46 protein-coding genes (1 of these 46 only partly in view) are annotated in these 57671 nt (G+C 40.1%); 10 read left to right on the forward strand and 36 right to left on the reverse strand.

Annotated elements, in window-relative coordinates; translation table 11 throughout:
- From RMY31_RS34020 to RMY31_RS34035, 4 genes are all read right to left on the reverse strand, one after another.
- Nucleotides 1-2238, reverse strand: partial view of an AAA family ATPase gene (locus RMY31_RS34020; RefSeq protein WP_322658649.1) — the beginning only. Its footprint begins 3393 nt before the window's first position; only the first 2238 of its 5631 coding nucleotides appear in the window; it begins with the start codon at nt 2236-2238; the stop codon falls past the left edge of the window.
- A gap of 425 nt (nt 2239-2663) precedes the next feature.
- A complete protein-coding gene (locus RMY31_RS34025) occupies nt 2664-3551 on the reverse strand; it encodes a hypothetical protein (RefSeq protein ID WP_322658648.1) in 888 nt (295 codons plus the stop codon).
- A gap of 48 nt (nt 3552-3599) precedes the next feature.
- A complete protein-coding gene (locus tag RMY31_RS34030; RefSeq protein ID WP_322658647.1) occupies nt 3600-4109 on the reverse strand; it encodes a hypothetical protein in 510 nt (169 codons plus the stop codon).
- 162 nt (nt 4110-4271) lie between these two features.
- Nucleotides 4272-4919, reverse strand: coding sequence for a class I SAM-dependent methyltransferase (locus RMY31_RS34035; protein WP_322658646.1), 648 nt, complete (start codon nt 4917-4919; stop codon nt 4272-4274).
- 139 nt (nt 4920-5058) lie between these two features.
- Here RMY31_RS34035 and RMY31_RS34040 point away from each other — a divergent pair, with 139 nt between their 5' ends.
- The 5 genes from RMY31_RS34040 to RMY31_RS34060 all read left to right on the forward strand — a co-directional run bounded on the left by RMY31_RS34040 (nt 5059) and on the right by RMY31_RS34060 (nt 12113).
- A complete protein-coding gene (locus tag RMY31_RS34040; protein WP_322658645.1) occupies nt 5059-6675 on the forward strand; it encodes a glycosyltransferase family 39 protein in 1617 nt (538 codons plus the stop codon).
- A 68-nt stretch (nt 6676-6743) separates the two neighbouring features.
- Nucleotides 6744-7211: a MarR family transcriptional regulator gene (locus RMY31_RS34045; RefSeq protein WP_322658644.1), complete on the forward strand. Its 468-nt coding sequence runs from the start codon at nt 6744-6746 to the stop codon at nt 7209-7211.
- A 384-nt stretch (nt 7212-7595) separates the two neighbouring features.
- Nucleotides 7596-9047, forward strand: coding sequence for an HlyD family secretion protein (locus RMY31_RS34050; RefSeq protein WP_409879256.1), 1452 nt, complete (start codon nt 7596-7598; stop codon nt 9045-9047).
- A gap of 129 nt (nt 9048-9176) precedes the next feature.
- Nucleotides 9177-10451 carry an MFS transporter gene (locus RMY31_RS34055; RefSeq protein WP_322658642.1) on the forward strand — a complete coding sequence of 425 codons (1275 nt, stop codon included), beginning with the start codon at nt 9177-9179 and terminating at the stop codon, nt 10449-10451.
- Nucleotides 10452-10517: 66 nt separating this feature from the next.
- Nucleotides 10518-12113, forward strand: a complete 1596-nt coding sequence (locus RMY31_RS34060) for a DHA2 family efflux MFS transporter permease subunit (protein WP_322658640.1) — start codon at nt 10518-10520, stop codon at nt 12111-12113.
- Nucleotides 12114-12248: 135 nt separating this feature from the next.
- On the opposite strand, the gene RMY31_RS34065 is transcribed toward RMY31_RS34060, so the two are convergent.
- The 3 genes from RMY31_RS34065 to acs all read right to left on the reverse strand — a co-directional run bounded on the left by RMY31_RS34065 (nt 12249) and on the right by acs (nt 15898).
- Nucleotides 12249-12851 carry a hypothetical protein gene (locus tag RMY31_RS34065; protein WP_322658639.1) on the reverse strand — a complete coding sequence of 201 codons (603 nt, stop codon included), beginning with the start codon at nt 12849-12851 and terminating at the stop codon, nt 12249-12251.
- Between the two features lie 251 nt (nt 12852-13102).
- The gene (locus tag RMY31_RS34070; RefSeq protein ID WP_322658638.1) at nt 13103-13780 is read right to left on the reverse strand and encodes a tetratricopeptide repeat protein; all 678 of its coding nucleotides are present in this window, start codon (nt 13778-13780) and stop codon (nt 13103-13105) included.
- Nucleotides 13781-13924: 144 nt separating this feature from the next.
- The gene (gene acs / locus RMY31_RS34075) at nt 13925-15898 is read right to left on the reverse strand and encodes an acetate--CoA ligase (protein ID WP_322658637.1); all 1974 of its coding nucleotides are present in this window, start codon (nt 15896-15898) and stop codon (nt 13925-13927) included.
- 183 nt (nt 15899-16081) lie between these two features.
- On the opposite strand from acs, the gene RMY31_RS34080 reads away from it, so the two are divergent.
- From RMY31_RS34080 to RMY31_RS34090, 3 genes are all read left to right on the forward strand, one after another.
- The gene (locus tag RMY31_RS34080; protein ID WP_322658636.1) at nt 16082-16240 is read left to right on the forward strand and encodes a hypothetical protein; all 159 of its coding nucleotides are present in this window, start codon (nt 16082-16084) and stop codon (nt 16238-16240) included.
- Nucleotides 16241-17000: 760 nt separating this feature from the next.
- Nucleotides 17001-17705, forward strand: coding sequence for a hypothetical protein (locus RMY31_RS34085; protein WP_322658635.1), 705 nt, complete (start codon nt 17001-17003; stop codon nt 17703-17705).
- 53 nt (nt 17706-17758) lie between these two features.
- Nucleotides 17759-18196 (forward strand): hypothetical protein, encoded by a 438-nt coding sequence (locus RMY31_RS34090; protein WP_322658634.1) that lies wholly within the window; start codon nt 17759-17761, stop codon nt 18194-18196.
- A 62-nt stretch (nt 18197-18258) separates the two neighbouring features.
- On the opposite strand, the gene RMY31_RS34095 is transcribed toward RMY31_RS34090, so the two are convergent.
- The 29 genes from RMY31_RS34095 to RMY31_RS34235 all read right to left on the reverse strand — a co-directional run bounded on the left by RMY31_RS34095 (nt 18259) and on the right by RMY31_RS34235 (nt 51251).
- The gene (locus tag RMY31_RS34095; protein WP_322658633.1) at nt 18259-18702 is read right to left on the reverse strand and encodes a hypothetical protein; all 444 of its coding nucleotides are present in this window, start codon (nt 18700-18702) and stop codon (nt 18259-18261) included.
- Between the two features lie 167 nt (nt 18703-18869).
- Nucleotides 18870-19409 (reverse strand): WcaF family extracellular polysaccharide biosynthesis acetyltransferase, encoded by a 540-nt coding sequence (locus RMY31_RS34100; protein ID WP_322658632.1) that lies wholly within the window; start codon nt 19407-19409, stop codon nt 18870-18872.
- An 8-nt stretch (nt 19410-19417) separates the two neighbouring features.
- Nucleotides 19418-19990, reverse strand: coding sequence for a YdcF family protein (locus RMY31_RS34105; protein ID WP_322658631.1), 573 nt, complete (start codon nt 19988-19990; stop codon nt 19418-19420).
- Nucleotides 19991-20520: 530 nt separating this feature from the next.
- A complete protein-coding gene (locus tag RMY31_RS34110; protein WP_322658630.1) occupies nt 20521-21876 on the reverse strand; it encodes a hypothetical protein in 1356 nt (451 codons plus the stop codon).
- A 415-nt stretch (nt 21877-22291) separates the two neighbouring features.
- Nucleotides 22292-22471, reverse strand: coding sequence for a hypothetical protein (locus RMY31_RS34115; protein WP_409879262.1), 180 nt, complete (start codon nt 22469-22471; stop codon nt 22292-22294).
- 237 nt (nt 22472-22708) lie between these two features.
- Complete coding sequence (locus RMY31_RS34120; RefSeq protein ID WP_322658629.1) at nt 22709-23509, reverse strand: glycosyltransferase family 2 protein; 801 nt, start codon at nt 23507-23509, stop codon at nt 22709-22711.
- Nucleotides 23510-23554: 45 nt separating this feature from the next.
- Nucleotides 23555-24733 carry a glycosyltransferase gene (locus RMY31_RS34125; RefSeq protein ID WP_322658628.1) on the reverse strand — a complete coding sequence of 393 codons (1179 nt, stop codon included), beginning with the start codon at nt 24731-24733 and terminating at the stop codon, nt 23555-23557.
- A 6-nt stretch (nt 24734-24739) separates the two neighbouring features.
- Nucleotides 24740-25882: a glycosyltransferase family 4 protein gene (locus tag RMY31_RS34130; RefSeq protein ID WP_322658627.1), complete on the reverse strand. Its 1143-nt coding sequence runs from the start codon at nt 25880-25882 to the stop codon at nt 24740-24742.
- 111 nt (nt 25883-25993) lie between these two features.
- Nucleotides 25994-27115 (reverse strand): glycosyltransferase family 4 protein, encoded by a 1122-nt coding sequence (locus RMY31_RS34135; RefSeq protein WP_322658626.1) that lies wholly within the window; start codon nt 27113-27115, stop codon nt 25994-25996.
- 123 nt (nt 27116-27238) lie between these two features.
- Nucleotides 27239-28504, reverse strand: a complete 1266-nt coding sequence (locus RMY31_RS34140) for a hypothetical protein (protein ID WP_322658625.1) — start codon at nt 28502-28504, stop codon at nt 27239-27241.
- 91 nt (nt 28505-28595) lie between these two features.
- Complete coding sequence (locus RMY31_RS34145; RefSeq protein WP_322658623.1) at nt 28596-29846, reverse strand: glycosyltransferase family 4 protein; 1251 nt, start codon at nt 29844-29846, stop codon at nt 28596-28598.
- A gap of 23 nt (nt 29847-29869) precedes the next feature.
- Complete coding sequence (locus RMY31_RS34150) at nt 29870-31000, reverse strand: glycosyltransferase (RefSeq protein WP_322658622.1); 1131 nt, start codon at nt 30998-31000, stop codon at nt 29870-29872.
- A 21-nt stretch (nt 31001-31021) separates the two neighbouring features.
- Nucleotides 31022-32158 (reverse strand): glycosyltransferase family 4 protein, encoded by a 1137-nt coding sequence (locus RMY31_RS34155; protein WP_322658621.1) that lies wholly within the window; start codon nt 32156-32158, stop codon nt 31022-31024.
- Nucleotides 32159-32197: 39 nt separating this feature from the next.
- Entirely contained in the window at nt 32198-33328 is a 1131-nt protein-coding gene (locus RMY31_RS34160) for a glycosyltransferase (protein ID WP_322658619.1), read from the reverse strand.
- 18 nt (nt 33329-33346) lie between these two features.
- On the reverse strand, nt 33347-34537 hold the full coding sequence (locus RMY31_RS34165) for a glycosyltransferase (RefSeq protein WP_322658618.1): 1191 nt from the start codon (nt 34535-34537) through the stop codon (nt 33347-33349).
- Nucleotides 34538-34552: 15 nt separating this feature from the next.
- Nucleotides 34553-35572 carry a glycosyltransferase family 2 protein gene (locus RMY31_RS34170; protein ID WP_322658617.1) on the reverse strand — a complete coding sequence of 340 codons (1020 nt, stop codon included), beginning with the start codon at nt 35570-35572 and terminating at the stop codon, nt 34553-34555.
- Nucleotides 35573-35648: 76 nt separating this feature from the next.
- Nucleotides 35649-38018, reverse strand: a complete 2370-nt coding sequence (locus RMY31_RS34175) for a glycosyltransferase (RefSeq protein ID WP_322658616.1) — start codon at nt 38016-38018, stop codon at nt 35649-35651.
- A gap of 46 nt (nt 38019-38064) precedes the next feature.
- The gene (locus RMY31_RS34180) at nt 38065-39267 is read right to left on the reverse strand and encodes a DegT/DnrJ/EryC1/StrS family aminotransferase (protein ID WP_322658615.1); all 1203 of its coding nucleotides are present in this window, start codon (nt 39265-39267) and stop codon (nt 38065-38067) included.
- Nucleotides 39260-40234 carry an NAD-dependent epimerase/dehydratase family protein gene (locus RMY31_RS34185; protein WP_322658613.1) on the reverse strand — a complete coding sequence of 325 codons (975 nt, stop codon included), beginning with the start codon at nt 40232-40234 and terminating at the stop codon, nt 39260-39262. The genes RMY31_RS34180 and RMY31_RS34185 overlap by 8 nt, the downstream gene beginning before the upstream one ends.
- Nucleotides 40224-41195 carry a methionyl-tRNA formyltransferase gene (locus RMY31_RS34190; RefSeq protein ID WP_322658612.1) on the reverse strand — a complete coding sequence of 324 codons (972 nt, stop codon included), beginning with the start codon at nt 41193-41195 and terminating at the stop codon, nt 40224-40226. Before RMY31_RS34190 ends, RMY31_RS34185 begins: the two co-directional genes overlap by 11 nt.
- Before the next feature lie 13 nt (nt 41196-41208).
- Nucleotides 41209-42216, reverse strand: coding sequence for a hypothetical protein (locus RMY31_RS34195; protein ID WP_322658611.1), 1008 nt, complete (start codon nt 42214-42216; stop codon nt 41209-41211).
- Complete coding sequence (locus RMY31_RS34200) at nt 42216-43325, reverse strand: DegT/DnrJ/EryC1/StrS family aminotransferase (RefSeq protein WP_322658610.1); 1110 nt, start codon at nt 43323-43325, stop codon at nt 42216-42218. Before RMY31_RS34200 ends, RMY31_RS34195 begins: the two co-directional genes overlap by 1 nt.
- Complete coding sequence (locus RMY31_RS34205) at nt 43322-44359, reverse strand: Gfo/Idh/MocA family oxidoreductase (RefSeq protein WP_322658683.1); 1038 nt, start codon at nt 44357-44359, stop codon at nt 43322-43324. The genes RMY31_RS34200 and RMY31_RS34205 overlap by 4 nt, the downstream gene beginning before the upstream one ends.
- Before the next feature lie 142 nt (nt 44360-44501).
- The gene (locus RMY31_RS34210; RefSeq protein ID WP_322658609.1) at nt 44502-45122 is read right to left on the reverse strand and encodes a hypothetical protein; all 621 of its coding nucleotides are present in this window, start codon (nt 45120-45122) and stop codon (nt 44502-44504) included.
- A gap of 230 nt (nt 45123-45352) precedes the next feature.
- On the reverse strand, nt 45353-45865 hold the full coding sequence (locus tag RMY31_RS34215) for an acyltransferase (RefSeq protein WP_322658608.1): 513 nt from the start codon (nt 45863-45865) through the stop codon (nt 45353-45355).
- A gap of 30 nt (nt 45866-45895) precedes the next feature.
- The gene (locus RMY31_RS34220; protein ID WP_322658606.1) at nt 45896-47182 is read right to left on the reverse strand and encodes a polysaccharide ABC transporter ATP-binding protein; all 1287 of its coding nucleotides are present in this window, start codon (nt 47180-47182) and stop codon (nt 45896-45898) included.
- 16 nt (nt 47183-47198) lie between these two features.
- Nucleotides 47199-48044: an ABC transporter permease gene (locus RMY31_RS34225; RefSeq protein ID WP_322658604.1), complete on the reverse strand. Its 846-nt coding sequence runs from the start codon at nt 48042-48044 to the stop codon at nt 47199-47201.
- 35 nt (nt 48045-48079) lie between these two features.
- The gene (locus RMY31_RS34230) at nt 48080-48508 is read right to left on the reverse strand and encodes a hypothetical protein (RefSeq protein WP_322658603.1); all 429 of its coding nucleotides are present in this window, start codon (nt 48506-48508) and stop codon (nt 48080-48082) included.
- A 1387-nt stretch (nt 48509-49895) separates the two neighbouring features.
- A complete protein-coding gene (locus RMY31_RS34235; protein ID WP_322658602.1) occupies nt 49896-51251 on the reverse strand; it encodes a glycosyltransferase family 4 protein in 1356 nt (451 codons plus the stop codon).
- A 1302-nt stretch (nt 51252-52553) separates the two neighbouring features.
- Between RMY31_RS34235 and RMY31_RS34240 the strand changes: the two genes are divergently transcribed.
- Together RMY31_RS34240 and RMY31_RS34245 are read left to right on the forward strand one after the other, a co-directional pair.
- Entirely contained in the window at nt 52554-54806 is a 2253-nt protein-coding gene (locus tag RMY31_RS34240; RefSeq protein ID WP_322658601.1) for a polysaccharide biosynthesis tyrosine autokinase, read from the forward strand.
- 628 nt (nt 54807-55434) lie between these two features.
- A complete protein-coding gene (locus tag RMY31_RS34245; RefSeq protein WP_322658600.1) occupies nt 55435-57594 on the forward strand; it encodes a Tex family protein in 2160 nt (719 codons plus the stop codon).
- The last annotated feature ends 77 nt before the right edge of the window (nt 57595-57671 follow it).

The raw sequence follows: 57671 nt of genomic DNA on the forward strand, positions 1-57671 counted from the left end.
AATTTTGAGATGAATTGCCTGTTTTTGTTGTTTGGGAATGAGAGAATAAGCTGCTTGCTGTACTCTGTCATGGATAAATTTATATTTAAATGTTGGGTAATTACCATGGTTAAATTCTTTGCCTTGTAGACTTATGATTTGGTCATTGCTATTTTGTTCAACTAACTTGTACACCTCAGTTTGTGGTAAAATTAGTCCTTCAAGTAACGCTGGCCATAAGTCTGAGGCTGTATCTACCGCAGATTCTTCGTGTACAATGGCAAGAGTTTTTAAGTCAAATTGGTTGCCAACACAAGCTGCTAACTTGAGGACTTGCTGAGTCTGCTTTGGCAACTTCAGGAGTTGAATTGTCATAAATTCAACCACATCATCTGTAAGAGCTAATGCCTGGATTTTTGCTAAATCATACTGCCAATAACCCAAATTAAAATTAAATTCAATTAGTCCGTCTTTATGCAAAGCCTTGAGGAATTCATGAGAAAAGAAAGGATTGCCTTTGGTTTTGGCATACACCATTTGCGTGAGGGCGATCGCAATTTGTTCTGGACACTTCAAGGTATCAGCAATCAAACGGTTTAAATCGCTCTGTGTTAAGGGTGTTAGGGTGATGGTACTAATGCTGGCTCCAGTTTTTTGAATCTCCTTGAGCGTTAAATCGAGTGGATGTGCCTTTGTCACTTCATTATCTCGATACGCACCAATCAGTAGAAAACCTCCCTGAGTGCCGTTTATCTTCTCCGTTTCACCTACAAGCCCAGAAGATTTGGTTTGACTGATTAATAATTGAATTAATTTTAAAGAAGCTGTATCTGCCCATTGCAAGTCATCGAGAAATATTACCAAGGGATGTTCTGTAGCAGTGAAGACGTGAATAAATCTTTGCAACAATAAATTAAAACGATTTTCGGCAGCACTTCCAGAAAGTTCTGTGACTTCTGGTTGCTTGCCAATAATCAGTTCGAGTTCGGGAATCACATCAACAATTACCTGACTTTGTTCGCCCAATGCTGCAAGAAGCTTGGTTCTCCAATTGTGAATTTGAGCATCTGTTTCCAACAGTATTTGCCCAATTAAGTCTCGAAAAGCTTGCACCAATGCAGATAGGGGAATATCGCGTTGAAATTGGTCAAATTTCCCTTTAATGAAATAACCGCGCTGCCGGACAATAGGTTTGTGGACTTCGTTGACTACTGCTGTTTTACCAATGCCAGAGAAACCTGCCACTAGTATGATTTCTGTTGTGCTTTTACTAACGCGTTCAAAAGCTGCAAGTAGTTTTTCTACTTCTTTTTGGCGACCATAGAGTTTTTCGGGGATGAGGAAACGATCCGAGATGTCCCGCGCTCCCAACTCGAAAGGTATTATCTTTTCTGTATGTTGCCATTGGTTTCGACACTCTTCTAGGTCATACCTCAGTCCATAGGCACTCTGATAGCGGTCTTCAGCATTTTTTGCCATCAGCTTGTGAACGATTAAAGACACTATTGGCGGAATATTGGAGTTAATCTGGCTGACCGTGGGTGGTTGTTTAGCAATGTGGCAGTATACTAACTCCATCGGATCTGTGGGTGTGAAGGGTAAATGTCCGGTGAGGAGTTCAAAAAAAGTGACACCCAAGGAATAAAAGTCACTTCGGTAGTCGATACCTCGGTTCATTCGTCCCGTTTGTTCGGGGGATATATAAGCTAGCGTCCCTTCTAACACGTTGGGATTGGTAAGGCATTGAATTTCTCGTGGTAACAGGGTGGCAATGCTGAAGTCAATCAGTCTGACTTCCAGAGTGTTGGGTTTGATCAGGATGTTGGCAGGTTTGATGTCTTTGTGGATGATGCGATCGCGATGCAATTGCTCTAGGGTAGATGCTATTGTTATGGCAATGTGGAAAAACTCTCTTAAGGCTAAGCCATTTCCTTGTTTGCCCTTGTTCCCTTGTCCCCAATCTTTGAGCGATATGCCCCCAAAATCCTCTACCACTAGGGCGTAGCCATTACGGTAGTTCTCTAAACCTAGGGGTTTGACTATTCCCGGATTATCTAGGTTTTTGGTAATGGTGTACTGATTGCGGAACTGAGCGATTTCATTGAAGGTAGGATATTCGTTCCGCATCAGTTTAACGATCGCACTTTTTTGGTCGTGTTCTCTGATACCTCGATAGACTAGGGTTTTGCTGCCCGAGTAAATCTGCTCGGTAATGCGATATCCGGGAATGGTAAATATTGTATCGGATAATACTAACATTGCAGCACTTCTCACAGTATGTTTTCTGCTTTAGTATTCCCTGATACTGGCTCTAAGTATCAGCCGATATCACCATAAAACTAAGTTTTTATAAAAATAAATTACAACAAAATGTTAGATTTTTTACTAGGTCAAGTTTAATCTTTCAGATAAAGTCACTTTATCTGAAAGATTAAGTATCGTTCACTGATGGGTAATAGTTATTGAAGAAGAAGGCAGTCCCGATGAAAAAATTTTCATCACCATGCATGAAAATGGTATTTTCACGGCAGTTGCTACAACGGAGGGAACCTCCGCAACGCACTGCCTCCCCTACACCCCTACACCCACTTTCAAGTCAGAGGGCAGAAGGCAGAAATAACCAACTCCTAACTTCTTTCTTGATAACCACTTGCTCCATTAACTATTACCCATTAGGCATTGTCCTAAATTTCAGCTACTGCTCGTTCAATCAAGCGACGTGCCAAAGTTTGCGTACCTGTGTGTTCGTAATAATTTGTAGATACATCTAAGAATGCTGCCAAGTAGTCCAATTTGTCATCCGCAATTTCGACAAATCCTTGCAAGTGGTGGACAACCTTTTGTGGCGTTAAATTGTTGCCACTAACTAGTCCACTCATCCAACCTTTAACTGAGTCAAAGCTTTCGCCGATGAAGTTGAGTTTATTACTAGCATTGCTACCAGGAATTGCATCTTTGATGCCTTGGAAAGTTGAGTTTTGTTCTAACTCCTGTGGGTTTGTCTGATTCAGTGCAGATATGGCTTTGCTGATGAAATCTGGTCCTAGGGGTATCAAACCATCGATGCAAACTAATGCCACCATCCGAATCAGTGACTCGCCACTATACTCTCCCAAAGATGCAACAAAATCTCCAATACTGTCTCCGGGAATGCCGTTAATTTGGCAGAAGGCGACTAATTCAGCAACTAATTTCAATGACAAATCAATAGTTTGAGCTTTGTCAGCTTTGGGAGTAACGGAGTTTAAAAAACCCAATAAGGGTATTTTCTCACCAACTTTATTAGCTAAAGCTGCTGCACCAAGGGCTTTATCTGTGCTATCAACAGTTTGATAGAGCCACAAGGCTGTTTGGTATCCTTGAGAGCGATCGTTGTAAAGATAAATCGCTCGTTCGCCAATTTGCTGAATTAAATCTTCGTCGGTTTCACCAGTGACAGTTTTAATGGTATTGACAAAGCCAACAGTATTTTGCCACTGGCCAGGAGCGACAAAATCAAGGGCATTCAACACAGAAATAGTCAAGCCGCCAGTTGGAAGTTGATCGACCAACTCAAAAATCGGTTTGCTCACAAAAATCTCCTCATTGTGATTTTATTATCTAAATGTCAACAGTGCGGCTCATTTGAGTTTAGCCAGTCCCGCAAGATTAAATTTTTCTATCCAATCTGCGCGATCGCTTGCTGTAAAAGAAGAATCGCGAGAAAGCGCTTTGACTTGGTACTTACCTACTAAAATCGCAGTTTGTGTATTGCCTACTTGTACTGCGGGATAACCGCCAATTTTTTTGGTGCTTTTTGAGAATTTTGCTGCTGCTGATGGTGTGCTAGTGGTATCAGAAATAGATAGTAGAGCTACATCTTTACCACCTTTTTTCAACTTTGCTTCGGCAAAACCTTTTTTCTCTTGGGTATAGACGCGTTGATAGCCAGCTTGTGGAGATGGAAAGAATTTATTAAATTCCCCACCTTGAGTAGCATTTTTGGCAACCGCTTGACCGCGTTTTTGTTGGCTACTTTCCTTTTGTACCTGGTCAAAACGTCCGGGTGTTTTTGGAGTACAGGCTGTGGTCAGTAGTAACACTGACAGCAACAAAACAGCTAAAATTCTACGACCACGGGTGAAAACCATCTTTAGTCTCTCCTTATGCTTGAGCTTTGAGGCAATTATCTGCGCTTGTTTGGGATTTAACAAATAAAATTTACTTTTTGATCATTATTTAGTAAGTACTGAGTCAGTTGTCAGTTGTCAGTTGTAATTTTTCTTCTCCTGCCCTTCTGCCCCTCTGCTTCTCTACCTTTGTTTGTAAGCCACCACAGCATAGAATGGATCTCCTCCAGGCGCACCCAACCACTGTAAAATATTTGGGGCAGTTGACTTTCGGGCAATGACTTCTGGCGTAGTAAATCCGGGTACTGAGGCAAAGTAGCTTTTAACTAATTCCACTCTTGTTGCTTCCGAAGCATCCCGCCAAGCTTGAATCGCTTTTTCAAAAAACATGCGGTTAGAAAAGCTGATAATTGCAACACCGCCGGGTTTAAGGATGCGATGAATTTCCGAAAAAACTGCCTCTGGATATTGGATGTATTGCACTGAAACGCAATTGAGAACGGCATCAAAATCTCGATCCGGCAGTGGTAGCTGGGGATTTCCGTTGAGATTTTGCACAAAGTAACGATCTAACTGAGGATTACGCGCTAACTCTTCAGCATTGAGTCCGTGTCCTTCTACATGAGCAAACTGCATCTCTTCTGGTAAATGCGAAACCCAACTGCTCATCATATCAAGGATGCGTGTGTTGGGTTGGAGCCGCTCTCTGTATAAATCCGTTAGCTGTTGAATAAATCCTTCATCAACATGGGTGACGAAACGCGGATAAGCATAAAACAGCTTGTCGTCTGTATCATCTAATTTTTGGCGTTGATTTGGTCTTAGCATCATAAATCTTAGTTTTGGTGAACTTTTTTACAAAATTGTCGCAATTTCAGGTATTATTTGGAACAAACTCTTTTTAACATATTTTAATAATAAAAAATATATAAACCAGTTCACATAGCAGCATTCAATAACTATTAATTCAATGTTGTATAGACTACACTTCTTGCAGCCTCTCTGGCGACAAATCCGTATAGCAACGGTATTTCCTTATATTAGTTTGTTAGTTTGGATACTCCCATTATTGCTATTCAGTTCTGGGCAGAATAGCTTGATGGCACATGATGAAGGGCTTTATGCTTGGCGATCGCGTCGCATGTTTGACTCTGGTGATTGGATAGCTCCTTGGGGAAATATCCATCATAAAACGCCCGGGCCTTATTGGTTAATTGCTACTGCTTATGAGTTGTTTGGTGTCAGTGAATTTAGCGTGCGAATTCCTAGTACGATCGCTGGTATTTTGGCTTTATTACTGGTATATGAAATTGGCAAAATTATTCTGAGCAAAAAATTAGCTTGGCTAGCTGCGGCAATTTTAAGTGTAGAGTTTCTTTGGTTACAATATTGCCGCTTAGGTACGCCTGATGTACCAATGATTTTCTTAGTACTTTTAGCTATTTGGTCTTTATTAAAAGCTGAATTACATCCTCGGTATCGCTATATTTGGAGTTTTATTGCTGGTGTAAGTTTGGGTTTGGGCTTCTTAGTCAGAAGCTTTATGATTTTTTTGCCAATTATCGCTTTATTACCTTATTTAATTGGCGAACATCGTCGTCATCGTCATCTTGCTAACCCTATTTTGTATTTAGGATTTGTTGTCGGCTTAATTCCTACCTTTAGTTGGCTGTGGTTGAGTTGGTTGCGTTACGGTAACGGTAGTTTTGAGGAATTATTCAAGTTTGTCATACGGCAAAATTCCGAACCTCGTTATCTAACTAGCATATTGTTCTATGTCTGGAATATTCCTGTAAAATCTTTTCCTTGGGCTGGTTTCGGTTTTTTAGGTTTATTTTTAGGATTTCGTCGCTATATTACTCGCTACCATTTGTTATTAGTTGGCTTTCCGCTGGTACTGTTTGTCGAACTGAGTCTTTTTTCAACTCGTCTAGCTCACTACAGTCTTTGCCTTTATCCTTTTATTGCAATGCTGGCCGCAGTTGGTTTAGACTGGCTAGGTAGAATTTACCAGCTAGGATTAACAAAGCAAAATATTCCCCGTAATCTCAGTTATGCCTGTGGTGTATTAGGTATTTTACTTCTGCTAGCAGCGATAGTTATTTTTGCTTGGGATGATGCAGACATCAGTAAGTATGCAATCATCGGTTTGATTGTTGGCTTAGGTTGGTTAATTTTGCCTTTGATATGGATTGCTCGTTACCACTTCGATCTCAAGTTTCTCACAGCTCGTTACTGGCTGGCTGGTTGGTTGATACCCTGTTGGCTAGCTTTGGCTGTGGCTGGTAATTTGGGTTTGTTCAGCGACTATAATCCTTTATATAAAGATTTCTTTCAACAAAGAGCGATCGCCTCAATTCTCCAAACTCATCCTATCTATTTTGTGCAAGTCGGCGGCAAGAACTCTGTATTGCTCAATTTCTATACTCCTGTTCGGGGCAAACAGGTAGATACTGTTTCCCAAGTGCCAGCTTTTAGCTATGCTTGGATCGATACAAAACAGACTCCTCGATTCTCCAAGTCTTATCGCATTCTCGGTGCAGTGCAAAACTACCAGTTGATTCAAGTTCTTCCTCAAGATAGATAGACAAAACTGTTGCCAGATAGCTAAATCTGACTTATAATAAATATTACGTACGCTAAGTATTTAGTCCAATGGTTGCTCAATCAGATTATTCTCCAATTTTAGAGTCGTGGCAGCACAATTTAGCACCACACAATCTGGGCTACCGAATCAAATTGCTATCACAACTACTCAGTCGCAAGTTTACTGAGAGGCTCGAACCGTTTGGAATGACACCATTTCACTGGTTGGTATTATGCTGTCTGTGGCAAGAAGACGGTTTACCTACTTCTAGTATTGGCGACAAACTCCAGCAAGTGGGAGGAACTCTCACAGGCGTACTAGACCGTATGGAAGAACGCGGCTTGGTGCGTCGAGAACGCGACTCTCACGATCGCCGCATTTGGCGGATATGGCTGACAGATGCAGGTAAGGAACTAGAATCGGTACTGCCCCCAATTGCCGCTGAAGTACGCGAACAAGCGATGCAAGGTACTTCTTCTACCGAACGCGAACTCTTTTCCCAAATCCTAAATCGGGCGATTGCTAACTTATCTTGAACGGTGCTGAGGAGCCACTGCGTTACGCGGGTTAAGAGCGTTGTAGACGCGCTTTGCGCGGTGAACCAGCGCGGTCTTGGGGAGCCACTGCGTTGGGCGGCTTTGCCAACTTGTAGACGCGCTCTGCGCGGCTTCCCGCAAGGTAGCAAGTAGCGTTGCTAATTAAAACAAGGATTTTCGTTATTTCGTTGTACTAGAACAGGCGATCGCTAACCTGTCTGGAGACAGTCCCACAATCACCCTACTGGGTGAAGTATTGTTAAATTTTTTTTACAATAATACTAAGCATACAAAATAAATGCCAAGTAAATACATGTAAGCGAATATTACGTACCCGAAATAACCATCTATTCATTAAATCATGTGGCAAGGGAGCTAACAACCATGAGTGCTAATACTCTTAACGGACGCAAACGCAACACAACAGTTTTAGAAAAAGAACTGATTACTGATACAGATACTTTAGAAGCTGTTACTCCAGAGACATCTGCAAAGGTAGAAGCGCCGATTGTGACTCCAGAAGCGCCTGAAACCGATGTACATCAACCAGAAATAGAGAAAAAGGTTGCACCGAAGAAGAAAAAACCGATTGCCTTGATTGCAGCAGTAGTGGGTGTAGGTGCGATCGTCGCAGGCAGCTTTGGTTATCGTTACTGGCAGTATGCTTCTACCCATCAGCAAACAGACAACGCCACAGTTACGGGTAACGTTCACCAAGTTAGTAGCCGGATTCCTGGAACAATCGATCGAGTATTGGTAAATGATAACCAGCTAGTACAACCAGGACAGCTTTTAGTAGAACTAGATCCACGGGACTATCAAAGTAAAGTACAACAAGCAACTGCCGCCCTAGAAAATGCTCGCAGTCAGGCGCAAGCAGCACAAGCAAATATTGCCTTAGTCGCACAAACAACTAGTGGTAAGACAACTCAGGCGCAGGGGGATGTCAACAGTGCTGTAGCTGCTATTTCCACAGCACAAGCAGCAGTCAGAGAAGCCCAAGCAGGGATACCTGCTGCCCAAGCCCAGGTAGCGCAAGCAAATGCCAATTTGCAAAAAGCACAAGCAGATTACAATCGCTATAACCAGCTGTATCAACAAGGTGCAATTGCTCGCCAGCAGTTAGACACAGCCAAAGCAGCTTACGATGTGGCTACAGCACAAAAGAATGCCGCTATCCAGGGAGTAGAGCAAGCACAAGCCCAGTTAGCTTCGGCAAGAGTTGGTGTAGCTAAAGCCCAATCTATACTGGCACAAGCCCAAGAAGGAGTCACCAGCGCCCAAGCAAAACTGGCAGCATCTAGAGGGGGATTGCAACAAGCTACAGCCGGCGGACAAGACACTACAGCAAAACGCAGTCAGTACGAAGCAGCAAAAGCAGCGATCGCCCAAGCAGAAGCATCTCTCAAAGACGCACAGTTGCAACTTTCCTACACTAATATTACTGCTCCGAGTGCCGGACGAGTAGGTAATAAAAACGTGGAAGTTGGCAACCGGGTACAAGCAGGAACGCCATTGATGGCGATCGTCGATGACCAGAAATGGGTAGTTGCGAACTTCAAAGAAACTCAATTGGAAAACATGAAACCAGGAGAACCAGTAGAAATCAAGCTGGATGCTTTTCCCCATCACACTTTTAGCGGTCATGTTGACAGTATTTCGCCAGCTTCCGGCGCTCAGTTTGCACTATTGCCACCAGATAACGCTACAGGTAACTTCACCAAAATCGTACAGCGCATCCCAGTGAAAATAGTTTTAGACCAAAAAAGTATTCAAGGATATGAATCGCGGATTACTCCTGGGATGTCTGCGGAAGTTGCGGTGGAAGTCAAATAATACCAATTTGCCTTTAAAGTATGAAAAAATTTCTTTCCTGCTTGTATCATCTCTCCTGCTACAGAGAGGGGTTTGAGGCAAAGTTGTGATGATATTGATGAAAGCATATTGGTATAAAGTCAGTCTTGCATGAACAAACAAGCCACCTTGAAAAAACCGCTACTACCGGCATTAAGCTCAAGAAACTACCGTCTATTTTTTGCCGGACAAGGTATTTCCTTGATTGGGACGTGGATGACACAACTTGCCACAATTTGGCTGGTTTATAGTTTAACCAACTCCCCCTTAATGTTGGGTGTTGTCGGGTTTACCAGCCAAATTCCTAGCTTCTTTTTAGCGCCTTTCGGCGGAGTTTTTGTAGATCGCTTTTCTCGCTATCGTACCTTAATCGGTACACAAATAATGGCGATGATTCAGTCGCTAGCATTGGCAGTACTGGCACTAACTGGTGTAATTCAAATTTGGCACATCATCGCTTTAAGTTTGTTTCAAGGATTTATTAACGCCTTAGATGCACCAGCACGCCAAGCATTTGTACCAGAACTCGTTGAACGCAAAGAAGATTTAGCCAATGCGATCGCCATTAACTCAACGATGATTAACGGTGCGCGATTAATTGGCCCTGCGATCGGAGGCTTACTAATTGCCAGAGTTGGAGCTGCTTACTGTTTCTTAATAGATGGTTTAAGCTATATTGCCGTCATTGCTGCCTTATTGGCAATGAAAATTAAACCTTGGAAATTTTCAGTAGCCAAGGCTAATCCTTTACAACAAGTCCGAGAAGGTTTCGTATATGCCTTTAGTTTTCCACCAATTCGAGCCATATTATTGCTATCAACTTTAGTCAGTTTGATGGGATTGCAAAATACTATTCTCGTACCAATTTTTGCAGAAGATATCCTCAAAGGTGGAGCCGAAACTCTAGGATTTTTGATGGCGGCATCAGGAGTGGGAGCATTATCAGGTGGAATTTATTTAGCAACACGACAAACAATATTGGGAGTTGGTAAATTAATTGCTTTAGCTCCAACAATTTTAGGAGTTGGTTTAATTGGATTTTCTTTATCCCGATTTTTACCGCTTTCTTTATTCGCAATGCTCTTTGTTGGTTTAGGCACAATTTTGCAAATCGCTTCTAGTAACACATTTTTACAAACAATTGTTGAAGAAGATAAGCGTGGAAGATTGATGAGCTTATATACAATGTCATTTTTAGGTATGATCCCATTAGGTAATTTAATGGGAGGTGTCGTAGCTAGTCATATTGGTGCTGCTAATACATTAATTATTGATGGTATTGCTTGTATTATAGGTTCTGTCATTTTTTACAGACAACTACCTGCTTTAACTAAAATAGTTCTTCCTATATACGAGCAAAAGGGAATAGTAAAAAGTGTAAGATAAATAATCATAAATAACTCTGATTATTGATTTAATTTTTCTTAAAATTAAAATTGCTGGAGCAATACAATGGCTGATACTGATGCAATTCATCAGCAGGGAAAAAATCCTGTTGAACCATCAAATCGCGTGCCCTTAAGAACCTGGATTGGTGTATTAGCTAGTATGCTCGGTGCATTTATGGCAGTACTAGATATTCAAATAACCAATTCTTCGCTACAAGATATTCAAGCAAGTTTAGGAGCAACTTTAGAAGAAGGTTCTTGGATTTCTACTGCTTATCTTGTAGCAGAAATTATAGTAATTCCTTTAACAGGATGGTTGTCGCGGGTGTTTTCTCTGCGACTTTACTTATTAGTTAATACTGTCTTATTCATCTTTTTTTCTATATGCTGCGCCTGGGCATGGAATCTCAATGCTATGATTGTTTTTCGTGCTTTACAAGGCTTTTGTGGCGGAGTTTTAATTCCCTCTGCTATGACAATAGTACTGACAACTTTGCCTCCAGCTAAGCAAACAGTTGGACTAGCTGCATTTGCTATTACCGCAGTTTTTGCACCGTCAATTGGCCCGACATTAGGAGGCTGGTTAACAGAAAACTTTAGTTGGGAGTACAGCTTTTATATTAATGTAATACCAGGGGTTTTGATGCTATCTGGTGTTTGGTACGGACTTAAGCAAGAAACACCCCAAATTAATTTACTAAAACAGGGTGACTGGTGGGGAATTATCTCAATGGCGATTGGCTTAGGTTCTCTGCAAGTCGTCTTAGAAGAAGGTAGCCGCAAAGATTGGTTTGGTTCAGCATTGATTGTGCGGCTAAGTGTAATAGCAGTGATTTTTCTAGCAATATTTTTCTTTATAGAATTAACTCGCAAACAACCATTTATTAATTTGCGACTCGTACTTAAGCGTAATTTTGGTTTAGCCAGTATCGTAAATGTTTCACTAGGGGTAGGATTGTACGGTTCGATTTATATTTTGCCGTTGTATCTTGCTCAAATTCAAAAATACAATGCATTGCAAATTGGTGAAGTACTAATTTGGGCAGGCATTCCCCAACTATTTATTATTCCTTTTCTTCCCAGACTAATGCAACGCATTGATGTGCGTTTTATGGTTGCGATCGGTGTGACTTTATTTGCTGTGAGTGCATTTATGAACTCCAGCATGACTTACGAAACGGGATTAGATCAATTACGGTGGTCGCAACTTGTGCGGGCAATGGGACAACCATTGATTATGGTGCCGTTGACTTCTATCGCTACTGCTGGGTTGAGTCCAAAAGAAGCAGGTTCGGCAAGTGGTTTATTTAATATGATGCGGAATATGGGTGGTTCTATAGGAATTGCATCCTTAGCAACTCTATTAACTAATAGAGAACAGTTTCACTCCAATAGATTGGGTGAAGGGCTATCTCTATTTGACCCACAAACTCAACAGCGAATTGACCAAATGACACAGTATTTTGTTAGTCGAGGAGCAGATTTGAGTACAGCTAACGATCAAGCGATTAAAGCCATAGATAATATTGTTCGTCGTGAAGCTTATGTTATGGCTTTTAATGATTGTTTCTATTTTATTGGAATTGCTTTATTACTCAGTGGGCTTGCTATTTTGTTCTTCAAAAAAGTGAAAGCGACGGGCGGTGCTGTTGCTCATTAAATTTGCTTTTTTAGTTAAAATATTTGATGAAACAAGAAAGACACTAAGATGGTCATTAGCCAAAGTGAACGCTATATATACCAAAATGTAACGCTGTGAGAAAAATGAATAAAAAATAAGATATTTTTCTTATAGTTATAATTGATAATCTAATGTCAATGTCTTTTGCGTCCACTTTTGAAACTCATCTCTATAATTTTTCTCTGTAATTAACTTTTCAATAAATGATTCAGATTGATGAGTAGCGATCGCACTGCAAAATTCATCTATTTTATGAGAAATATCCGTGCTTTTAACTACTTTTCCTTCTCTAAAAATCAACTCATGCACTTCTCGGAACTTATAAGCTGGATGATATCCCAAATGAATATACATTTCTTTAATAAAGTGTTTACCCAGTAATAATCCTCCACTTAAATCAATAATTTTATTTATTTCTTCATATACAAAATAAGAGTCGTAATTGGGATATTTGGGATTGATATCAAATAGTCTTTGACCTCTGCCATACTTTACAGCTAATCTATCTTTTAATTTCAATCCAATATTTAGCTGCTTTAAGTAGAGATTTTCTTCAGATACTCGATAAATACAAACGTACCCTCGGTAACAAGCTGTTGAAAAACTAGTGGGAGAAATTCCATCTTGCTGAGGATTATATAATCCAGTGCCATTAATAGCCGTAATGCTAAATTCTTGCTCTTGATAAAAAACTCGATCGCTAATTTGAGCAGTCATGCTGCTACATCCATAATAAAGACTGCTAAAGCATTATTATCCTAATCTAACATTGCTGGATCGATTCCTAGCTTCTGACTCTGGTAGTTGGGTATGGTCAGGTAAAGTTAATGCCGATAGTGAAGTCATAGGGTTTGACCAGGAATCTATCTAAGCTTAATTCTAATCGTTTACCCATTAATTTTTATTTTCATTTGAAAACGCAGCTACACTTTTTTTGCAGCCAAGCTAATACATTCCGATTTTATAATTTATGAAACGCTAGGATCATCTAAAGTTGTCATCTGCTGTAAAATCTGTTGGACTTGGTAAACTTTTTCATTTCTACTTTGAGCTTTGAAGATATTTAAAGCTTTTTCTAAAGTAGCTTTTGCCTCATCGCGTTTATTTGTTTGCCACAATGCTTGTCCTAAATTAGTTAGTGCATCGCCATAATCGGGATTAATTTCTAAAGATTTCCTATATTCAGTAATCGCTTCTTCCCAGCGGTCTTGGCTAGCGTAAACAACACCGATCGCGTTGTAAGCTAGAGCATATTTTGAGTTCAGGCGAATCGCTTGTTGGTAGGAACTAATTGCTGCTTCTGGTTTGCTTTGACGAAACAGCACGTTTCCTAACTGAAAATGTCCAAAGGCATCTTTTGGGAACTTTTTAAGGAATTTGCGGAGGTTTTCTTCTGCACCTTTGTAGTCTCTTTGATTGTACAAAGCATTGGCTTGTTGCAAAAGTCGCGATCGCTCTGGTTGGTCTGTGCCTGAAAACTGTGCTATTTTCTGGGGTTGCTGTGTTGACTGTTTGGGCAAATGCAAAGAAACTTTTCCAGTAACTGCTACCGCTGATGGTGATATGGCAATTGCAGTTATCATACTCAGTATCGTGCCGCTCAGAGGTTGAACAAATAATGATTTGAGTTGGCTTTTCAGCTTCATCGTCCTCAATGCCCTAATAACGTCCTGATTCTCATGATAAAGTGATGACGCGTTAGTCAGCGTGTATCAACAATTATCGACGCTGTATTAATTCATAGAAAGGCATCTCCAATTAAGGAAATGCCAATCCAACGTCTAAAATTACTAAGCGCCTTCCCGTAACTTATCTAACACACTGCGATCCTCTAAGGTTGAAGTATCACCAGAAACCTCTTGCCCCGCTGCCAAATTCCGCAGCAATCGCCGCATAATCTTACCCGATCGCGTTTTCGGCAAAGCATCGGTAAAGCGAATTTCTCCCGGACGGGCGATCGCGCCAATTTCTTTGACAACATGTTGCTTGAGTTCTTTACTCAAATCCTCACTCGCCTGATATGTGCCTTCTAGAGTCACAAAAGCGACTACTTCTTCACCCTTGAGTTCATCTGGCTTACCCACTACCGCAGCTTCTGCCACTGCTGGGTGAGACACTAATGCTGATTCTACTTCCATTGTACCGAGTCGGTGCCCTGATACATTCAGCACGTCATCTACACGACCCATTACCCAGAAATAACCATCTTCATCGCGTCTGGCCCCATCACCAGCAAAGTAAGTATAGTTGCCATCTTTGGGGGGGATGTGTTCCCAGTAAGTGCGGCGAAAGCGTTCTGGATCGCCGTAGACTGTCCGCATCATCCCCGGCCAAGGATGGCACACTGCTAAATAACCGCCCTCGTTTTCAGGTACAGAGTTACCTTCCAAATCGACGATATCTGCAATAATTCCGGGGAAGGGACGAGTTGCTGAACCCGGTTTAGTGGGAATTGCGCCTGGTAGCGGCGTAATCATGATACCGCCGGTTTCTGTTTGCCACCAAGTATCGACGATTGGGCAGCGTTCGCCACCAATTACTTTGTGATACCACATCCAAGCTTCTGGGTTAATCGGTTCGCCAACGGTTCCCAGCAAACGCAACGATGACAAGTTGCGGGCATTGGGATGCTGTTCGCCCATTTTAATAAATGCCCGAATTGCTGTAGGTGCAGTATAAAAAATATTGACACCGTATTTTTCAATTACATCCCAAAAACAGCCAGGATTAGAAGCACGAGGCGCACCTTCGTACATCAGCGTCGTTGCCCCGTTGGACAAAGGGCCGTAGACAATGTAACTGTGCCCAGTAATCCAGCCTACGTCAGCAGTACACCAGTATACATCTGTATCTTGCAAGTCGAAGATCCATTTGGTGGTCATGTGGGTGTACAAGTTATAACCAGCAGTTGTATGCACAACGCCCTTCGGTTTACCAGTACTACCAGAGGTATAGAGGACAAACAGCATATCTTCACTATCCATCGGTTCGGCGGGACAATCGGCTGAGGCATCTTTTTGTAAATCGTGCCACCAACGATCGCGTCCCCCCAACTGCATATAAGTTTCCTGTCCGGTACGTTTGACAACCAGGACGTTTTCCACGCTGGGAACAGCACCATCAGCTAAGGCTTTGTCTACTTGTTCTTTGAGTGGGACGATCGCATCTTTGCGCCAACCACCATCAGCAGTGATTACTAATTTTGCTTTGGCATCGATTAAGCGATCGCGCAAAGCTTCCGCACTAAAACCACCAAATACTACACTGTGAGGTGCGCCAATTCTGGCACAAGCTAACATGGCGATCCCAGCTTCCGGAATCATCGGCATGTAGATACCGACGCGATCGCCTTTTTGGACTCCCAGTTGCTTCAGCACATTGGCAAATTGACAAACCTCGCGGTGTAGTTGGGCATAGGTGAGAGTCCGCGAATCTCCTGGTTCCCCTTCCCAAATCAGCGCGGCTTTATTTTTGCGCCAAGTGGTGAGGTGTCTGTCAAGACAGTTGTAGGAAATATTAATCTTACCGCCGACAAACCACTTAGCAAAGGGCGGTTGCCAGTCGAGTATGGTGTCCCATTTTTGGAACCAGTGCAGCTCTGTTTGCGCTAATTCCGCCCAGAATTGCTGAGGATCGGCTTTGGCCTTATCATAAAGACGCTGATAGTCTTCTAAACTTTTGATATGAGCGTTTTGGGAGAAGTCAGCAGCAGGATGGAATAGGCGCTTCTCTTGCAGTATTGATTCTATAGTTGGTTGAGACATGTTTATGGCAGCTAACGGTATTGTTACTGAAAAGTATTATTAGCAAAGTTGTGCCAGACGGTGTTTAGCTTTTCATTAAGCTGGGCGAAAATCACCAAGTTAATCAGTTTACACCAACCAAAAGCAAGTAATGACCAAGAGGTGTAACTCCCATAAGAAATTTAACCTTTGGAGAAAGTCCAGATGGAATCCATTATTGAAGCAAAAGTTATTAATAAAACTGTATTGGAATACTACTGTGAATCTGAAGCTGTTGGTATCCGCATCCGTGGCTTTATTCCTCTCCAAGAAGCTTTAGAGATTGCTGACAAGCTACTGAATAGTAGTAGCTTGTCAAACTGAGGAGTACGAGTAAATATATCTTCATTTTTGGGGTATAGACCGGGAATGCCTCTTGTATATTGGATTTAAGCTACATCAGGGATTTATAGGACTTACGCACCAGTAATGCAAAAACGTAGACGCGCGGCTTCCCGTTCGCCCTTGGCGTTCCCGCAAGGTATGGTACCGCAAACGACGCAAAGTACACGTAGACGCGCAAGCGGCTTCCCCAAGGGTAGGAATAAGAGTTTAAGAGAGTTTTTGCGTAGTCCTGATTCAATTCAAGACCTAAATCCTGAGTGTAGTTCTAGCAGTCCTAAGTCACTTGGGAATTCTATCTCTCTTCCCTTGCACCCTTGGCGTTCTACCCTGCCGGAAGCAACTGCGCGTCTAATGCAGTTCGATTAAAAAAGTAATTTTCACAAATCAAATAGGATTGCTATATTTTATTAATTTTTATTACAAAAGCAGGTATCCCTAAAATATGCTGTCCGAAAAGAGTGCCAGCCCAAACTCTAGTGTGGAAAGTAGCTCGCAATTTCCCTGTGTTGCTGCTTTTGCAGGAACTATATTAACGCAAATATTTAGAGTAGCGCATACAATACACTATGCAATATAATCCGATCAAGCTAGTCAAGAGTGCAATTGCCAGATCAAAGGGTGCGATTCAATCTAGGAATCAGACAAAACCTAACACTAACATTTTTGTTAACAGAGATATTAACTAGTTAAATTAGGTATAAATTGAAAAAAGCGTTAGTTTCTGAAAGTAGGGCATAGTTTGCAAGCAAAAGAGATTAAGGATCGGCTCAAGTCCCTCATCGAGCAAGCCTCCTCGATAGACCCTAATTTAGCAAGAAGATTAGATGAAATTAATCGTTGGGTCAAGAATATCAAGCCAGGTTCCCTGACTGCGAAACCATTTGTCCTTGCCTTCCTCCTAGAGGTAATTACCGATTCTACAATTTGGCTGCTTATTAAATCCTTACCTACCCAAGAAGAACAAAAAGCCAAGTTTGAGCAAATGACACCCAATGAGAGATATTGGTACGGTTATCTTTTTCCTAAGTGGATCGATGCAACTGACTCCAAATTTTATATTTGGAAGCAAAAATTAATGGCAGGAGAATTTAATCAAGTTGATGATGATATTATTAAATCTATAGCTCAAGATATTGTTAGTCGTGAAGGTAGTTTTTGGCAGCGTTATATCGCCGACCTTTCCATGGCTACAGATTTAATTGTGAGTAGTCGCCAAGAAAAACCACTATGCATTCAAGTCACCAGTGTATCTGAAGAATTTAATCACCAAAAGTATCATTATTGGAAAAGTACACTAAATTTATGGGAAATAGAAAGAGGACTATTCTTAAGCTATAGTCCCAAGGGTGCTGATTTTATCAATCAGTTAGTCAATGTTGCTCTGTATAACAGTGATTATCTTGCGGGTGGCAAGTATTTAAAGTTTTCGCGTTCCTTTCAGTAATTGATTATTCAAGATTTGTGTCTTAGTCTACTTACTTGCCCATCACAAATTGTATGGCTAATCAAAAAGAAACTCACGAGCTAGAAAATCAAGTGGACAAATTTACTGAAGCTTTAGCAACAGCCCGAAGAATGCAGCAAGACTGGCTAAATTACGGGTTAAACTTTATCCATATTTACGTTGAAGACGTAGATGGAGATTGGCTGGAAACGTGGGAAGATGTGGAACTAGCAGGTCATTCACTATTAGACACTATCAAAGAATTTCTGGTAAGTGATGATGATGTAGCTATCAGGGTAAGACAGCATTTAAAAGAACGCTCACTTTTTGATTTAGCAGTAAACTTAGAAGAATACTGGAGAATTTCCAAAGCAGATGAGAGGTTATCTGCTGTGATAAATTTGTTAGCCGATGATGTAAGTAGTGAGACGGATTTTGATTTATTACATTTAGCGGATAGTCTATTAGCAAAGTTGGCTGAGATTTTGTAAAACTTTTGTTTGGAGTGTAATTTATCCAAATATCAACTAGGCAAACTAACTCACGTGCTTCCCTATCTGATGTTGACATGTCGTCTATAAACAAACCAAGTTTGCCCACCTTGATTTTGCTGACTGTTACACCTTGAGGGTGAGTTCTGGAACGTTACTTCCCAGTAATCATCTGGATATTCAATGTTGCCAAAGTAGCGGCTATTGCGATCGTCTTCTCTAACTGGTGACTCATTAACTGGTCGTCTATAAGACGAGACTACAAATCGTTCGCCTCGTCTAACATAACACCTTTGATTATCATCGATTATTTCGGCTGATTGTTGATACCAATTTAGTTGGCGTTTAAAATAAGTGCCAGTGTAGGCAGTAACCTCCAAATCATCAGTCGGGCTAGGAGTAGTTTGAGAAGAGGCGGTGTCGGAATTGACCACACCCAACATTCCACACACCAAACCCAAACACAAAAATAATTTTGGATACAAATTAGTGGGATTAATACTCATCTTTGATTTTCTGAGTGCTTAGTATGATAATTTGCCCTAATTTCACCATTATCACATAAATTTTGACTGTAAGTACAGTTGCGTATATACTTCAAGTTTGCTAGCTTTTCAACACCTAGTACGTCAGGGCGGAAATAAAACTATTTCTTATCAAAAGTCACATAGTATCAAAGCTTACGTGTCTTAACTGGTTGAGCCGGATTACCTGCATAAATTGTCATCGGCTCTAAAGAACGCGCAGTAACTCCACCTAGAGTCAAGACTGCTCCCTTGCCTACAGTCACTCCGGGGCCAATTACTGACTTTGCTGCAATCCAACTACTCTCTTGGATATGGATAGGGGCAGTAATCAATTGAAAATTGGGATGATTCCAGTCATGATTTCCGGTGCAGAGATAGACTCCTTGAGATAGGCAAACATGACTTTCTATAGTAACATGAGCTAGGTTATCAATCCAGGTATCTTCTCCCAGCCAGACAAAATCACCAACAGTTAACCGCCAGGGAAACTTCACTCTTACTCCTGGCTTAATGCGGGCACCTTGACCAATTTCTGCTCCAAACCAGCGGAGTGTCAAAACTTTTATGGCTGATATGGGGAACCAATGACTTTCAACCAAGGGCGATCCCACAAAATACCAAAGAAGTTGCTTCCAGTATGGTGCGCCTGGAGTATAACTACCTGTAGTGTAACTATCTAAACGCATATTTATAGTCAATCAATAGTTGGATTAAAACTCGCACCTGTACGACCTGTAACAATCCAAAGTAGAGAGCGAGCAATATCGCGAATAATGTGGAGCGTGGTTTCTTTGGGTCGGTCTGATGGCACAGAGAGTGGAGTGAAGGCAATACCTCGGCTACCAAAAACAAGGGTAGCGATCGCTTTAGCCCTGGGCATGTGAAAATCAGAAGTAATCAGGTAAAGGTGTTGAAGCTGTAGTTTTTTAAAGTCAGACACTAGAGAGGTAAAGTTAGTTACAGTATCAATAGCACGAGTATCAATATGTAATTGTGTATTGGGAATATCTACGGCTTGAAAAGTTTTACGTGTTTTTTCAGGAACTGGCGGCGAAGACACCCAAATTTCCAGAGAAGGATACCATTGGGCTATTTCGGCAGTAAACTTCTCTCTAGCTGGCTCACCACCTAGAGTAAAAAAGGCTTGGGGTTGGGGTGCGTAAGTATATGCTATTGCCAAACGCAAAGGAATTATCAGCACTAGGATGAGGATAAAACCTGCAAGAGTGAAAATCCAATATTTTTTGATTAGGTGAAATTGTTTCACAGAATCAACTAATTCCTCTATGGGCTGAAACTCACAGAACTAACGTTTCTATAATAAGCTGTTAGACCAAGGAAATAGCACATTGAGTTGAGTCCACTGTAGACTGTTAGCGATCGACAGTCTACAACTACTACAAATATTTATGCTTTCTTAATACACTTTAACTTCTCATGTCCGACTACACGCTCATAATTTCGTTAGACTATAGATAGAGTATTTTTTGATAACTCCTAAAGGTCAACCAGCACAATAGTCTACGGTTACACTTGGATCCCCTTTAGGCAGCTACCGTTGGAGAACACCTAAAGGTTAGACCCACGGTACTAAGCTTGTCTATCCAGGCTAATGAATTTATGAGCTTGCAAAACGGACATGACATGAAGTCAGCAGTGCGGACGCATAAATCTAAATCGGAGGTGAGTATACCTTTATTTTTCTCCAGTATGAATGGTGAAAAATTAAGGTATGAAAAGGAATATGAGTTGAAACTGAAGTTTCTATTCCGCCATCTTACTACTCAAAGCCTATGTTTAATTAGGTGCATGGACACCATTGCTATCAAAATAGCCTTCCCGATTGCCAAAATAATACATTGCATCACGGGTTTTGGAGATAGTTTGCTCGAGAGTAATCCCCTTGGAAGCATCGGGTTGAGATCTAATAAGGGTTCCCATGGCGTTACTATACCACTTCTCAGTACTGGTATTGTTACGGACGGTAACCCAATCAAAATGCACTACGCGAGTCGTTCCTTTAAACGGAGATCGCGGATCGTCCCAAGTTACTGTCTGACCTGCCTTACGCAAATCGTTAACTTTGATACAATCACCTTGCAAGTAGCCGATCTCAGGAATAGAACACATATCAATGCGCCTTCCTAGATTATCTGGTTTTGTCGGGTCATAAAAACGGCTGGGTATTGATACCCTAAAATAAGTACCCGCAGTTATGTCAAAGAGCTTAGAGTAATTTCGATCGAATCCTCTTTGCCCCCAATGGTCTAACAATTGACCGTCATTTTTGCGGTAAAGTCCGTGGATAAATCCTGCTGTCCAATCCTCAAAGTAATTTTTGTAGTACTCAGTGGATGCATTTTGTCCTTGCTTGACTTTCGCAACGAGATTGTCGAGACACTCTTTATCCGGGATGATTCGTGCGCTTTCATTATCTAAAGTAGGTGATGTAGTTGGATCGAAGTAACCGAGAGTCTTAGTTCCTCCACATACACCACTAAATTCGCCAGCCCCACCAAATAAATGCATTGCTTGCCATTTAATCTTTGCGCCATTGTCACAACTGACGTAGTAGAATAGTTCATGCATGTTGTTAGTGAATGCATCTTTTGAATGAGTGCCCTGGTGAAGTTTTACGAGTATCTGGCACAAGGGGCCTGTTCCTCCACCCGGTAAACCTACTCTCACGTCATTCTTCCACTCAACTTTGTGACCAACATGATCCTCATGACGAGGATGTTGTGGGTCGCTGAGAGCAAGTTGCTCGTTTACGTATCCGAAAGGCAATCCCCAGGATACGAGTTTTGATGAGTTTGGATTTCTTCCATGCTCGTGTCCATACGTGCAAGTCTTGCCAGTAGTTGGATCGGTATCGGTTGGTGGATGCCAAGTTGGATACACTTTATTGTCTGGGCCATACACCCAATAGCGATCGTGCAACCATTTGGGACATGTATCAAACTTAGTTGGTGTCCATAAACCGTATGCAGAACTCAATTTCGCACCACTTGGTGGAGACTGAGAGCCAATGGGCGGAGATGTGGTTTGAGCTTGCCCTAGATTCGGTGTGAGGTGTAGTTGCATAACCACAATGAGCAAGCTTACACCAATCGCGATCGCGAAACGGCGTAATAAACGCAGCCTTCGAGTCATAGTTGCTCCTAAAAAAATACAAACAAAAGGCAACCTGTGGTTTGGTGGTTGGAACAATGTCACTATAAACCATACAAAGGGAGCCGTAACAATTTGTAATTTTTAGGCTAGTATTTGCACTATGTAGCTCTTAGGCTGATAGTAGCACTATCTTCTCCTAATAGAAAAGCTAGAAAGGCTGGAATTTACGGAATTTTTATGTTTGACTCAAAAAAGTTTCTCCCTAAACTTTGGTTCTATCCGATCGCCTAAGAGCGTTGAAAAGGCTATTAGATTTACTTATCACAAATCTATTTATCGAGAGAGAGACGATCGTTAAATTTAACTGTTCGCAAAATATCAGGGCGAGTGCTGATATTACAGGGGTAACACTGTAAATTAGCTCTCATAAGAGTAAAGAAGGTGCTTCACAGCGTTATACATTGCCGTTAAGGAATAGAAACTTGCTAAAGGCTGCGATTTCAAGGTGTTCTTGGCTAAAAGTAAGAGTATGAGTGAGGTAGTCAGGGGCAAGTTCAATATCATTGTTAAGAACAGTATCAGGATCTGGCCAGCAAAAGTCTGCGAATAAAGCGGTAAACACTCGTTCAGTCAAGGGTCTGGGGGTGTTTAGCAGAGGGAATAATAACAGTGTGTAACATAAGAAAATTTTTAGTTAATTCTGCTAGGAGTAATAAGGACGTAATAGCTTGATTTTTCTCTTAATAAATCTTCATATTTCTACATATATCTTAATGATAAACATTGATCTAATTTTTTAGATTTTAAGTAGCTCAAATCTTGATTATGTAAGGGTTACAAGGTACTAATCACCACGTTATAAGAGTTGTTACTAGCAATCATTGTTTGTACCAAAATCTGTATGCTGCAATTTTTCAGACTCTATCAGACGAATTGCCAGCAGAATCTCGACTAGAACACGCTGAAACGCATAGTACCAACCATGCCAACCATCGAGAATACCGCCCTTGAGAATTAGGCAATAAATCAAGATAATGAAAGGAGCCAGGATTTTTTGTTTGCGGATGCGATCGCTTAAACTCAGTTCACTCACTGGAGCCTCTAGTATCTTCTTGGCTTCAATCACTACGTAGCGATCCTGTGCCCAGAACCAACGGCTCAAGGATTTGCGATCGTCATGGTAGATATATGCAAAGAGTATTCTCGACTTACCCTCTACCAAAACCCGATGAGCGTGTCCATCATCTTTGTAAATAGCTTTTTCTCTTCTGTAGAGAACCTTACGGGGTGGAAGTAAGGTGCCACGTAAAGGCTTACCAAAAACGCAATATTTAAATCTAACGCTGTAGCTGTCTAAGTCAGTCTCTTCTGGTAGTGCTTTAATTTCATTAATTAGTTCATTAGTTAAAACATAATCAGCATCTAGCGATAGTACCCATTCAGATGCAATTTTTTCTAGCCCATAGTTGCACTGAACAGCAAAAGAATCAAACTTTCTTTGAAAGACTTGTACTTGAGGATAGGAATAACAAATATCTAAAGTTTCATCTGTACTATAACTGTCAATCACTACAATCTTTTGTGCCCAAGTGAGATGTTGGAGAGTGCGATTAATATTGGGTGCTTCGTTGTAGGTAAGAATAAGAGGGGTAATTTTTTCTAACAAGTGCATAAAAATTATTTATAACTAACTTAATAATTCACTTACAGAAAAGTATTATTCAGTCAAAGGCTTTTGTTGGATGATACTTACATAAACCTGTTGCATTTGGCAGGCAATTTTTTCCCAAGTGTATTTCTCAAATATAAATTCATGAGCGCGATCGCCCATTGCCTTTGCCTGTTGGGGATTTTTTAAACAACTACTCAAGGCGTTAGCAATTTGCTCGGCATCAATGTCAACCACAAGAGCTGCATCAGCAACTGCCGCTTCTGGAAAGTTACAACCAGTAGTAATGACGCAGGGTAGTTTTGCAGCCATTCCTTCTAGCACAGACACACTAAAGCCTTCGGAATAGGAAGGCGCAACATAGAGACTGGCAGCGGCAAGTGCTGCATATTTAACAGAACCAGTGAGCATTCCGGTAAATGTGACAGCATCCAAACATCCTGCCTCAGCAAAGTAGTTCTGAGCTGTTTGACAAAAGCCGATATTATCAGGCCCTGCAATAATTAAATGAGTTTGAGGAAACTGGGTATGGACTTTGGCGAATGCAATAGCAAGCAGATCGAGTCCTTTTTTGGGATCGATCCGCCCTAAAAATAAAATTAATGTTTTGTTGCGAGTCTGAGGAAACTGTTGATAAAAAAGCTCTGGATTGGGTAGTACTTCAAAGTCTTGCTGGTGAATCCCGTTAGGAACAACTACTAAAGGTGCTTTCAACTGAAGCGGTTCTATTCTTTTCGCTTCAGTAGATGCCAACATTTGCACAGCACTGGCACGCTGAAAAGCAGGCTTTTCCAGCAAAGCGAAGTAAAAACGCTTTTTACTAGATTTATAAGCTAGTGCCCAAGGTTCTAACATCCCATGAGGAGTCATGATATAGGGTACTTTATTCATGTGACAAGCCCAATGAGCAGGTAGAACAGGATAAGAAAAAACAGCGTTAGTGTGTACTAAGTCGTAATTAGAGACGTGCTGAAATAACCACTTAGTCAAAGACCAACTGATTTTATAATCCAGAAAACCCCAGTAAGGAAAGTATTGAACTCGATAATATTTCTCCGTCACCCAGGTGAGAATAGGGACATCCATACTAGTAGAACCGTTGGCAGTTGTCGCCACGATATCAATGTCTACTCCCCGAGTACCTAATGCCTGAGCTAGCTCGATTACACTCTTAGTTGGGCCACCATAAACAGGGCCAAGGGCAGGAATAACTATTAGAATCTTCATAGGCAATTAGCAATGCGCTAAAGCGTATTCAACTGCTTGGAGCAAGCCTTGACCAAAGTAATTTGGAGAAAACTTTTGAATGTGTTCTAGTGAAGCTTTACTCATTGCTTGTAAATCCACTTCATCTGAGTTCATTTTGATCATAAGTTGCGTCAACTCCTTGTAATTTTCAGGGTCGAAACCGAATCCATTAATACCTTCCAAAACTAAATCTTCAAAACAGCCACAACGGTTAGAGACAAGAACAGGTAATCCTGCTGCCATAGCTTCATTAACTACTAATCCCCATTGCTCCTGAATACTGGTATGGATAAAGCAATTTGCATGAGCAAAGTATGGTAAAAGTTCGTCTTCTTTCAAGAAGCCAGGGAGATGAATACAATTTTTCAATCCAAGCTCTACAATTTGTTGTTTAATCTGTGGAAGTAAATTTCCATCACCGCATAAAACTAGATCGCAACAATTGATGCCTACTACTTGGCGATAAGCTGCATAAGATGAAATCAAAAACTCCAAATTTTTCTTTGGTATAAAACGATTAATAGCTAAAAAATAGGGTTTTTTCAGTGGAGCAGGAAGAGATTTGATTTTTTGAGGATGGAAAATATCATTACCAACTATGTCATAACCCATGAATATAGCACTGGATGGCATACCCAACTTCATCAAATAACGTTTATGAGGGTTTCCACCTACCAATGCAGCTTTATATCTTTTAACAATCCATGACTTAATAACTTCCTGCCACCAAAAACGAGGTGCATCATCTTCTTTAGTTTCAGACATTAATATAGGCAAAGTATTAGAACGGCGACACCACTTCAAACCTGCCCGTGCAACAGAGAAAGACCATCCGGGTAAAACAACAGCATCAGGTTGTAATTCATTCAGACAATGTTTAAAAGCTTCATCCGCAACAGAAGTAAATGTATCTCTACGAGTATCATAAAGTTGAGAAGCAACAGGTAATAAAGTTTTGACAGGAATTGAGAGTTGACTCACAAAATCCCCCCAGTCATGATCCAGCGTGTCATCAGTTACTTGTACAGCTGTAAGTTGCCAACCTCTTTCTTGGCAAGCTTTATGAGCAGCTTGCAATCTAGTCGCATGATAACTACCAATATTAATAAATGTAATAATAATGTGCACGATATTACGCTCGCTTATAAATAATTTATCAAGTAAAAATACAGCGTTAATTAAAAATTATCTAAATTAAAAACTTCAGTTTTTTACACATTTTAATAAAAATCAGCACATCTAATAATTAAGAACTTGTGTAAAGACATCTAAATACTTTTGGATAAATTTTTCAGTAGTAAAACGACTTTCAATTAAATTTAAAGAGCGAATTTGAAATTGCTCGTAAGTCTTATTATCATATATTAAATTTAAACAATATTCAGTCAGTTTACGGATATTGTGTTCTTGAATCAAATAGCCATTATTTTTGTGACATAAAACAGCATCAGTACCACCTTCTACAACAGAAGCAACAACTGGAACACCATATCCCATTGCTTCCAAGACTGTACGCCCAAAGGCATCAGAATCAGAGTTAAAAAGTAGTAAATCTAAAGATTGATAAAAGTGACTTAAATCTTTCTGCCAGCCTATCCATTTTACCTGATTAGAAATATTCAGGCTAGATGCTAAAGTCTCTAGTTCTCCATGTAATGGCCCATCACCGGCAATCAAAAAAATTAATTTTTTGCGATCGTTAGATAAATGTTTAGATAATTGAGCGCAAACTTCTAGAAAAATATCAAATCGTTTACGTTCAATAAGCCATCCAGCATTTCCTATAATAAAAGAATCAGCTGGAATACCTAGATGCTGACGAGATATATTTTTTTCACTAACAGTAGTAGCTGAACATCTTTGGATACAATTTTCGATTAAATGAAATTTATGTTGTATTTGAGGTGCAATTTTTATAGCTTCTTCAAGAATATAAGGTGAATGATAAATGATAGCTTGATAATCATGATGAAAATTTTGATAAAAAGCTTTCCATTTTAATAAATTTAGTAATCCATTTTTATGACAAAAATGAATAGATAAAACTTTTTTTGTACAAGGATGTGATTTGACACTCATGCAAGATGTCAGAGTCGGACCAGTGACTAAAATTATATCGCCTGAAAAATTATTGACTTTTTTTTTCAAAGATAAGTGGGATTTATAACCAAATTTACCTTCATAAGGATTATCATATATGGGAATATTTAAACTACTCAGGATATCTTTACCCATTCCTACCGGGGTTACACTTTGTACTTGCCAATCAATGACTTTACCTTGTGTTTCCTCGATCAATATATATGATGCCTGTTCCATACCACCTAGGTTAAGGCATTGAATTAAATTAAGAATTTTCATTTATTAAAATTTTTAGCTTTTTATATTATTTGTGAATATCTAAAATTTATTAACTATTAAAGTTTGATTAGAACTATTATTTATTAATAGTCATTTGATATTGATGTAATGCTCATTTGCATATTATATGTATTGTGATTTATATTTAGCTCTAGAATAGTATGCAACTAAAATCACAAAACTTACTTGAAATATAGCCTCTTGTACAAATCTTCCGATACCATGCGTTAAACCTACCATTGCTGGACTAATTAAACCCATGTAAAGGAGCATACTGAAAATACTTTTTTGATAAACAGCAGATATCCATAGATGTTTAAAAATATATCCTATCACAGCAAAAGTCAGACATCCCAAGTAGCTAAATTCTGTAAAAGAATCTCCAATACCTGTACTCGTAGAACCATTAGGGATGGTATAGCCATACAGCTTTTCAAGTGTTTCTTGTGTGATTAAGTTAAATTGTAAAGACCTTTTGAAGTCATAACCTACAATTTGTCCGGGTACATATTGAAATACAATGCTATCCCACCATCCAGTTCCATATCCATACATACCCGTCTTGTCAGAAGCATCTATGAATACCGCTGCATTTCTTAACTCTAAAATTTCGCCTTTTTGCTGTGTCTCGAACACATCTTGAACTAAAGAGAATACTTTCTCCCAATTACCAGTTAAAACCAAATTCCAAAAATCACCACGTATAGCACCAAACACAGGAAGTAGAACAGTCATCATGAATATAGCTGCGATAATTACTAACCTAGGAGGCAGAAAGCGGTAAACTAACCATAATGAAAAACCTATGATAACTATAAGTGTCATCATAGGTTGTCTACGCCCTCCAAGAACCGTAGATAGTAAAGGCCAGCCAGATATCGCTGTACAAATCAAATTAATTATTTTGGGATGCTTTAAACTCTGCAACAGAAAAAGTCCAAAGGCAATGTTGATAACTTGAGAGAAAAAAAGATAGATAGTAGACGGACCTTGCCAAGTACCACCTGTTTCTGCTAGTTGGATAGTGGTGCGAGAAAGTAAGAAATTAAAAAATAGACCTTGAATCATCAAGACTATTCCTGCTTGAAATAACTTACGTTCATCGATAACAATATTTAGTTTTGCCAACCACTTTCGATTTGGTTTACTTGCATATCCTATCCAGCAAGCAGCCGCACATAAAAATGACACAAATAAGACATTTTCCACAGCCTTAGGAGTGAGTATACCAGGCTGATCGATTAAAGCGAATGCTTGAGGCAGTATAAAGGAAGTAAACATACTGCCCATAAAAAATGGGTATTGATAAATTCTCTCTATGCGAATTATTCCCCAACTTAATAAGCCTATGCAAGTGACAATTAGCAAATCTCTATATATTTCAATCATAAGATTAAAATCAAAAAGCCTTTTGGATAATATTACTGTTTAAGCATAGTCAATCTCTATATAAATTTAGATAAGGAATTATTCCAAATAGCTAAAACATGAGAACCTGTTGTAATTTATTTTCTGACTCTTGAATTGTATGCTTTAAATATTCTTGATTTTTATCTATTTTGTTAAAGTCATTACTAGGTTTGAGATAAATTTTTACTAGTTTTTCAACAATTAACTCTATATTTCTCATAGGTATAATAAAGCCATCAATTTCATCTCTAATAATAGAACCTGAATTATAAGTAGTAATAATAGGAACTCCTGCACTCAATGCCTCATACGTCACCATTGCCGAACCTTCACATATTGAAGGTAGCACAAAGACATCTGCCCAAGTATATAAATCTTTGACTTTAGAGCGGGGAATTCTTCCCATAAAATCGCACACATCACTATATTCAGCAATACGTTCGGGCTTAATTTCCAAAGAGCCTGCAACTTTACAAGTAAAAGGTATTTTCCCTTTTATTTGGCGTAGAGCTTCCAGTAAATAAGGGATTCCTTTTCGCAGTCCGACGGATCCGACAAATAAGATTCTTAACTCGTCTCCTCGCTCTTGTGGAGTTTGGGTGAGAGGTTGATGCCGCATTGATTTTTCATCTTTGAGGCGACCTAACGGTACTACAGATATCTTATGACTATCAACTCCCCTAGCTAGTAGAGAGTCTTTCACAAAATTAGAACCACAAATAATACGATTTGCTAAGTCTTGCTCGCGATGTTCTCGCTGCATCAGTTCTAAGTCAGCATCACTAACCGTGAAAGGCGTTAACGACCATCCTTGCCAATGTTCTTCTTCTTCTAGTAGGAGTTTATGTACGAGTGAGTAATCAGCTAAGGTTTGATCTAATATACATCGGATTCCACAGGACTTAGCATATTCAAATAATTCTAGACACGCACTGTTAAATCCATAAATAGTATCGATTTCTCCTAAACCATTTTTAATAATGCGCTGACAAAATTCTTTTCCGCCCTCTACAAATATTTGTGATGCCTGTTGGGGTGAAGCTTTGTTTAGAGCCTTGACATACCTATAGCCAAATATGGGAAAATGAACAATTTTTGCACTTTTAAGATTTGGTTCGTTGCGTTCTAGACCTTTTTTTATAAAATTAGGAAGACGATTATAAAAATAAGGATGACGTAATAAATTAGCCAGTAAACTATGTCCTGAGTAGAAATCAGTGTAAAGTCTATTTAAAATACCCCACTGGTGAAATAGCAGAGGTTCCTGGTAATGCTTTCTAGCACCAAGTTGTGCTACCAAAACTTGAGGTTTATTATTCATATATAAATAAAAACAGTATTAAATTACGAACTTAAGGGTAACAAAGAATTTAATATTTTTTCGTAGCGATCGCCTACATTTTCAGGAGCATATCGTTCTAGATAAGCAGAACGAATCATTTCTGGTGATATTGATTGTTGCTCTATTAACTTTGCTATTTCCATCAGGTTATCAGCAAATTCATTCGGATTGGTAGACTTGACTATTTTGCCAAGACGGGAATCAGACAAAATATCTGGTAATGCGCCCACATCTGTAGCAACAATTGGTCTACCACAACCTAAAATTTCCAAAGCTGCTAAACATTGTCCTTCTGTATGGGAAGTAAAAGCAAATAGGTGACATGACGCGATCGCATCTTCTACTTCATAATTGGGAATACTGCCGTGAAATCCCACATAAGGGGCGATACCAAGTTTTTCAGCTAGCTGTTCTAGCTGTTCGCGCAAATGACCATCACCAAATAGATGCAGACTAGGTTTTTGCTGTTGATTATTCTCAGCAATAGATGTTTGTAAGTATTTTTCTTGAAAGCAACGAAAGGATTCTAGTAACAAAGGAATATTTTTATCTTCTACGAGTCTACCGAGAAAGCCTATTTTTAGTTGCTCGTTTGATGGCAATGGTTTGAGATTACTAGGCTGCTGTGGAATATAAGAGATAACCTCGATTCGCCCTTGATAGCCAATTTGATGCAAATCCTCTGTAAATGCAGATGCTTGTACTAGAATTAAATCAAATAGATTCAGTGCGTCTAAGAGTTGGCTTTTTTCTTGAGGTGTATTTGGAACTAAAGGGCGATAGGGAGTAATATAAACAAATTTTTTACTATTACCAATTTGTGACTTTAGTGTTTTTAAAATTTCGATAGGTAATAGTTTGCCAAATAAAACTATATTACTTTGTTTAATTTGTTTAATTCCCAGAGGTAAAAGCAGCCAATCTGGTAAATTCCATCGACAACCCCATTGCCAAGGATTACGCACAATTTTGACTTTTGCTTGTTCAATAGACTGAAGTAAAGAAGAGTTTGGTCCCCAACAGACCAGTTGACAATCGTAGTTGTGATTTTGAAGATAACAGAGAAGATTCTTGCAGAAAGTCTCTATTCCTCCAATTGCAGCAAATCCACCAAAATAAAAAAGAATTTTCATATATATTTCTCCGTTTCAAATTCAACCACACAGATAAGATAGCCATGCTTTCTTGAGAACGGAGTAGGAATATCTATCCAAATAATATTTTTGCAATTCTACTTGGTTAATCTCTCCTTCTGCCAACTGGAATAGCATTTTTCTGACGGCATTAATAAATAAGTTATCTGTATTTGCAGTAGTTGCAGCATCTTTAGCTTGTTCGTTCTGCCACGGTTCGGCAGGAACAATAATTACATTTGGATTATTTACACCATAATCGGCAATACCTCCAACACCATAGGTCACAAAGGGAACGCCACAAGCTAGAGATTCTAGTAGTACAAGCGGTGCGCCTTCATCACCAAGGGTAGGTAATAAAGTCAGATCGTAACTGCTGATGAGGTCTACATAAGCTTGACCTTCTGGATAACGACCAAAACATTTGACGCGATCGCCAATTCCATTAGCTTCTATATACTGCCTAATTAGGGGTTCTTCTAAACCAGTGCCATGGATATGCAACTCACTTAACACATCTTTGAGCAAATCCCATTGCTGCACAAGCCAGAAAGACCGCTTATGAGGGACTAGTCGGCTAAATAATGCTGCTTTAGCCTTGCCAATTTCAACTGATTTGGGTTTAATTTGAGGTAAGCGGGCAGTAATTTCTAAAGGTTCTGGTATTGCAGGCAGAGATGCTATCTTCTTTTGCCAGCCAAAATACTCAACAAAGGTATTTGCCACTGTCGGTGATTGTCCCACAACCTCATCAAAGCACCATTTTACTCCCCAGCGGGGATCGTTCCAACCACAGGGGATACCCGACATCACTTCATGAAATATGCTTCTAACTCGTTTTGGCAATATTAAAGGTAATAAGCTTAAATTCCAACCTGTGCCGATTCCGTAATAAACATCGGGTTTGAAATTATTAGCTGCTTTGATTATTTCTTTGAACTTACTTAATTTGGAAACTTTGGAATTATCACACTTTAAATAAAGTAATTGAATACCATTTTTCACAAATCCATCTTGATTTGGCTCCTCTTCCTCAATTAATTGAGGTGCAATAATAAGAACTTTCACTCCTGAATCCGCTAGCATTTTAGAGAGAAAACGCATATGCGTTTGAATTCCCCCCTTTGGTGTGATTGCACCAAATAATAAAATTTTCATCGTTAATGCTTTGTTATTAATTACATTATTAATGGTGTGTCAAAATTGCAATAGCCAGTTCTCTAGAGTTTGAGCGCGTATTTCCCAAGTGTGCTGACGGGCGAACTCTAGTTGCTTGAGGCTTTTTTCGTAGACATCAAGCTTTTCTGCTAAGGTAAATTGCTTGCGGATGTGAGCGATCGCATCTGACGCAGAATTAAAAATGCTAATCCACTCAGGATATAAACGACATTCCGGGACATCAGTACTGAGAATTGGGCGACCACTGGCAATACCATCCATGATTTTGGTAGGACAGGATGCTTGATTAAAGGGATGCTCTACTACGTAAGGAATCCAATTGACTGCAAAAGACCAATAGTACTCTGCAACTTTATCAGACGGTACTTGCCCAATATGGCTAACATTGGTTAATGTTAGCACTGTCTGACGGATTGCTTGCCAATTTCCTTGTTCTACCATGATTTGCTCGTCTAAACCACCAACAAAAATAAATGTAATTTCGGGACAAGCTTTGATAACTTGGTAAATCAATTGCCAATCTAAGCGATCGCCTAAGTTGCCAACATAACCCACAGTCATTGGTTCTGGGGGTATTTCTGGTTGGGAATTTAAGTAGGTGTTTACAAATCCATGTGGATAATGATAAATCTTAGAGGAATTTTTACCGTGATGTTCCTCAAGAGTGAGCAGTTGAGAGTAGGAAGCACACAAAGTAATACTAGCGCGTTCAATTAATTCCTGTTCTTGCTCTAAAATCTTAGTTTTACGGTTAGGTCGATAAAGAACATAGTCATCAAAGTTGTAGTAAATTAATCGCTTATTTGGTATTTTGCGTACCCAAGGAGCAAAATCAGGATGAGGAGCTATGACCCAAGGATGTTCGCCTGATTTCTGTTTGAGTTGCCAACACCAGTGTTGGATTAACTGTTGTAAGTAAAATCGAAATAACTTTTCTAATCGCCCAGCATAGCCGCTAGGCAATACATGAATTGACCGATTTAGTAAGGATGGCGGGATTCTTTTAGACCAAGTAGGTTTGTGAGGATAGTAAGTGCGCCAATCATAAAATTGCACAGCATGGGTCGGATGTTTCTGAGCCAAAGCTTCTGCTAGACCATAAGTCCAAGGACTGTTCGCGCCTAAAAATAGAAAACTGAGTTTTCCCATAGTATTTTTTTAAGATATTTACCACCCACGCATATCTCGCAGCCAGTAGCCAAGAACAGGCGATCGCCCAATCAATTCTCTAATTGCTGAACGCAGAAGGGGGGGTAAGAGCTGAAACCGATAGACAGGAGCTTGATAAACTCTTGGTTCCTGATCCTTTTTACTCCTTTCAATTGGCCCAAAGGTGGAAATATGGTTGATGAGAGATTCGTAGCCTTTCCACATTACTGCTTCATCAAAATCAGAACGGGCACGTTCAATTACCGCAGTACTAAAAAGTTCATAGTTGTTACAGGCATATAAAACTTGTTTAGCTAAGGCTTGAGTGTTGTCTAACGGAGCAAACAGTCCTGTCTTGTTTGCCGTAGTGATTTCTTTTGTACCAGTGGCAACATCCCAAGCCACTGGCACACAACCCATACTCATGGCTTCAATCGTTGCCATACCAAATGGTTCAACGCGACTCAGCATCAGTAAAACTTTTGCGGATGCAGCGGTGGAAAAGATGAGATCGCGTGGGACGTGGCCGTAAACATAAATACACTCAGAATTTGGCAATTGGTTAATTCGAGACTGAAATTCTGGTTTCACCTGACCAAACCAGTGCAGCTTGCCAGTGAACCCTAGTTTAATTAAATGTTTCCATAACTTGAGAACATCAAATGCCCCCTTTGTGGGATTCTCACCACCTAGAAATATTAGATCGTTTGGGCGTGTAACATTGAATTCTGGTCGCTCTGGAAATACAGAGCCATTGTAAATCACAGAAAGTTTTGTTGTCTGTTTTAAGCGATTTCGGAACTTACTTGCTACAGTTTCAGAAACAGCGACAATGGCCTCTAAATTATCCTCCTCTTCCAGCACTCTTTGCCAGTATCCAGGTATGGTGTCGTGGACGACAAAAACACATTTAATGTTGGGAGGTAAGTAAGGAATAATAGCATCTAACTCTCCACAAGCATTAAAAAGTAATACATCCTGTGGATTCTCATTTAGCCATTGCATTAGAACTTTTGGTGTTTCTGGCGCAGAACCATATAAGCCTAGAGATGATACTCGAAAATCATCACCACTACTCATCCAGCTAGGTTGAGTGAGCATCAGTATTGTTGTCTCATATCCAGCTTTAGCAGCTTGCCGACAGCAAGACAAAGCGACAGGAGATATTCCGCCGCTATTGTCGCCAGGAATTAGCCAACAGAGTTTCATATATTTACTTAGTCTTTATAAACTAATTGCTCTCTCATTAAATAGGACAGAGCAAATAGAAGTTTTGTATTTTTCTAAATTGAAAGCATGAGATATTCCTGTGGGTGATTTGGGCTTTCTCAGTAACTTTAAAAAAACAAACCAAGGAAAATTAAAAATAAATGGCAGAAGCATCTTATTTAAAAGAACAATCTCCCACCACTTTTTTATTAATAATATTTTTTGATTTGACACCAAAGCAATTCGTAGTTCTCTCCAACATACATCCAACCGCATGAAAAATTGTTGAGCCGAGGGAAGACCCAATCGTTCTCGATAAGGATTAGCGTTTGAAGTCATCCAGAATACATCTTTGATTAATACTGCATCAGAATTCACAGAATAATTTTGTGTTATCTGAGCCGTATGCAGACGATAAGCACAAACAGGCTCATTAACAGCGGTAACAAGATATTTTGAGGACAAAGCAACACATATCTCCCAATCCGCTATACCAACAAGACCAGTGTTAAAGCCTCCAAGATTACGAAACAACTCTGTACGATACATACAAGCACTGGGATTAGAGCCTCTATATTCTTCAAGTTTTGCCCACTGTCTCTCAGTTCTTGGTTCAGGACTATAAGGCTCTGTATAATCAAATACCTTAATTTTATTCTGTTCTTGAAGTTCTTCAAAAGATACCATTCCTCCCAGACAAATGGCTGCATTAGGCATTTCCTGAAGAGCTTTAACTTGCTTCTCTAAAGCTTCTGGAAAAAGCAAATCGTCACTGTCTAAATATTTTACGAATGGAGTTTGACACAGTTCCAAACCACGCATAGCGTTTTTAAATTGACCTGCGTTCGCTTCATAACGGTGATATTCAATCTTGACATCTGGAAATTTGTCTACTACCTCTTGAAGATTATCTTTTGAGGCATCATCGCAAACAATGACAACAAAATCTTTGTAAGTTTGTTGTCTTAGAGATTCTAAAGCTTGTGCCAGCATTTTGGCACGATTGTATATAGGAATAATTACTGTAAGTTCCATAATTTATGTCTCGGTTTTTAGTTATTAAATAAAATGTGCTTGCTCAAAGTATTTTTCGAACAAAACTAGAATCCAATTAATAAATTATTTCATGCTTTAATTTCTTAAATATTGCATATCCATTACGTAGAGAAGGATTTTGGGAAATCAGAGTGTAGTTTGAGTCTGTAATTAGTCTATGATGATTCTGATAATTTTCAAATGTACTAATATCATCAAGTAGGATAAACATTGTTCCGTACACTTGATCTAATTCAATACTTGTATTTACCTCAGAACTATCAATTAATACTAAATCAAAACAGTTGATTTGATTGTCTTGGTGGATTTTTTTGATTGTATTCTCTAGAGCATCAGGTAAATGTCCTTGTGAGCTTGAAGCAATATCGTAGCATTTGACAAGAGAATCATTAGCATAGCGATTTTGTAATTTAATAAACTGAGGTGTTGAAGTGTTTATGCAGAATGCAGTAGGCTTATTCTGGTTTTCCCAGATTCCTGTCAAAAATGCCTCGGTGTTTCCATCACCAGTCGCAGCTCCAATGAGTAAGGCTGTCTTGATATCTTCTTCGCGTACCATTTTTTGAACATCATGTAAGAATTCATCATTTTTCATGAGTGAAAAACGGTAAGGTAGAAAATAACCAAACCTAGTTTCTAAAGCATGTAATACTTTAGTACTTGGTATTATTAATTTAAAATAAACAAAGCGTCTAACCTTAATTAAATAATCAGGGCGTAATTTATTTTTTTGTTTCCAAGGTTGTGGTAATTTTGTAAATAACTTTCTATAAATATTCGTTAGACTTTTAATTAAAAATTTTGTATTGATACTAAAAGTTTTTTTTTGATTATTATGCAAAACTTCACTTTCGGAATAAACTAACTTACTCAAATTTTCTGCCCAATTAGGTTGGTTACATTTTTTAAGTATTATGCATAAATTTTCAACCCAGTCTTTAAAATCTCGTTTAGGCAGTGGATGAAGGCTATAGCGATACTTAGATTGTTCGTGATAAGATAAATCAACTTTATCTGCTTTATTTGTCAAGCTATTAATAGCCCAACGAGTACGATCTAGTTCAGGATGACTTAATGATGGAAATTGCTGGGCACGGTGCTTAGCTTCATTTAATTTTCCTTGACACAGAAGAGAAATAATGAAATAAGCCCATTCTACTGGCTCAGGATCTATGGCTTTGTAATCCTCAAGAGTATATTTAATTGGTTGAACAATCCAATGTTGTGCTGCTGCTGCATCTCCCTGATAGAGCTTGCAAAGTGCTAATCTCAATTTTGGTTCGGGCATACAGACTGTATAGTTTAGGCAGCGCAGATATAAAGTTTCTGCCTCTTCGTATTGACCTTTCCATAGTTTTTCATCCCCTTTGCGTAGCAGATCTATACTTAATCCATTACATATCAGATGTGAATTTTCAATTCCAGATGATTTTTCTACAATGGTAAGTGGCTCGAAAGGATTTTTCTGAACAATCTTTTGATTAGGTTTGAGATTTTGGTGGAGATTAAACCATTGAAAGATTTGATCTCGTTGTTTCAAGGTGTGTTGAGAATGAACTAGTTGATACCCTGCATTGGTAATTCTCTCCAGAACATCTAGATTTTGAAATAAGTAGTCAAGCTTATCTAATAGGTCATGCTCATCAACAAAAACGCAATTTTCCATATCAACGAATCCTGCAGCTTCAAGGGAACGAGTTTTTTCTGTAAGAAGACAAGACTTAGCTCCTGGTATTTCAAAATGTTTACGAACAATCTCCTTTGCTACTGAACCACATGTTGGTACAAACCAAGAAGCATTGATGCTGCGGGCATACTGTTCACCATATATCATTCGTGATGTGGAACTTTTATCATATCCACCATGGGGGAACGTTAGTGATGGATAATACTGAGAAATAATTTTATAAATTCGTTGCCGCCAGGGATATAGATAATAAGTAGAGCCAGTTAACATTGTTGGTATAATTTTAGGCTGATTGTAATCTCGATATATATCAGCATCTATAAAATTCGGCCAGACAAATAAGTTTTTGGCAATCTCTGGTGTATGTTCAGCTGTAGTAGTGCAAATGGAAAAGAATGTTTCTATACCCCAATGTTCCATGTCGGAGAGAAAACCTGCACGGCAATCACACCACGAATCTCCGTTATGAAATCCTAGCTTAGGTATTTCTGGATAAGCAGAAGTGTTTTTTATATTAATTTTCTGAGCAATATATTTAACACCACTTTCAAAAAGTGTTAGGTCTGGTTGGTACTGGTCACAAATTTGCTGATAGTCACAATCCTCATTAATGACTATCACATCAAAGAACTCTGATAAGCATTTGACATGAAGTTGCAAGTGCAACTTAATAAAGTCAGGGGCACGTTCATGTTTCCATTGAAAAAACACAAGCTTTGGCTTGGTAATTGTCTGCATAAAAATACCTTTACTAAATCTTGCTATGCTTTGGAATAAACTACGCTTAAATCTGGCTACTAGTTTTCAAAACCTCGATCGCGCGATCCTGTTCCTGTTCGGTCATGTGATGGAACAGTGGCAAAATAATTGCCCGATCCTGTGCTTGTTCGCTTTCAGCTAAGCGATCGCACTTCCCTGCTTCACAATTACAAGCTTCCCGACTAGTAGCACAAGACCATGCTTCAATTTGGTAGGCACTTTCGCGGTGAGCGCACATAATACCGCGTCGCGTAGCAATCCCAGCATCCAACATCACCTGCATAACTTGCACTTGGTCGCACTTTTCTGGTAAGCGCACACAGTAACTTTGCCAATTACTTCTTGCCCATGCTGGCTCTGTTGGTAATTTCAATCCTGGCACATCTGCCAACTGTTCGTCATATCTTTGGGCTAAATAACGGCGGCGTTCTACAATCTCCGGTAAGCGTTTGAGTTGTTCCCGTCCGACTGCTGCTTGGATGTCGGTCATGCGGTAGTTATAGCCCAACATTGGGTATGACTCAAAAATGACTTGTTTGGCTCCGTGGCGCACGGTGTCAGGTACACTCATGCCGTGTTGTCGCCAGAGGCGAAACTGTTTGTCCCACTCAGGATTATTTGTAGTCAACATCCCACCGTCGCCGGTGCTAATAATTTTACGGGGATGGAAGGAAAAACAAGCGATATCTCCATGTGGCTTGCCGATTTTCTCCCATTGCTCATTCCAGAGAATCTCACTGCCGATCGCACAAGCTGCATCTTCAATTACTGGTAGATTATACTGATGGGCAACTTCTAAGATGGCTTTGAGGTCACAAGGCATTCCTATCTGGTGAACGACAAGAATGGCACGGGTGCGTTCGCTAATTGCATCTGCAATTAACACTGGGTTGATATTATATGTTTGCGGTTCAATGTCCACAAACACGGGCACTGCCCCACAGTAACGAATGCTGTTAGCGGTGGCAATATAAGAGTGGCTGACTGTAATCACTTCATCCCCAGGCTGTACACCTACGGCTAACAGCGCTAAATGCAATGCTGTGGTGCAATTGGAGACGGCACAAGCATATTTAGATCCTATGTAAGCTGCAAATTCCTGCTCAAAGGCGGCGACTTCTGGCCCTTGAGTTACCCAGCCAGACATGATAGCCCGCTTGGCTGCTTCAGCTTCAGGTTCGCCCATCCAGGGTTTAGCGATCGGGATGTATTGCATTTTCTCAGACATTGCTTGCTTCCTTTGTCAGCTTTTGTTCGCGCCACCAACTAACCAATCTACGCAACCCTTCTTCTAAAGATACTTCTGCCTCAAAACCTAGCAATTTCTTGGCTTTACTTACATCAGCAAGTCGGCGCTGTACGGGGTTAACTTTGCGTTCTGGGCCATATTCTGGTTGCAAGTCCGACCCCATAACCTTAGCCAAACTATAAGCAAGGTCATTCAAGCTGCTTTCCACACTACTAGCAATATTAAATACCTCATCAGTGATATCAGCTTTGGCAGCCAAAATATTCGCTCTAGCAATGTCTTCGATATATACAAAGTCCATTGTCTGCTTGCCATCGCCAAAAATCAATGGTGGCTGTCCGGCGACGATACGCTCCATCCAGCGAATCAATACTTCCGTGTAGACACCGTAAATATCCATACGCGGCCCGTAAACGTTGAAGTAGCGTAATCCCACATAGTCCAGCCCATACATATCGTAGAAACTGCGTAATAAGCCTTCATTAAAAACTTTAGCTGCACCGTAGATGGTGCGGTTGTTATAGGGGTGATGGGATTCCGTGGTGGGGAAATCCTCTGCCATACCATATATTGAAGCTGATGAAGCAGCGACTACCTTTTTCACATTGGCTTTCACTGCTGCTTCCAAAACATTAAAAGTGCCATCTGCTAAAACTTCTAATGCTAAACGCGGTTCTTCAGCACATTGAGTAATGCGGATTGCTGCCTGATGAAAGACTATATCTACGCCTTCCATGACTTCCCCAAGAAGTTTGCGATCGCGGATATCGCCTTCTACAATTACCAAAGGCCCGTGTTCTTTTGCCCAAGCAAGGTTGTTGAGTTGTCCGCGAGTGAAGTTATCCAGAACAACAATCTCAGAGACTCTTTCTTTTACCAATAAATCGGCAATATGAGAGCCAACTAGACCTGCACCACCTGTAATTAATACTCGACTATTTTGCATTTTCTTTTAGTCTGCTAATTTGTTCTTCCAGAATTTGAATACGGTTTAGTAAATCAGACGTGCGTAAGCCTAAAGTACTTTTTACTGACTTAATTATATTGGCTGCTGCTGTTCTTTCTGCTCCTGCAAATTGCACTTCAAAAATTCTGAGTACGCCATCACCCGTGAGGACATCGACAAAACCTTCTGTTTTGGATCTACCGATAATTCGACCAGGAATGCGTCCTACATAAGAGGGAGGATTATCTACAGGCTTGGCTTGCCACACCAGTAATTTTTCCCCTTGAAAGTATGTATAAGCCCCTGGAAAAGGAGATACTAATGCCCGAATAAAACAGTCTATACTTCTAGTGGCAGCTGACCAACTAATCTCACCATCTTCAGGCAGGCGAGTACAGCCATAGGTGGCTTCAGCATTATTTTGCGGTACGCCTTCATAACCGCGAACAGCTTTGACAACTGTGTCTCCTAAATGTTGCCCCTGAATTTTATTTAACTTGTCATATATGGTAGCTACAGTATCATCAAAACCAATGGAAATTAGCTGTTGAAAGAGGATATTCCCCTCATCTAAACCAGGCGATATTTTATGAATAGTTATCGCGGCAGTTGTTTCATCATTAATAATTGCCCAATTGACATTGGCACGACCGCGATAACGAGGTAAGGGTGAATAATGGACATTGATAAATTTAGACAGTTCAATCAGTTCCGCTGGCAGTATTTGGTTATAGGAAGAAACCACTACGCAATCCGGCTGAAATTTTAATAGTAGCGATTTAATTTGTTGCTGAGAAGTGTCTGAAAAGATCGGGATACCTACTTGTTGGGCAAGGCTGAAAACGGGATCGTCGGATTCACTGTCTACTCTCACTACCCCTTGCACGTTGCACTTCGATAACAAAGATTCTAGTGCGCTGCAAGTAGTCGTACCTATCCCGATCAGAAGTACATTAACCATTCACCACCTACGTTTACAGCAGTTGCACAAATTCCATAGCTGATTTACTGAACTGTAAGGATTCTCGCCAAATCACTTCCGCCGCTTTTAGCCCTCCTGTTTGCAGTCGGATAATCGGTTCTGGGCCGACTGCAGAAGGCAGAATCCCCATATGTCCAGGTTTTGGCTCTATTTCTGGGCACACTGGGATGTGGTGGGAGACAAAAGCTGAACGCTCGATGTCTCCCCAGTACTGAGCTACTAATGTGCCTGGCCAATATTTGGCAATTAGGACGGCATCTGTAGCAGTTAATACTGGCTCTGGGCGCGGTTGCAAAGCCACCAATATTGCATCATAGGTTTTATCAGTAGGTGCTACTGAGATAGTGTCAACAGTGTCTACGTTAGCACCAGCATTTACTAAACCGCGTTCAATGAATGAGCTAAAAGGGTTGTCACACAGTAATAAAATATTACTTGTGTAAACAGAAACCCCAGCGTCTAATAACAGCTTGGTTGCCATAATTCCCAAAAATGAGAAGACATCCACGCCAGGATGGCGTTCGTTGACACCTGCTACTTTGATACCTTTTTGACGACAAGCTAGCAGATCCACATCCTCTGGTCTAAACTCCCACGCTTCGTACATTAAACCAATGACTGCTGTGGGCTTCATCCAAGCAATCATCTGTGCATTAATGGGACGAACGTGACCGCTGTTGGTGATAATGTCAGCTTGGGCGACAATATCTTGGGTTTTATCGGTGATAAATTCCAGTCGATCGCTTACCCCTGCTAGTTCAGCTAGTTCTAGTGTCTGAGCTTTGACTTGTTCTAGAGTGCCATAACGGCTACTGCGAGCGATTGCAAACACTTTTTTTGCTCCGGCGATCGCTGCTACGACAGGTGTAACTGCATAGGCTCCAGTTGCTGCTTCTGTAAGAACAGTTAAGTTATCAAGTTGCAGTTCGCAACGCTGAATCGCCTGCTGTATCAGTCTGACGAGGCGGTGGGAATTTAAACCAGGGCGGGAATCGTACATTAAACAGTCACTCCCAGAACAATGTTTTGCAGACTTTCAGCAACAATATTAATTTGTGCTGGTGTAAGTTCGGCAAACATGGGCAGTGAAAGTACTTCCCTGGCTGCTAATTCTGAGTGCGGAAAATCACCTGGCTTGTACCCTAAATCGGCATAAGCTGGTTGCAGATGTACGGGAATGGGATAGTGAATACCTGTTTGGATACCCTGCACGTTGAGCTTTTGCTGTAGTTCATCCCGTTGGGGCGATCGCACGGCGTAGACATGGTAAACGTGGCGGCTGTAGGGCATAACTATGGGTACGGTCACGTTGGAGTCTTTCAGTAGTGCGTCATACTTTGCTGCATGTGCCCTCCGAGCCTCTGTCCATTCTTCTAAGTACCGCAACTTCACCCGTAAAATTGCTCCTTGGATGCCATCCATGCGGTAGTTATACCCTTTGAGTACATGGTGATACTTGTGTTCTTGACCCCAGTCGCGCAGCATCCGCATAGTATGGGTATATTCGGGATTATTGGTGACTATCATGCCTCCTTCACCATAGGCCCCTAAATTCTTGCCAGGGTAGAAACTGAAACAGCCAATATCGCCAATAGCACCTACTTTTTGCCCTTTGTACTCAGCCCCGTGAGCTTGTGCAGCATCTTCTATTACAGTCAAACCATGACGACGGGCAATCTCCAAAATCGGTTCCATATCTGCTGGTTGACCATACAAATGTACGGGCAAAATGGCTTTTGTGCGTTCGGTGATGGCTTTTTCTATTTGAGTGACATCAATCGTATATGAAACAGGATCGATATCTACAAAAACAGGCTTGGCTCCGGTGTAACAAATTGCTGCAGCGGTGGCAACAAAAGTAAAGGGTACAGTAATCACTTCGTCACCAGCACCGATACCAGCTGCTAGTAATGCTAAATGGAGGGCGCTGGTACCAGTATTGACGGCAATGCCATCAGCGGCATTGCAGTAGTCTGCAAAATCTTTTTCTAAGGCTGTGACTTCATTTCCTAAAACAAATTGCGTACTTTCCAGTACTTTCAATACTGCGGTGTCAATTTCGTCTTTAATACTCAGATACTGAGCTTTTAAATCTAAAAATGGAATCATACTGCTACCTTTGCTACATTAAGTTCAACTAATCGACCACGCTGCTTCATCGATTGAGTAGCAGCCTCAAGAATCTTCACTGTCTGTAAACCGGCCTCCCCATCAGTAATGGGGCGCTTGCCCTGCATAATGCATTCAATGAAGTGCAATCCTTCTGTCCGCAGTGCTTCTGTCATATCCAACTTGGGCGACCACATATCTCCTGTGCGATAACCAATTAGCATTTGGTACACGCTTTCAGAATTGCCATTCACGGTAATTCCTTTGTCGTAAATTTTAACTTTCTCACTGGGTTCCAAGTCATCATAAACAATCATCCGTTGACTACCACCAATCAGGGTGCGGCGGACTTTTACTGGTGCTAACCAGTTGACATGGAAATGAGCGATCAAGTTGTTTTCAAAGAAGCATGTCAAGTAAGCGATATTTTCAGGTTCTCCAGGAACGTGGCTGATACCTGTTGCTGAAACAGCGTAAGGCTGGGATGGCAATACATAGTTCATGATTGAGAGGTCATGGACTGCTAAATCCCAGATCACATTGACATCATGCTGAAAAAGTCCTAAATTAACGCGTACAGAATCGTAGTAGTAAATATCTCCTAGTTGATTGCTGGCAATCAAATCGTGCATTTTGCGTACAGCACCCGTATAGACAAAGGTGTGATCCACCATCAATACTAGATTGCGTTTTTCTGCTTCTTCAATTAACCGTTTTGCCTGCTCAGAAGAGGCTGTCATCGGTTTCTCTACTAGTACGTGCTTGCCTGCTTGCAATGCTGCCAAGGCCAAGTCGAAGTGAGTTGAAACTGGTGTAGCGATCGCCACAGCGTCAATCTTGGGATCTGCAAATATATCTTGACAGTCTGTCGTCACTTGGATGGAGGGATAGCGGGCCTGCGCCTTTGCCAAAAGTTCTGGTTTAAAATCACTGATCTTTGTGACTTGAGCATTTGGAATTTCAGCAAAATTCCGCACTAGGTTAGGACCCCAGTAACCATAACCAATTACACCGATATTAATCATGTTTCTTATTATTTTTAACTAATCAAAATCTTTTATTAACAAGCTAGTAAACGCTACTATTCACGGAGGGTGTTATCTTGTAGATTTACCACAATTTGCCTGCTATTTAGTACAAACAGTTGCAAGTCTCATAATTTAATTAAATCTGCCTCTACCTGACTTTCAAAAATCTATTCTTAAAATGTTTCAGTCCTAGGACTAAAGTAAACCATACTATTGCTGAGTTTGGTTCGGGAACTTTCATCGATGGTTCAGTGGTAAATAAAGCATAGTTTGCTTTTTCATTACTTAATACAAAAGTATCTTTACTCTCTCCTCTCGCATTAGACCAATTTGTAATATAGTCACCTACTTTGTTCGCAATATACCAAGATTCTTCGCCAGATTTTATGCCTTGATATGGAACCAATGCATATGAAATATTATTTATTTGTTGTGGAATTGATGGCTCGTTACTAAGCAGAGATATAATGCTATCTACAGTGCTTGTTGGGGAATTGTTCCAGAATGTCGGTGATTTAAAATCAGGGTTATCTGGATAACCAAACAAGTTTACAAAAGTATCAACTTTGAAGGTAACATTATAAGTTTTGCCAGCAACTACTAAGCCATCAATTGCACTGACATCACCTGAACTACGGTATCTAACCTGAGTAGCTTCGGATGGATTAAAAGTAGCAAGAGTGGTCGTAAAGCTAACAACATAAGCTACATAAAATACTAGTTTTGAATTGATGAAGTTTCGGTAGAGTAAGCCTGTTTCTGTAAACATTGCAAGGAGTCATTTAATATCTCACTGCTTAAAGAATATCAAAGACTGTACATTTATACTTGTATGTATATTGTTATTTTTGTAATGATTTGAATAAGAAAATTCAGCATTATTTATCTTGACATTATTACTCAATGACTATTCTTCTTTATGAAGATATGCTCCATATGTGACAAAAACTCAGGCTAAAATTAACTTACTATGTTGTTCAAATTCCAGCTAATTAGTATTTAGCTCAAACTATTAGCTGTCATTTCTGAATTTTGGCAGCGATCGCGCACATCGCCAACCACTTGAGCTGGTACTCCTGCTACAATTGCATTGTCTGGAACATCACGAGTCACTACCGCCCCAGCCCCAACTATGGCTTTTTCACCAATAGTCACACCTGGCAGAATGGTAGCGTTACTACCAATAGATGCACAGTTCTTCACTAGAGTCTTAACTGCATACCAGTCATCTTCTGTTTTCAAACTACCATCTTCATTAGTTGCACGCGGATAAAGGTCATTAGTGAACATGACTCCATGACCAATAAACACTTCATCTTCAAGGATCACGCCCTCACACAGAAAGCTGTGTGATGAAATTTTACACAGATTCCCTACAATGACATTTTTTTGAATTTCTACAAAAGTTCCAATTTTCGTGTCATCGCCAATAACGCAACCATATAGGTTTACGAGATTGGGGTGAAAAATTTTAACATTGCTGCCCAACTTGACATCATCATTTACTGCCATTACTTATCTGCCTATTTAACTAAAGCTGAATTAATACTTTTCAACAGTTTTCCAAACAGCATCTTCTAGATAAGTACACTCATCAGCTTGCCATTGATACTCTTCACGCTCGATATTGTGCATGGTAACTTCAAACGGGCAAATCTCTGTGAGGTTTTCTAGTACAGAATCGCTGCGACGCTCAGAAAACCATGTTGTTAAGGTATATGAACCCATATATAGCCTAAACTTTGGTATTTCACATCGCAGAATAAATGTTCCTGACTCTCGGCGAAACGGTGCTTGGGGGTCATAGAACCAGAAAATACACATAGCTTGTCGAAGCTCGTTTACTACCTGAAAAGAGAACCACAAACTTTCATGCGGTTTAGTGACATGTAGTGCAAACTCGAAAGTAATCGGTTCTCCCCAAGAGTGAATACCGTCTCCCTGAGAGGGATATACTCGCGCCCAGGCTACATAGTTGCCTGCTTTGTTCAAAGGAGCTTCATAGTAAGCTGCTTGTTTATTAGAGGTTTTTTGTCCAGCCATATATAACTGTACGGCTTTGACGGTATCACCATCAAACTGAATGTTACCCTTAGAAAGGAGTATGCAACGCTTGGTAAGTTGGGCAATAGCTTGCATAGTATGACTGACGAACAATACTGTCCGCCCTTCTTTCGTAGCTACATCCTCCATTTTCCCCAAGCACTTCTTTTGAAATGCAGAATCCCCCACTGCTAAAACTTCATCCACAATTAAAATTTCTGGCTCTAAGTGAGCTGCTACGGCAAAAGCAAGGCGTACATACATTCCAGAAGAATAACGCTTAACTGGAGTATCTAAAAATTTCTCGATTTCTGCAAAGGCAACAATTTCATCAAACTTTTTCTTAATCTCAAATCTACTCATTCCCAATACTGAACCGTTGAGGTATATATTCTCTCGCCCGGTTAGTTCTGGGTGAAAGCCTGTACCTACTTCTAATAAGCTTGCTACCCGCCCCTTGATGACAATTTGTCCTTTTGTAGGTTCAGTAATTCGACTCAATACTTTTAATAGTGTCGATTTGCCTGCGCCATTACGTCCAATTATACCTATGGCTTCGCCTTGTTTAATCTCAAAAGATACATCATTCAATGCCCAAAATTCCTCGCGAGAGGAATTGGATATTTTTTTGCCAGTAGGCTGAGTAAATTTCTTACTCAGAGACATGACTCCATTAGCAAGCACATCCCGTAGAGCTTTATAGCGATAACGACTTGAATCGTCTTGCTGGTGAGCAATGATATATTTTTTACCCAGATTTTCGACTTGAATTACACTATTAGACATCTATTCTAGATCCAGCCTAAATTATGTCAGCAAAAGTCCGTTCCATTTTGCGGAAGTACCAGATACCGCTTACCAGCAAGATTACAACTAATCCTAGAGATAGTGTGAATCCTGACCAGTAAATTTTTGACTCACCACCCAAAATAGCCCAACGAAAGCCATCAATTACGCCCACCATTGGGTTTATAGAATAGAGCAAACGCCACTCCTCTGGCACAACGTCGCTACTAAATCCTACTGGTGATATGTATAATCCGAACTGCACAATAAATGGCACAATATAACGAAAGTCACGGTATTCCACATTTAACGCTGCCAGCCACAGCCCTACTCCCATAGAAGCGGCAAAGGCGATACCAATAAATAATGGCAGCGTCAGTATCCGCCAATCAGGCACAAAGTTATACCAAGCCATCAATCCCAGCAGAATCATGCCAGAAACCATAAAATCTACAAAGCTGACAATCACAGCACTGATGGGCACAATCAGACGTGGGAAGTAGACCTTGGAAATTAGATTTGAATTACTAATTAGACTATTACTGCACTCACTTAAGGCGCTGGAAAAAAACTGCCAAGGTAACATGGCAGCAAACACCAGAATTGGATAGGGTACTCCAGTGGGTGCAGGTAATCCTGCCAACTTTCCAAAGACCACGCTGAACACTACCATAGTCAAAAATGGTCGGATCAGTGCCCAAGCTATGCCAATGAATGTTTGCTTGTAGCGCACTAAAATATCCCGCCAAGCTAGAAAATAAAACAGTTCCCGATAGCGCCACAGGTCTTGCCAATACTGGCGCTCAGCACGCCCAGCTTCAATCACCAACACCTGCTCAGACGGCATACCTTGACTACTCATACTATTAATTAATTGAAGACTATTGTCTTTAATGTTTAAACTACGAACTGGAAATCTTTCATACCCTGAAAGCTAACCAGTCTTGCATGTCTGCGAGTAAATTCGCTGACAGAAGGGTTGCCTTGAGGATCTATTACTCCTGTTACCTGCTGCCACAGTTCTTGTGGTGCTAATGACAGTTCATAAGTGCCTCCATCAGCCTTACGAACGTAATACCAATTCTTTTGCTGACAATATTCACACCAGAAAGCTTCTAACCACTCGCCTTCTATTGGCACTGCGGTTTTGTTTGCTATTAGCATTGATGCATTCTGCCGACTCATACCCCGTTGCTGTAACTGACTTGGTCGATCGGCAAATATCTGATATTTCTGACTGACGCTATCTAGATAGCAGCCATGAACTGGGCAGTAGATAGCCCGTCGTTTTGAGCGTTTCCGATTGCGATCGCACCTTCTCTGCAATTCGACCTCCCATATAAATAAAACAGATAAAACAAGGAAGGTTACGTTGGAGGGACTGAGATCGAAATGACCATCGAAGCCCAACTCCGAAAACTTACAGTTAATTATTAAGCTACAGAAATTAAATTAATATCTTTATTTATCAGCTTGGTTTATTGACAAATTTTCTAGAAGTAGAAATTAAATTTCTGGCGATAGTACAAACTTTTTTTCTGGAGAATTCAGATATTTAACAAAAGTTAATTTATTGAATCTATGTATAAGATATTCTAATTTTGAATAAGTTGTTACTTTTTCCTCCTTGTATGTACTGAAATTATAACATGTTTTGACAGTATTTTATTTTTTTATACAAAATTAATAGAAGGTTTAAATGTAAAATAATTTTTGTACTGTATTTCAAAATTTTATGAAGCACAATAAAATAGTTTTACAAAAAATTTAAATCAGTTGATTCCAACTACTGTAGATTATATAAATTTCTTCTGCTAACAAGACTTAAACATTTTTTGAGAAAAAATAAGCTTCAAACCCGTGCAGGGCAAGTAAAATACACCAAATACCCAAAAACGCCTGAAACCCAGATATATCAATAAATTAGGCAAATAGATGTCAAAGTCTCTCTGTATATACATTTGAGCTATTTTTCTGAGTATTTTATATCTAAGGACTACTAATTGATATTTATTAAACAAATATAAATTTCAGACACTCAAGATAAAGTTTTATTGAACATTGGGCCAGCATTTTTACCCTCCCTAGCGATACTGTTTTTCTTTAAAGATTACAGAGGTAGGGAAGTAAAGTACGTTGGAGGGTCTTACCCCAACCCTGCGAGCTTGGAAACCCTAAGGCTCTGACCTTTAGCAACTGAGGTAGGATTCAAGTGAATTGGTATAAAGCTAAAGGCGTAGATTCAAATACAAAACTAAATGTTCCTAGGAAAAAGAATTCTTCTGTTTTGGTTAATTTGTATTTGATTACAGTAGAGAAAAATATTACCAAACTTCAAAAAGTAATTAAAACTACTATTAATATGAGTAAATGCTTCCTCTACATTTTACATAGACTACCCTTGGAAAAAGTTTGGAAGGGCACAAACAGCTTTAAATTCTTGCCTTTCTAAAAATAGGCAACTCCGTAATTCCGATTTTACCAAGTTGGTTTTCAACGAAACTTAGCTCGAAGAACTACTTACTGTTAAGCTGTTGTACACTATCAAATGCACAACAGCAAGGCAGGAGGTGAGGCAGCCCCCGTCTTGGCGGTTACCGTCGTTAGCGCAGCGTTAGCGAGTCATCGAGCGTCTGGGGGACTGCCGAACCCGAAGGGCAAATTAAAAGCGCAACGCGATCGCTATACTGTAAAAATTAAATGTACCAAAAGCTTATTTAGTAGGGCTTTCAGACATAGTTATTATCTCTTGAGACAACACTGCTTGCTGCAATACATCAAGGTATTGTTGAGAAATAACTTTAGGTGTGAAATGCGATCGCATATACTTACGGCCTGCCTTACCCATCCGTTCTGCTAGTTGGGGATCGCGACTGAGTAAGCGAATAAATTGAGCCAGACCATGACTGTCTCCATTATCAAACGTAGCACCACAATCAGCTTCTGCAATTAGTTGCTTTAGGTATGAATATGGCGAACATACCACCGCTACTGGTCTTCCAGTGGCGAAAGCTGAGTACAGCTTGCTAGGAACAACTAAACTCTCTGTAGATGCATCAACACTTACTAATGACAAATCACAAGCTGTCAGGGAATAAGGCAGTACCTGCTTGTCTTGATATGGGAGAAACGTGAAATTGTTCAACCCCAATCGTTTTACTTCCTGAATTAATTCATCGCGTTTTGCTCCACTGCCAATACACACAAATTGAATCGGCTCGTCTTGCAGTTCCTTGGCAGCTTCCAGCATGGTTTCAATGTCGTGACAGCGACCCATATTGCCAGAATAAAGTACGGTGAATGTGTTCACCAAATTATGCTTCCAGGCAAACCAATTTTCTTGCTTAGTAATTGGCACAATCAGATCGGGGTTAGCCCAACTGTGAATCACAGAAATCTTATCGGCTATCTGCGGACAGTTCTCTACTACCCTTTGTTTCATTCCTGGGCTAAGAACCACAATCCCTTTAGCGTTTAGCCAAACTTGTTTGTTGAGCGCACGCCACATTCGCACCAGCCAACTACGCTTCGACACTACTCCCAACGCGATCGCGATATCTGGATAAAGGTCATAAAGGATGCATACATAAGGTAAGCGGAATAATAAATAAGCCAGATACCCGATAATCGGCAAAAATGGAGGAGCTGTAGTCAATAACAATACGTTATTGCGACGCCAAGCTCTGAGTAGATAAAGTGCTGCACGCAAGGTGTATAAAACGCCATTGACAGCTTTACCCCGAATTCTCCCTGGCCAGAGTTGGGCAGTACGCGATCGCTGAATTCGGATTCTGTCCTTTCGTTCAACTGCGGGAGCTGTATGAGATTGAAACGCATATCCAGGCTGACTAGTGAATACTTCAACGTCCACACCTTGCTGCCCTAACTGTTTTACGAGTTCCTCAATCAACTGTCCCGTGGCAGCATAGTCTGGAGGAAAAAACTGAGTGACTACGGATAATTTGATTGATTGCTGAGTTCTTATAGAATTAGAATGCTCATTTTTATCTTCTAACCGAGTAGAAATGGATTGCAACAATTTTCCATTAATCCATTGATTAAGTCTCATCGGCTGTGTCCTACTTTAGAATTTAGAAATTTTATTGAAATTACAATTGAACAATTAATTGGCACAAAACACCTGCCTGATATGGATCGAAATTTTCAATTTGCTCCAGGCTCAATGTATTTAACAACTGCTATACAAGCATTTCTTCTGGCTTGCTTGTGTATCCCAGCTTTCCTGGTAACACAGCTTGATTAAGACCAAATGGTTTACTTGCTGAATCTGGTAGATGCAACTCTTTTAGACATGGAACACAACGAGGAGGAAAACGAAGTCTGACAACTAGCTACGTACAGTTACTGCTAGGGGATACAGCTTTCCCTACAGCAAACTGTTCAACAGGCTTCTAGGGAACTTTACTTTATGTCCAAAGAGTTACTTCAATGGTAACAACCACTATTTCGCAATAATACTGACTATCAGTTGAAAAATTCGGACTTTACGGTTATGTGATTGTATTTGCTGTGTTTTCACCTTATTTTTGCTTTATCGTTATTGAGTACATGTAATTTATGCCTAGAGTATTATTCCCTAAATTTCTTACTACATGTTATTTTGAATCCTAGAATACCATGTTTCAAATTTAACCCTTATACTTCATCAAAAATTTATGTTGCTAGTTTTTTTTTAAACAAAATCTTTATAAAATTGATATTTTACTCTGTATCTTTCCTTATATATAATTATTACTAATAACAACTAATAGTCCATATTTCTAGTGAGTTTAGTACAAATTTTGTTTCTTGACAAGAATAATACTTGAATATCCTGAGATAGAGTTCATCAGCAAGATAGACAACCTTCACATGTTACGCCTGTATACTCTTTAAATTTCCTATTTAGCTAGTTATTAAGCATTTATCCCCTGAAGCAAAGCAAAATATTAATACAAATAATTAGCCGCTTATTCTAGACATTTAGAGGCTTTTGATCGACAAATGTAAAGGGTAATTAACTCAATGATGTTTACCAATAAACCCTACTCTACCCTAGCTGATTATGGCTTACCCTTTAGGTTCTCCGTTCGCGCTAGCGGCGACCTAGGAAAAGGAGTACCATAAGTTGTACGGAACGCATCAACGAGAACACTTACCCTACGGTTTCACGGAATAAATACGGTAACCGGCAAACCCTATGAAGCGCATCTACGGGAACTACTTAGTTAATCTACTTTTTTATAATTTACACACAGCCTATTATTTTCGGCTACCTGACCTAAGCTTTTAAAAACTGTTAAGCTAATGTGCATCCATGCAATTCGCATATACAAATTTTGTCAGTAGTATTACAAAATATTAATAAACGATGGATGATTATTCTTTTCCACCCTCTAATTCCGATCGCAGTCATAATGTCTCTGCATTTCCTCAAACTCAACCTGTTCCGTGGTCTGAAGGACAAGGCGATGATTGGAGTTTGCAAGATTTTCTGAGTGTTTTACGACGACGAGCGCTAGTCGTTGCGGGTGTAGCTATGGCTGTAATGGCAACAGTTATTATAAATTTGGCATTTAACCAAAAGCAACCAGAATATGAAGGTAATTTTCGGCTATTAGTAGAACCCGTTAATGATGACACCAAGATGGTGGATATTGTCAAAGACCCTAGCTTAAGCAAGTCTACTCTCGATTACGAAAGTCAAATTCAGGTTCTCAAGAGTCCTGAACTCATGGGAAGTGTTATTAGGCAGTTACAAATCTTATATCCAGAAATTGACTATGATTCTTTGCTAGCATCTCTGAATATTAATCGGCTAGAGGAGACCAAGATTATAGAAGTTAGCTATCGAAGTAACGATCCAAATCAAGTTAAAGTCGTATTAGACCGAATTGCTAAAGAATACTTAGAATACAGCCAAGAAAAAAGGCAGACCAAGTTGCGTCAAGGGATTCAGTTTGTTGAAAACCAACTGCCATTTGCACAGAATCGTGTCGATCGGCTACAAAAAGAACTACAAACGTTTCGGCAAAATTACGACTTTATTAATCCAGAAACCCAGGTTGACCTAGTTGTTAATCAAGTTAGGGCTTTGACCGAACAACGACAAGGAATTGACCGAGAGTTAGCGCAAGCTCGTGCTAATCTTGCTATCCTCCAGGGAAAAAACGGACAGTTGGCAGCACTGAATAGCTCTGCTTTATATCAGCAGTTAATTGCTCAGGTGCGACAATTAGACGTTCAGATTGCTACTGAGTCAACCCGCTTCCAAGATGACAACCCAACTCTTCAATCATTGAAGGAAAAAAAGGAAAGTCTTAAACCTTTAGTGCTTCAGGAGGCACAGCGCGTTTTAGACACAAAACTTGCAGAATTAGTGAATCAAGTTCGGACTCTAGAGGTGCAGAGCCGAGAACTTGCTAAAACAGAACAGGCACTTGAGCTAAAACGTAAGCAGTGGCCAATCTTAGCACGAAAATATACTGAATTACAGGGCAAATTACAGATTGCAACTGAAAGTTTAAATCGTTTTCTCTCTACCCGCGAAACCCTAAGTATTCAGATATCTCAGACAGAACTCGGTTGGCAGTTACTGAAAGCACCGACTAAGCCGGAATATCCCGTTGCGGCTTCGGATCTCAAACGCAACTTTATATTAGGATTAATCGCCAGTATCCTCTTAGGAATTGGCGTTGCTTTACTCTTAGAAAAGCTGGACAATACCTACCATAGCGCCTCTGCCCTGAAGGATAAGGTTAAATTACCATTATTAGGAAATATTCCATTTGAAAAGCAAACTCAAAAACATCAAAACCGTATTAACCTCAATACCTTGAAAGAAAAGGGTCAACAGTCTTTGTTAGTAAATAATCAATGGGAAAAGCAAGTTCGCAGGCATCAAGAACGCACCTTTGCCCAAGAAACTCCCCTTGCAAAAGTTCCAAATCACTTAACTGAGAGTATTACTAAGTCTACTATTGTATCTGAGCAAGATTACAGCAACTATTCCACTCAGTTTTTAGAGGCTTTACGAGTACTTTATGCGAATATTCAACTGCTCCGTACTGAGCGACAGATTAACTCTATGATTGTTAGTTCAGCTATGCCTGGTGATGGGAAATCTACAGTTGCTTTTCATCTAGCTCAAATAGCTACAGTAATGGGGCAACGAGTACTACTTGTAGATGCCAATCTTCGCCAACCAATGATTCATACTCTATCAGGATTAAATAACCTGTGGGGATTGAGTAATTTAATTTCTACAAACTTGCCGATAGGAGAAGTGATTAGGCAACTACCTTCTATGAGCAAATTATCTACAATCACCGCTGGGCCAATACCACCAGATCCCACACAGTTACTTTCGTCTGACAGGATGAAGCGACTGATGGCAGAGTTCCATAACGCTTTTGACTTAGTAATTTATGATGCTCCCCACTTAAATGGGCTAGCTGATGCTACCTTACTAGCACCCCACACCGATGGGATTTTAATGGTGGTAAAAATGGACAAAACAGATGCTTCGGTACTGGATAGAGCTTTAGATAACCTAAAAATTTCACGGTTGAATATCTTAGGTATGGTTGGTAACGGCCAGAAGAGCAACTTCAACAGTTATTAGAAAACGGAAGGCTGTATTTTCTAGAAGCTAAATAACGAGGCTTGTGGCTTCAGAACTGAAGCCAACAATAGCTGTATAATTTTATTCTCAGTAATTTCAGGTAGAAACAGAATCAGTTTGTCACACTTGCTATCTCCTACTCCTCTGGGTTTTTTGTCTTAGCTTGATTTGGTTTGTACTCATTATTCCTGTAAGAGTCTGTTAGAACTGATGATGACAAAAATTAGCAGTACAAATTGGATTTGCCAAGGGGCTAAGACCAAACTTAAAATGAGGCTGATAACTGTAAACAAGCCTGTAAGATAAGCAATTTCGTCAGTACACTTTTTAGAGAAATAGCCAGTTGCTAGACCCGTAAAAAGTGGAATTAAAAAAAACAAAGGCATTTTTACTAACCTCTGAACTAAAAGTATAAGGGTTGACACAAAGTAGATTTAGACTGTTTTTTCTAATTGTGGTCAATTTTACCTCCAAGCAGGTTTTAGCTACAACACCCTATAGAAATAAATCGTCTGTACAGTCAATATTAGGCAATCAATCGGTAAATAAGCTTAACACTTGCTGCTAGTACTCTGAGAACGATCTAGCATATAACCTTTAGGAGTAAATTTTTCAACTGAAACACCCAATGCTGAACATTCCTCAACTACTGGCAACTGAACTAGAACTCAAACCTTATCAGGTGCAAAACGCGCTGGAACTTTTAGCGGAGGGTGCAACAATCCCTTTTATTGCGCGTTATCGCAAAGAACGCACTGACGAGATGGATGAAGTGCAACTGCGCGATTTAGCCGATCGCTATACTTATTTAACAGAACTGGAAGAACGGAAATCGGTAATTTTAAATGCGATCGCCGAACAAGGTAAACTCACTGATGAACTGAAAACAAAGATCGCATCCTGTTTACAAAAAACCGAACTTGAGGATTTATACTTACCCTATCGACCAAAGCGACGTACCCGCGCCACCGCTGCTAGAGAGAAAGGACTGGAACCACTAGCAGAATTCATCAAGTCGTTGAATGTGAAAAATGCTGTATCGGCCTCACTAGAAGAAGCAGCAGCAAAGTATCTTTCGGAAGAAAAGGGAGTAAAAACTCCACAGGAGGCGTTAAAAGGCGCTGCTGACATCTTAGCGGAAGAAGTTGCAGAAAAAGCTGTTTTACGAGCATATGTGCGCGATTATCTTCTAGAAGATGGGGTATTCATCTCCCGCATTAAAGATGACTATCCGGAAGGTACAACCAAATTTGAGATGTACCGCAACTATCAAGCTAGAGTGAAAAATATTGCGCCTCACAACATGTTGGCTTTGTGTCGGGGTGAGGCTGAGGGAGTATTAAACTATGAAATTGCCTTTGATGAAGATTTGGTACTTTCTTATTTAGAATCCCAGGAAATTAAAACAAAAATCCGTGTAATTCGTGATTTTTATCAGGCGATGCTGAAAGATGCATTTAACCGCCTAATGAAAGCTTCACTCGTGGGGGAAGTAATTTCTGAAAAGAAAACCTATGCAGATGTTGAGTCTATCAAGACATTTGAAGCTAATTTGCGAGAGTTATTACTATCTGCACCAGCGGGGATGAAACCAACTCTGGCAATCGATCCCGGCTTTAGAACTGGGTGCAAAGTTGCAGTACTCGACCAAACGGGTAAATTCTTAGAATATCAGGCGGTATTTCCCCACCAAGCTGCCGAACAACGCACTAAAGCTGGACAGACTATTAAGAATCTAATTGAAAAGTACAAGATTGAGTTAATTGCCATTGGTAACGGTACAGCTTCCCGTGAAACAGATGAGTTTGTCTTGCAGATATTACATGCAATAGACCGCAAACCAATTAAAGTAATGGTGAATGAGTCTGGTGCATCCATATATTCTGCTAGCAAAGTGGCACTGGAAGAGTTTCCCGATTTAGATATTACTGTGCGTGGTGCGATTAGCATTGGTCGCCGTTTGCAAGATCCCCTGGCGGAACTTGTGAAAATAGATCCCAAATCGATTGGTGTAGGACAATATCAGCATGATGTGGATCAGAAGTTGCTGAAAAAAAAGCTGGATGAAACCGTAGAAAGCTGCGTTAACTATGTTGGTGTCGACTTAAATACTGCTTCTAAGGAACTTTTGACCTTTGTTTCTGGTATTACAGCAGCGGTTGCCAATAATATTGTCGCCTATCGCAACCAGTACGGAGCCTTTAAAAATCGCCGACAACTCTTGAAAGTGCCAAAGTTAGGGCCAAAAGCGTTTGAACAAGCTGCGGGTTTTCTGCGAATTCGTGGCGGTGATAACCCATTAGATAATACAGCAGTGCATCCCGAAAGTTACTCAGTAGTAGAAGCGATCGCATCCGATTTAAGTGTGCCATTAAATCAGGTAACGCAAATTGCTGAAAAACTCAAAAAGACAAATCTGAAGAAATACGTTACCGATAACGTCGGCGAACCCACACTGCGCGACATCCTCGGCGAACTAGAAAAACCGGGTAGAGATCCCCGTGCGGAATTTAAATATGCCACCTTTAAAGAGGGAATTAAGGAAATCACCGACTTGCAGGTAGGAATGGAACTAGAGGGAATCGTGACGAATGTTGCTAACTTTGGTGCATTCGTGGATATTGGCGTGCATCAAGATGGTTTAGTGCATATCTCCCAACTGGCTGACAGATTCGTAGACGATCCCAAGAAAGTGGTTAAAGTCGGACAAGTTGTTAAAGTCAGAATACTGGAAGTCAATGAGAAATTAAAGAGGATTAGTTTGTCAATGAAAGCACTCAAGCAATAGAAAATTTTACACTAAATTGTAGGATTTCACCAAACAGGTAACATAGTGGATACCACCTATATCAAGCCTGTTTCTGT

It is taken from the genome of Dendronalium sp. ChiSLP03b (assembly GCF_034531165.2).
Taxonomy (GTDB): Bacteria; Cyanobacteriota; Cyanobacteriia; order Cyanobacteriales; family Nostocaceae; genus Dendronalium; species Dendronalium minutum.

Bases quoted from the DNA above. Each gene is read 5' to 3' on its own strand.
- RMY31_RS34030 (WP_322658647.1), bottom strand. From the start codon at position 4,109: ATGGTTTTCACCCGTGGTCGTAGAATTTTAGCTGTTTTGTTGCTGTCA.
- RMY31_RS34035 (WP_322658646.1), bottom strand. From the start codon at position 4,919: ATGATGCTAAGACCAAATCAACGCCAAAAATTAGATGATACAGACGAC.
- RMY31_RS34040 (WP_322658645.1), top strand. From the start codon at position 5,059: ATGTTGTATAGACTACACTTCTTGCAGCCTCTCTGGCGACAAATCCGT.
- RMY31_RS34045 (WP_322658644.1), top strand. From the start codon at position 6,744: ATGGTTGCTCAATCAGATTATTCTCCAATTTTAGAGTCGTGGCAGCAC.
- RMY31_RS34050 (WP_409879256.1), top strand. From the start codon at position 7,596: ATGAGTGCTAATACTCTTAACGGACGCAAACGCAACACAACAGTTTTA.
- RMY31_RS34055 (WP_322658642.1), top strand. From the start codon at position 9,177: ATGAACAAACAAGCCACCTTGAAAAAACCGCTACTACCGGCATTAAGC.
- RMY31_RS34060 (WP_322658640.1), top strand. From the start codon at position 10,518: ATGGCTGATACTGATGCAATTCATCAGCAGGGAAAAAATCCTGTTGAA.
- RMY31_RS34065 (WP_322658639.1), bottom strand. From the start codon at position 12,851: ATGACTGCTCAAATTAGCGATCGAGTTTTTTATCAAGAGCAAGAATTT.
- RMY31_RS34070 (WP_322658638.1), bottom strand. From the start codon at position 13,780: ATGAAGCTGAAAAGCCAACTCAAATCATTATTTGTTCAACCTCTGAGC.
- acs (WP_322658637.1), bottom strand. From the start codon at position 15,898: ATGTCTCAACCAACTATAGAATCAATACTGCAAGAGAAGCGCCTATTC.
- RMY31_RS34080 (WP_322658636.1), top strand. From the start codon at position 16,082: ATGGAATCCATTATTGAAGCAAAAGTTATTAATAAAACTGTATTGGAA.
- RMY31_RS34090 (WP_322658634.1), top strand. From the start codon at position 17,759: ATGGCTAATCAAAAAGAAACTCACGAGCTAGAAAATCAAGTGGACAAA.
- RMY31_RS34095 (WP_322658633.1), bottom strand. From the start codon at position 18,702: ATGAGTATTAATCCCACTAATTTGTATCCAAAATTATTTTTGTGTTTG.
- RMY31_RS34100 (WP_322658632.1), bottom strand. From the start codon at position 19,409: ATGCGTTTAGATAGTTACACTACAGGTAGTTATACTCCAGGCGCACCA.
- RMY31_RS34110 (WP_322658630.1), bottom strand. From the start codon at position 21,876: ATGACTCGAAGGCTGCGTTTATTACGCCGTTTCGCGATCGCGATTGGT.
- RMY31_RS34120 (WP_322658629.1), bottom strand. From the start codon at position 23,509: ATGCACTTGTTAGAAAAAATTACCCCTCTTATTCTTACCTACAACGAA.
- RMY31_RS34125 (WP_322658628.1), bottom strand. From the start codon at position 24,733: ATGAAGATTCTAATAGTTATTCCTGCCCTTGGCCCTGTTTATGGTGGC.
- RMY31_RS34135 (WP_322658626.1), bottom strand. From the start codon at position 27,115: ATGAAAATTCTTAATTTAATTCAATGCCTTAACCTAGGTGGTATGGAA.
- RMY31_RS34140 (WP_322658625.1), bottom strand. From the start codon at position 28,504: ATGATTGAAATATATAGAGATTTGCTAATTGTCACTTGCATAGGCTTA.
- RMY31_RS34145 (WP_322658623.1), bottom strand. From the start codon at position 29,846: ATGAATAATAAACCTCAAGTTTTGGTAGCACAACTTGGTGCTAGAAAG.
- RMY31_RS34150 (WP_322658622.1), bottom strand. From the start codon at position 31,000: ATGAAAATTCTTTTTTATTTTGGTGGATTTGCTGCAATTGGAGGAATA.
- RMY31_RS34155 (WP_322658621.1), bottom strand. From the start codon at position 32,158: ATGAAAATTTTATTATTTGGTGCAATCACACCAAAGGGGGGAATTCAA.
- RMY31_RS34160 (WP_322658619.1), bottom strand. From the start codon at position 33,328: ATGGGAAAACTCAGTTTTCTATTTTTAGGCGCGAACAGTCCTTGGACT.
- RMY31_RS34165 (WP_322658618.1), bottom strand. From the start codon at position 34,537: ATGAAACTCTGTTGGCTAATTCCTGGCGACAATAGCGGCGGAATATCT.
- RMY31_RS34170 (WP_322658617.1), bottom strand. From the start codon at position 35,572: ATGGAACTTACAGTAATTATTCCTATATACAATCGTGCCAAAATGCTG.
- RMY31_RS34175 (WP_322658616.1), bottom strand. From the start codon at position 38,018: ATGCAGACAATTACCAAGCCAAAGCTTGTGTTTTTTCAATGGAAACAT.
- RMY31_RS34180 (WP_322658615.1), bottom strand. From the start codon at position 39,267: ATGTCTGAGAAAATGCAATACATCCCGATCGCTAAACCCTGGATGGGC.
- RMY31_RS34185 (WP_322658613.1), bottom strand. From the start codon at position 40,234: ATGCAAAATAGTCGAGTATTAATTACAGGTGGTGCAGGTCTAGTTGGC.
- RMY31_RS34190 (WP_322658612.1), bottom strand. From the start codon at position 41,195: ATGGTTAATGTACTTCTGATCGGGATAGGTACGACTACTTGCAGCGCA.
- RMY31_RS34195 (WP_322658611.1), bottom strand. From the start codon at position 42,216: ATGTACGATTCCCGCCCTGGTTTAAATTCCCACCGCCTCGTCAGACTG.
- RMY31_RS34200 (WP_322658610.1), bottom strand. From the start codon at position 43,325: ATGATTCCATTTTTAGATTTAAAAGCTCAGTATCTGAGTATTAAAGAC.
- RMY31_RS34210 (WP_322658609.1), bottom strand. From the start codon at position 45,122: ATGTTTACAGAAACAGGCTTACTCTACCGAAACTTCATCAATTCAAAA.
- RMY31_RS34215 (WP_322658608.1), bottom strand. From the start codon at position 45,865: ATGGCAGTAAATGATGATGTCAAGTTGGGCAGCAATGTTAAAATTTTT.
- RMY31_RS34220 (WP_322658606.1), bottom strand. From the start codon at position 47,182: ATGTCTAATAGTGTAATTCAAGTCGAAAATCTGGGTAAAAAATATATC.
- RMY31_RS34225 (WP_322658604.1), bottom strand. From the start codon at position 48,044: ATGAGTAGTCAAGGTATGCCGTCTGAGCAGGTGTTGGTGATTGAAGCT.
- RMY31_RS34235 (WP_322658602.1), bottom strand. From the start codon at position 51,251: ATGAGACTTAATCAATGGATTAATGGAAAATTGTTGCAATCCATTTCT.
- RMY31_RS34240 (WP_322658601.1), top strand. From the start codon at position 52,554: ATGGATGATTATTCTTTTCCACCCTCTAATTCCGATCGCAGTCATAAT.
- RMY31_RS34245 (WP_322658600.1), top strand. From the start codon at position 55,435: ATGCTGAACATTCCTCAACTACTGGCAACTGAACTAGAACTCAAACCT.